The organism is Pseudomonas oryziphila (assembly GCF_003940825.1).
Lineage (GTDB): Bacteria > Pseudomonadota > Gammaproteobacteria > Pseudomonadales > Pseudomonadaceae > Aquipseudomonas > Aquipseudomonas sichuanensis.
Map to the genome: position 1 here is coordinate 5,734,369 of NZ_CP034338.1, position 56,412 is coordinate 5,790,780.

The window sequence follows — 56,412 nt, forward strand, 5'->3', positions numbered from 1 at the left end:
TCGATAGGGACATTGATTGGACTTCCTGATTGTTGCACCGGGCCATAGCCTTCACCCTGCTCGCATTGGTCCGGCCATTGGGCGAGCTTGGCCTGGTACAACGTCGTGGTCGCGTATAAAACCTGGCTGATCACCCTGGCGCTGCTGCCGACCTTGTAGATCATGCGTTCGTCCTCCTCGTCCAACGCAACATCGAACTGGTTGCTCAAGCCGCAACCGGCAGCATTGACGTCGAACGCCCCGTTGTTCAGGCAGGCTGGCAAGAAACTCAAGTCCGACGCTTCGCTCCCCAGAGGGTTGCTGCTGTGAGCAACAGCGAGAACCGCACCCGCTGCCTGTTCTACGACAGGGCTGCCAGAGTCGCCGGGCTGCAACCAGGCGTCCTCCATCAACAACAGATGCCGCTGCAGAAAGCCCCGCCCGGTCTTCAAGTCGATCCGCACCAGTTCCTGCGTCGGCCATCTGGCGCTACCCGAAGTGACCCCGCTCACCCTGGCGCCCACGGTTATCGTCTCGCCCTCGGTGGCTTGGCGTCCGGCCAGCACCATGGGCACGATACCGAGTGCCTTGAGTGCCCCCTGGGTCTGCTGCAATTCGAACACGGCAAAATCCAGGCCGCGTCGCGAGGCGTAGCGAGTATGCACGACATCGAATGCCGCCCCGGCGACGCTCTCGAAAGTGACGCGCCCCATCCCCGCAAGCTGTCCGCCGGCAATCTGGGGCCGTTCAAATACCGCATGACCACTGCCCACGAGGAGCGCCGGCGCGGCATCGTTACCGTTGTCGATCAGAAAAGCCGTGCTCTGCTGGGTTACTGCCGGCCCGTAGAGTAACGATGCTGTACTCAAGGTCCGCTCGTACCGGGCGATGGCGGAGCGATCGAGGCTTTGCTCCGTGGCAGGGGAAGATGCCTGGGCAGTGACGCTCAAGCAGGCAGCGGCAGTGGTGAAGGTCAATGCAACGCGCAACAGGCGTGTAGCGATCATGAAAGGTCTCCTGATTTGTCCGAGCGTAATGCCCAGGAACAGGAGGCTCACATTTCGACCCTGCCAGCAGGTCATAACATTTGCTATTTGCGCCCTTGCGGCGCTGGTCGAAGGGGCTGACTAAAAGGCCGCCGCTCGTGGCCTTGAACAGGATCAAGAGCCGGAGCGAGCTTCCAGCCTTTGCCTCCAGCCAGATGCACGCCCGCACCCCAAAGACTCAGCCTCGCGCAACATCGCCAGCCGCTCGGTCATTGGTGTCTGCTGCCAGATGGCGGGATGAGTGGCCAACAAATAAAGCGCCTCGGCTTTGAACTGGTCGTATGAAAACACTTGTCTGGACTTCTCCAGCATCTCGCCCACTGTAAGTGACACCGAGGGCAGGGCCGAAGCAATGTCGGTAGCCGGTCTGAAACAATGCACCTCACGCAAAAGCTGCGGATAGAGCGATTGGAACGGATCATCCCGTTGCAACGCCGCTTTCAACACCTCAAGCAAGGCGACTTGCTCTGCGCCCATGAAGTCAAAGCTGTCGGAGGCTGGCGCGCAACGGTAGTAATAGGCGACCGCTGCCGCCAGAAACCCTTGCTCTACAGCCTGATGCAAACGCGCACAGGAGGCCTGCCTGCGTGCCATGTCGCGCCGGTCCGCAGAGGTTTGCATGTTGGACTGCCAGAACAGCGCCAAGGTGTTGCCCGCCTGCGCTGCCAGCTCGATGTGCGCGCGCGCTTCATCCATCAATTCGCTCATCGGCATCAACTGTTCAGTACTGATGGCTTCGCCGCCGGCCTCGATTTCGGCAAGCGCCTGCAAATTCACGTTGGCCTGTTGTACCAAGGCCACGGCACGCTCGAGGTGTTGCTCAGAGGGCGAAAGAGGTTCACGCAGTAACACGACGAGCACAAGGCAGACGGCAACGACCAGGCCTATCAGCGGTAACAGAACCCGAGGCTTCAAGGCGCAATCCTTTACGCGATGTGATGAGGGGCCAGAGGCGCACCGGCGCCTCTGGCAGGGAGAGGGTCAAGCCAGTTTTTCGAACTTCAGGTCCCACACACCGTGCCCAAGGCGCTCACCACGACGCTCGAACTTGGTGATCGGGCGCTCTTCAGGGCGTGGCACGTAGGCGCCATCAGCCGCCTGGTTGCGATAGCCCGGTGCTGCGCTCATCACTTCCAGCATGTATTCGGCATAGGGCTCCCAGTCGGTCGCCATGTGGAACACGCCACCGGGTTTCAACTTGCGACGCACCAGCTCGGCGAACTCCAGCTGGACGATCCGGCGCTTGTGGTGACGTGCCTTGTGCCACGGGTCGGGGAAGAACAGCATCAAGCGGTCGAGGCTGTTGTCGGCCACGCAGCGGTTGAGCACTTCGATGGCGTCACAGTCGTACACCCGCAGGTTCTTCAGGCCTTGGGTGAGCACGCCGTTCAGCAAAGCGCCGACACCCGGGCGGTGCACTTCGACACCGATAAAGTCCAGCTCGGGCGAGGCGGCGGCCATCTCCAGCAGCGAATGGCCCATGCCAAAGCCGATCTCCAGGGTGCGCGGCGCCGAACGGCCGAACACCTGGTCGTAGTCCACCAGGCTGTCGGCCAGCGGCAGGACGAACAGCGGGCCGCCCTGCTCCAGGCCACGTTGCTGGCCTTCGGTCATGCGCCCGGCGCGCATCACGAAGCTCTTGATGCGACGGTGCGGACGATCTTCGCCGTCGGCGGTGATCGGCGTTTCTTGCGATTCAGTCATCTGGGGCTCTTACTTGATCAGACCATCCAGCGGCGAAGAGGCGCTGGCGTAGAGTTTCTTGGGCATGCGGCCGGCCAGGTAGGCCATGCGCCCGGCCAGGATGCCGTGCTTCATGGCTTCGGCCATCAGCACCGGCTGTTGGGCGTGGGCGATGGCCGAGTTCATCAGTACCGCCTCGCAGCCCATCTCCATGGCGATGGTGGCGTCGGAGGCGGTACCCACGCCGGCATCGACCAGCACCGGCACCTTGGATTCCTCGAGGATGATCTGCAGGTTGTACGGGTTGCAGATGCCAAGGCCCGTACCGATCAGGCCGGCCAGGGGCATCACCGCGATGCAGCCGGCTTCGGCCAGTTGACGGGCGATGATCGGGTCGTCGCTGGTGTAGACCATCACGTCGAAACCTTCCTTGACCAGCACTTCGGCAGCCTTGAGGGTTTCAATGACGTTGGGGAACAAGGTTTTCTGGTCAGCCAGCACTTCCAGCTTGACCAGCGTGCGGGACTCATGGGATTTGCGACCATCGAGCAGCTCACGGGCCAGGCGGCAGGTGCGCACGGCTTCCACCGCATCGAAGCAGCCTGCGGTGTTCGGCAGGATGGTGTACTTGTCCGGCGACAGCACGTCGAGCAGGTTCGGCTCACCCGCATTCTGGCCCAGATTGGTGCGGCGCACGGCGACGGTGACGATTTCGGCACCCGAGGCCTCGGTGGCCAGGCGGGTTTCTTCCATGTCACGGTACTTGCCGGTACCGACCAGCAGGCGCGACTGGAAGGTGCGCCCGGCCAGGATGAAGGGCTTGTCGCTGCGAACGTTGCTCATCGATGTTCCTCAGGAAAGGTTACGGGGCTTACGGGTGAAACGCCGGGCTTGCTCAACCACCGCCGATGGCGTGGACCACTTCAACCTGGTCGCCCTCGCTCAGCAGCGTGCTCTCGTGCTGACTGCGCGGCACGATGTCCAGGTTCAGTTCCACCGCCACCCGGCGGCCAGCCAGCTCGAGCCGGCCGAGCAGGGCCGCGACGCTCTCGCTCGCGGGCAGTTCGTAAGGTTCACCGTTCAGTTGAATGCGCATGCGCACGGCCACCATTGTTCGTTGGGGCAGGCATTCTAGCCCCGATCAGCCTTGCAACCCAAGGGTGGAGCGCGCCATTAGTCGCGATTGTGGACCACTCGGTCAGCCCAGGCGCCAGGCGGCCAGGCCCAGGCACAACCAGCCGGCGAGGAAGCACAGGCCACCCAGCGGGGTGATCATGCCGAGCTTGCCCAGGCCCGTCAGCGTGAGCACGTAGAGGCTGCCGGAAAACAGCACGATACCCAGCGCGAACAGACCGCCCGCCCAACCCACCAGGCGCCCGGGCAGGTGCACCGAGAGCACGGCCACGGCGAGGATCGCCAGGGCATGCACCAACTGGTAGGTGACACCGGTGTGAAAGACCGCCAGGTAGTCGGCACTGAGGCGGCTCTTGAGGCCATGGGCGGCAAAGGCGCCGAGCGCGACACCGGTGAACCCGAAGAAGGCGGCGAGCATCAGGAAGCTGCGAAGCATGGGACGACTCCTCGAAAGGGGTCTGTATAATGGCCCGTTCCAACGGTCCGGCCAAGCCATCACCATGCTGTCATCCTTCCTGCGCCACTTCACCCGCGGCCTGCTCTGGTTCGCTGTCGCAAGCATTGCCGTGGTGCTGGTACTGCGCTGGGTACCGCCGCCCGGCACGGCGCTGATGGTCGAGCGCAAGGTGGAGTCATGGTTCAGTGGCGAGCCAATCGACCTGCAGCGCGACTGGACCCCCTGGGAAGAGATCTCGGATGAGCTCAAGGTGGCGGTCATCGCCGGTGAAGACCAGAAGTTCGCCAACCACTGGGGCTTCGACATCCCGGCCATCCAGGCGGCGCTGGCCTACAACGAACGGGGCGGCAAGGTCCGTGGCGCCAGCACCCTGACCCAGCAGGTGGCCAAGAACATGTTCCTGTGGTCCGGGCGCAGTTGGCTGCGCAAGGGCCTGGAGGCCTGGTTCACCGCACTGATCGAGCTGTTCTGGTCGAAGGAGCGGATTCTCGAGGTGTATCTGAACAGCGCCGAGTGGGGCAAGGGCGTGTTCGGCGCCCAGGCGGCGGCACGCTATCACTTTGGCGTGGATGCCAGCCGCCTGACGCGACAACAGGCCGCACTGCTCGCTGCCGTGCTGCCGAGCCCGATCAAATGGAGCGCCAGCCGGCCAAGTACCTATGTAGCCAGCCGCGCGGGGTGGATTCGCCGGCAGATGAGCCAGTTGGGTGGGCCGAGCTACCTGATGCAGCTGGATGCGTCGCGCAGGCTCTAAGCTGCGCCCGCAAGGGCATCAAGTAACCTGTGGGAGCGGCTTCAGCCGCGAAAAAGGCAACGCGGTGGGCGGCACCAGCTTCGCTGGTGTTCGCGGCTAAAGCCGCTCCCACAGGGCCCTGCGATCCATCTCAACAAAAAACCGCTGCCTCTTGCGAGAGCAGCGGTTTTTTTATTCAGCCAGGGCGCCGATCAGATGGCGATCAGTGCCTTGACCTTGTTCATTGCGTTCTTCTCCAGCTGGCGAATACGCTCGGCCGAAACGCTGTACTTGTCTGCCAGCTCATGCAGCGTGGCCTTCTCTTCCGCCAGCCAGCGCTGGTAGAGAATGTCGCGGCTGCGATCGTCCAGGCCCTGCAGGGCTTCATGCAGGTTGCTGGTGGAATTGTCGCTCCAGTCAGCGTCCTCCAGCTGCACAGCCGGGTCGTAGCGGTGGTCTTCCAGGTAATGCGCGGGCGACTGGAAGGCGCTGTCGTCATCGGCTTCGGCTGCCGGGTCGAAGGCCATGTCCTGGCCGCTCAGGCGGCTTTCCATTTCACGCACTTCGCGGGGCTCCACGCCCAGGCTTTCTGCCACGCGATGCACTTCGTCATTGTTCAGCCAGGCCAGGCGTTTCTTCTGGCTGCGCAGGTTGAAGAACAGCTTGCGCTGGGCCTTGGTGGTAGCCACCTTGACGATGCGCCAGTTGCGCAGGATGAACTCGTGGATCTCGGCCTTGATCCAGTGCACCGCGAAGGACACCAGACGTACGCCCATTTCCGGGTTGAAGCGTTTTACCGCCTTCATCAGGCCGACGTTGCCTTCCTGGATCAGGTCGGCCTGGGCCAGACCATAGCCAGCATAGCTACGGGCGATATGGACGACGAAACGCAGGTGGGCCATCACCATTAGCCGGGCGGCCTCGACATCCTGTTCGTAATAGAGACGCTCGCCCAGATCACGCTCCTGCTCGACCGTCAGCAGCGGGATGCTGTTGACCGTGTGCACGTAGGCTTCCAGGTTTGCACCGGGTACCAGGGCATAGGCAGGTTGCAACGATGTGGTCATTCAAGTACCTCCGACTTACAGACTCGTGCCTTGTGGGCACTGCCAGCATAGACCCGGAACCGCGAGACAAGTTCCTGGATGAAAAAAAGTCAATGCTGGCGATGAAACATTATCGTGGTGCCAGCTCGTTCAGATGCCGAGCCACCGCGATCCATGCACCGATATACCCCAACAGCACCGCGCCGATCAAGAGGGAAAGACCATCGGCGGCCGGCACTCCGCCCAGGGCGAAATCGCTGCCGTACAGGCCGGAAAGCCCGACGACCGCGTCGTTGAGCCAGTTCAGGCCGAACGCCAGGATCCCCCAGGCCAGCACCCCGGCACCCAGGCCATACAGCGCCCCCATGTAGAGGAAAGGCCGACGCACGTAGCTGTCGGTGCCACCCACCAGCTTGATCACTTCGATCTCGACGCGGCGGTTCTCGATATGTAGACGAATTGTGTTACCGATTACTAACAGCAACGCGGAAATAAGCATCACCGCGAGGCCGAAGACAAAACGATCACCCAGCTTGAGGATCGCCGCCAGGCGCTCGACCCAGACCAGGTCCAGCTGTGCCGCTTCCACCCGTGGCAGCTCTGCCAGGCGTTGACGCAGAGCTTCCAGGGCCGGTTTGTCGACTTCGCTCGGGGTCACTACCACCACGCCGGGCAGCGGGTTGTCCGGCAGCTCGCGCAGGGCTTCGCCCAGGCCAGACTGCTGCTGGAACTCTTCCAGCGCCTGCTCACGGCTGACGTACTGGGCCTCGGCAACGCCCGGCATGCCCTTGATCTCGTCACGCAATGCTTCGCCATCACGGCTGCTGGCGTCGAGCTTGAGGTACAGGGAAATCTGCGCCGCGCGCTGCCACGAACCGCCGAGCTTCTCGACGTTCTTGAGCAGCAGCGACAGGCCCATGGGCATGCTCAGCGCCACGGCCATCACCAGGCAGGTGAAGAAGCTGCCGATCGGCTGCTTGGCCAGGCGGCGCAGGCTGTCGGCCAGGCTGGCACGGTGGCTTTCCAGCCAGGCGTGCAGCAAGGTGCTGAAGTCCGGGCCATCGTCGTCGTGGTCTCCGCGCTTTTTCTTCGCAGGTTGTGGGTCGGCGGGCTTGGGTGCGACCCGCTCGGAAACCTTTGGTGTACGTGTGGTGCTCATTGCCCGGCCTCCCCATCGCCGATCAAGCGGCCGCGTTGCAGCGTCAGCATGCGGTGGCGCATGCGCGCGATCAGCGCCAGGTCGTGGCTGGCGATCAATACGGTGGTGCCCAGGCGGTTGATGTCTTCGAACACGCCCATGATCTCGGCGGCCAGGCGCGGGTCGAGGTTACCGGTGGGCTCGTCCGCCAGCAGCAGTGCCGGCTGGTGGACGATCGCCCGGGCGATACCGACGCGCTGTTGCTGGCCGGTGGACAGGTCGGCCGGGAACAGCTCGCCCTTGTCGCTCAACGACACGCGCTCCAGCGCCGAGTCGACGCGCTTGGCGATCTCGGCCTTGGACAGCCCGAGGATCTGCAGCGGCAAGGCGATGTTGTTGAAAACGGTGCGGTCGAACAGCAACTGGTGGTTCTGGAACACCACGCCGATCTGCCGGCGCAGGAACGGGATCTGCGCGTTGCTGATCTGCCCAAGGTCCTGCCCCGCCAGCAGCAGCTTGCCGCTGGTCGGGCGTTCCATGGCCAACAACAGGCGCAACAAGGTGCTCTTGCCGGCGCCGGAGTGGCCGGTGACGAACAGGAACTCGCCACGCCGCGCCCGGAAGCTCAGCTCATGCAGGCCGACGTGGCCGTTGGGGTAGCGTTTGGCGACCTGTTCGAATCGGATCATGCAGGTTCCCGCTCGGCAAACAGTGCCTTGACGAAAGGTTCAGCCTCGAAGGTGCGCAGGTCATCGATACCCTCGCCCACACCAATGAAGCGGATCGGAATGTTGAACTGCTTGGCCAGGGCGAAGATCACCCCACCCTTGGCGGTGCCGTCCAGCTTGGTCAGGGCCAGGCCGGTCAGTTCCACGCTCTGGTTGAAGTACTTGGCCTGGCTGATGGCGTTCTGCCCGGTACCGGCGTCGAGCACCAGCAGCACCTCGTGGGGCGCCTCGGCGTCGAGCTTGCCAATCACCCGACGGACCTTCTTCAGCTCTTCCATCAGGTTGTCCTTGGTGTGCAGGCGCCCGGCAGTGTCGGCGATCAGCACATCGACGTTGCGCGCCTTGGCGGCCTGCACGGCGTCGAAGATCACCGAAGCCGAGTCGGCGCCGGTGTGCTGGGCGATCACCGGGATCTGGTTGCGCTCGCCCCACACCTGCAGCTGCTCCACGGCGGCGGCACGGAAGGTGTCGCCGGCGGCGAGCATGACCTTCTTGCCTTCGAGCTGCAGCTTTTTCGCCAGTTTGCCGATGGTGGTGGTCTTGCCGGCGCCGTTCACGCCGACCACCAGGATCACGTAGGGCTTGTTCTGCGCCTCGACCTTCAGCGGCTGCTCGACCGGGCGCAGCAGCGCGGCCAGCTCTTCCTGCAGCGACTTGTACAGCGCGTCGGCATCGGCCAGCTGCTTGCGGGCGACTTTCTGGGTGAGGTTCTGGACGATGGCCGAGGTGGCCTCGACGCCGACGTCGGCGGTCAGCAGACGGGTTTCGATTTCGTCGAGCAGGTCGTCATCGATGACCTTCTTGCCCATGAACAGGCTGGCCATGCCCTCGCCAATGCTGGCGCTGGTCTTCGACAGGCCCTGCTTGAGACGGGCGAAGAAACCGGGCTTGGACGGTTCGGCGGCAGCCACGGCAATGGGCTCGGGCTCGACCGGGGCCGGCGCGATGACCGGTTGGGCTTCGACAACCGGCGCCGGGGCCGCTACGACAGTGGCAGCCGGCTCGACGAGCGGGCGAGCGGGAATGGCAGGCGGCGCCTTGGGCTCCAGGTCCTCAACCAGTGCCACCGGTTCTTCGGCGACAGGCAGTACCAGGTTGCTGACCGGGGCCGCAGGCACTTCGGCCGGTGCTGGCTCTACGGGTGCGGCAACCACAGGCTCAGGCTGAACAACCACGGGGGCAGCGGCAGGCACATATTGCGGCGTGACGACCACCGGTTCTGGCTGCGGCGCGGCGACTACTGGCTCGGGCACCGACGCTGGCTGCGGTGTGATAACCACTGGCTCAGGCACAGCCTGAGGCGCGGCAACCACCGGCTCCGGCACAGGCTCGACCACTACGGGCTCGGGCACTGCCGTCGGCAGCGGCTCGGCAGCAGGCACCTGCAGTGCGGCCGGCTCTGCGGCCTGCGGTTCTGGGGTTTGCGGCTGTTCGGCGACAGGTTGTTCCGGCTTCTTGCGGAACCAGCTGAACAGGCCTTTCTTCTCGCCAGCCGCAGCCGGCGCTTTTTTGTCGTCGTTGGAACCAAACATGGAAGACGGCTATCTCAGGGTAGCGATGCGCCAGCAGTGGCGCATCGGGAATTCTTGAGTCACGCAGAACAGACTATTTTGTAACCGACTGGTTCATGCGCAACGTTTTGTCTTTAGGGCCTGCGGGCCAGAACGGCGACAGGCATGGTCGCCAGGCAACCGGATCAGTATCCTAGCACCTCCTGGCCCGCCGACGCTAAACCCAAGCGGGCCGCAGAACAGGTTAAACACCGTATGAATGCTCTAGCCCGCCGCGCCGCTGGCCTGTTGCTCGGCACGCTGTGCCTGCCGCTTGCGGCCTTCGCCGCCGATGTGCAACCCACCCATGAATTCATCCTCGACAACGGCCTGAAAGTGGTCGTACGCGAGGACCACCGTGCCCCGGTGGTGGTTTCGCAGATCTGGTACAAAGTCGGTTCCAGCTACGAAACCCCAGGCCAGACAGGCCTGTCCCACGCCCTGGAGCACATGATGTTCAAGGGCAGCGCCAAGCTCGGCCCTGGCGAAGCATCGCGCATCCTGCGTGACCTGGGCGCCGAAGAGAATGCCTTTACCAGCGACGACTACACCGCCTATTACCAGGTGCTGGCCCGCGACCGCCTGCCGGTGGCCTTCGAACTGGAAGCCGACCGCCTGGCCAGCCTGCGTCTGCCGGCCGACGAGTTCAGCCGCGAGATCGAGGTGATCAAGGAAGAGCGCCGCCTGCGCACCGACGATCAGCCCAACTCCAAAGCCTTCGAGCTGTTCCGTGCCATGGCCTACCCGGCCAGCGGCTACCACACCCCGACCATCGGCTGGATGGCCGACCTCGAACGCATGAAGGTCGAAGAGCTGCGCCACTGGTACGAATCCTGGTACGCGCCGAACAACGCCACCCTGGTGGTCGTCGGCGACGTCACTCCCGACGAGGTGAAAACCCTCGCACAAAAATACTTCGGCCCCATCCCCAAGCGCGCCGTGCCCCCCAGCAAGCTGCCGCTGGAGTTGGCCGAACCCGGCCTGCGCAAGCTGACCCTGCACGTGCAGACGCAGTTGCCGAGCCTGATCTACGGCTTCAACGTGCCGGCCCTGGCCACCGCCAAGGACCCGCGCACGGTCAACGCGCTGCGGCTGATCTCCGCGCTGCTCGACGGCGGCTACAGCGCCCGCATGCCGGCGCGCCTGGAGCGCGGCCAGGAGCTGGTGGCCGGTGCCTCGTCCAGCTACAACGCCTTCACCCGGGGCGACAGCCTGTTCCTGATCTCGGCCACCCCCAACGTGCAGAAGCAAAAGACCCTGGCCGAGGTCGAGAAAGGCGTCTGGCAATTGCTCGACGAACTCAAGACCACCCCACCCACCGCCGAAGAGCTCGAGCGCGTGCGCGCCCAGGTGATCGCCGGCCTGGTCTACGACCGTGACTCCATCAGCAGCCAGGCCACCACCATCGGCCAGCTGGAAACCGTCGGCCTGTCCTGGAAACTGATCGACAGCGAACTCGACGACCTCAAGCGCGTGACCCCGCAAGATATCCAGGCCGCTGCCCGCACCTACTTCACCCGCGAACGCCTGAGCGTTGCCCATGTACTGCCCGAGGAGTCCGCTCATGAGTGACCGCAGCGCACCCCGCTACACCCTGCTGGGCCTTGGCATCATCGTGCTGGTGGTGGCCATCGCCCTGCTGCTGGCCCGCCCGGCCCAGTCCGACAGCGCCAGCCAGCCCGCTACCGCGGCCCGCCCGGCCAACTCGCTGCAATCGCTGGCCGATCTGGACGGCAAGGCACCCAGCCGCCGTCAGTTGAACATCCAGCACTGGACCACCGCCGAAGGCACCCGCGTACTGTTCGTCGAAGCCCGTGAGCTGCCGATGTTCGACCTGCGCCTGACCTTCGCCGCCGGCAGCAGCCAGGACGGCACGACGCCAGGTGTAGCGACGCTGACCAACGCCATGCTCAACGAGGGTGTGGCCGGCAAGGACGTCACCGCCATCGCCGAAGGCTTCGAGGGCCTGGGCGCAGACTTCGGCAACGGCTCCTACCGCGACATGGCCGTGGCCTCGCTGCGCAGCCTCAGCGCCGCCGACAAGCGCGACCCGGCACTCAAGCTGTTCACCGAGGTAGTAGGCAAGCCGACCTTCCCCGATGACGCCCTCAAGCGCATCAGGAACCAGATGCTGGCCGGCTTCGAGTATGAAAAGCAGAACCCCGGCAAGATCGCCGCCAAGACCCTGTTCGCCAACCTGTACGGCAGCCACCCCTACGCTCACCCCAGCGACGGCACGGCCCAGACGGTCACCGCCATCACCCTCGATCAGCTGCGCGCCTTCCACGCCAAGGCCTATGCCGCCGGCAACGCGGTGATCGCGCTGGTCGGCGACCTCAGCCGCAGCGAAGCCGAGGCCATCGCCGCCCAGGTTTCCGCCGGCCTGCCCAAGGGCCCGGCCCTGGCCAAGCCCGAGCAGCCGGTTGAACCCAAGCCAGGCATGACCCACATCGACTTTGCGTCCAAGCAGACCCACCTGATGCTGGCCGAACTTGGCATCGACCGTAACGACCCGGACTGGCCCGCACTGTCGCTGGGCAACCAGATCCTCGGCGGCGGCGCCTTTGGTACCCGGCTGATGAGCGAAGTGCGCGAAAAGCGCGGCCTGACCTACGGGGTGTACTCGGTGTTCAGCCCGATGCAGGTACGCGGCCCGTTCATGATCAACCTGCAGACCCGTGCCGAGCTCAGCGAAGGCACGCTCAAGCTGGTCCAGGACCTGCTGGCCGACTACCTCAAGAGCGGCCCGACGCAACAGGAACTGGACGACGCCAAGCGCGAACTGGCCGGCAGCTTCCCGCTGTCCAATGCCAGCAACGCCAGTATCGTCGGCCAGTTGGGCGCGATCGGCTTCTACAACCTGCCGCTGAGCTGGCTGGAAGACTTCATGCAGCAGTCCCAGGCGCTGACCGTCGAACAGGTCAAGGCCGCCATGAACAAGCACCTGGCGGCGGACAAGCTGGTGATCGTCACCGTCGGCCCGAAGGTGGCACAGCAGCCGCTGCCGGCCCCCACTGACAAACCCGCCGAGCGACCGCTCGGCGTACCGGAGCATTAATGGCACGCCCCAACACCCCCGCGCGCAGCGCCCCTGGCGCCAGCAAAGGCCCCGGCCAGTTGCGCATCATTGCCGGCGAGTGGCGCAGCCGCCGCCTGGCCGTCCCCGAAGGCGACGGCCTGCGCCCCACCCCGGACCGCGTGCGCGAAACCCTGTTCAACTGGCTGGCGCCGTACATCGAGGGCGCCCGCGTGCTGGATGCCTTCACCGGCAGCGGCGCGCTGGTGCTCGAAGCCCTGTCCCGCGGTGCGCAAGACGCCGTGGCGCTGGACAGCAACCCGGCCGCCATCGCCAACCTCAAGCACAACCTCGAACTGCTGCGCTGCCCGCGCGGGCAAATCCTGCAAACCGACGCCCTGCGCTATCTGCAAGGCCCGGCCAAGCAGCAGTTCGACCTGGTGTTCCTCGACCCGCCCTTCCACCAGGACCTGCTGGCCAACACCTGCAACCTGCTGGAGCAGGGCCAGTGGCTGCGCGAGCAGGCGTGGATCTACACCGAAAGCGAGGCGGCGCCGTCAAGCCTGCCGATGCCCGGCAACTGGCGCCTGCACCGCGAGAAAAAGACTGGCCAGGTGCATTACGCGCTCTGGCAACGCAGCAAGATTTAAGTAACACCGCCCACCGGCAGAAGTGCCCGAAGCTGCTCCGCTCATCACTCGTGACGGAGCACTTCGAGCATGGCCCTCCCCCCGACAGTCAGCCTTTCTTCGCTGATCCCTGCAGCAAATCCGCCGCTGCAACATTTCGTTCTTGGCAATGGCTTGAACGTTTATCTGCAAGAAGACCCGCGCAGCCCCCTGGCCTGTGTCCAACTCTGCTATCACGTCGGCGCCAGCCACGACCCCTTGGGGCATACCAACCTGGCCCACCTGCTCGAACACATGCTGTTCGAGGGTAGCGCCAAGCTCGCACCCGGGCAGTTTTCGCGAGTCATCGGCCGACTGGGTGGCGTGGCCAATGCCTCGACCCAGGATGACGGCACCCTCTACGAAGTGACACTGCCGGCTGCGCGCCTGGAAGTCGCACTGGAGATCCTGGGTGACACCATGGCCAACGCCAGCCTCACAGCGGACGGCTTCGAGCGGGCCGTCAAGGCCATCAACGATGAACGCCGACTCAAATTCGACAACGACCCCGAACAACAGGCGTTCGAACACCATAAGCGCCTGGCCCACGGCAGCAGCCCCTACGCCGCGCCCAGTTTCGGTGATGTCGTGGACCTTCACTACATGAAGCCCGACACCGTACGTACCTGGTACCGCACCTGGTACCACCCCAACAATGCGACGCTGATAGTGGTTGGCAACGTCGACCGGGCGCGCTTGCAGGGCTGGGTCGAGCGCTACTTCGGCCCTTGGGGTGCGGCAGCTCTGCCTGAATTGCCCGTTCCGCAGCTGACGGTTGCCCACCAGACACGTGAGCAAGCCATCACACAGCCTGGGCTGCGCGATGGCCTTTATCTGTCCTTCAATGTACCGAGCCTTGCGACTGCCGAATCGACCACCACGGCAGCGGCCTTGATGCTGCTGCCGGAACTGTTGGCCAATGGTGCCGATTCGATGCTGTACGCCAGCCTGGTCCGTGATCGGCAAGTGCTCACAGTCATCGAAGCCTTCTATGACCACCTGACCCGCGCAGACACATTGCTGACGCTGTATGCCTACAGCAACCCCGACAAGGGCACGCCACAACAGGCCATCGAGCAGATACGGCACATCCTCGATGCAGTCCGACAGACGCCGCCCAGGGCTCAGACACTCGACGCACTCAAGTTCCGGCTGCTGACCGATCAGCTCAAGGCCAGGGATACAGCGCAAAAACAGGCCGAATCCATCGCTGCGTATGCCCTCAGCGGATTGAAGCCCGAGGTGCATGACCAGGTCCTGCAGGCACTGATCGCACTCACGGCTGAAGATATCCAGTTGGCCGCACAGCGGTTCCTGGCCGACGAGCGCATGGCGGTTACCCACATGCTCGCACCGCCGGGCACTGCAACCGAAGAAAGCGAACTCCCGTCATTGACCTGCGCGGATCTTGCCGGCCGTCTTGCAGCGGCTGATTTCTCCACGCTGCAGTCGGCTGCCAGCATCGACACCCGCCACCTGCTTGCTCCGGCCCAGTCAGTCCAAACCTGGAACACTGCCAATGGCAGCCGCGTGGCCTTCATCGCCAGGCAGGGCTCACCACTGTTCGAACTGCGCCTGCGCTTCAACGCTGGCGCTTGCCAGGACGGCGACACCCCGGGCCTTGCGGCGCTTACGCTGTATGCGCTCGATCAAGGCATCGAAAGCCTGGACGCCCAGGGCTTTGCAGCAAGGCTCAGCGGCATTGGCGCAAGCGTGCAACGAGACATCAGCCACGACCATGCGCGAATTGGCCTGAGCGCTCACTGCGCGGCGCCGTTGCGCGAAGCGGCGCTCGAACTGTTCACCGCGATGGTTGCCCGGCCAGCTCTGGAAGCAGCCGCATATTCCGGCATCCAGGCACGTGCGCTGCGGTACCTGCAGCGGCGCGAAAGCAGCCCCGCGCAACGCATCGACGTGGAGATGCTCAGCTGCCTGTTCCCGCAGCATGCCTATGGCCGCGACTACTCAGGCACCAGCGTCAGCGTCGCCGGTATCGACGTGGACAAGGTCAGGGCATTCCATCAACGCGCCTATACCGCCGCAAATCTGGAAATCACACTGGTGGGCGACCTGAGCCTGACAGAGGCCAGGCAAATGCTCGACACGCTGACCCAGGCACTGCCAGGCAACCACCCCGCGCTCCCGCCACCGCAACCCGCAATCCCACTGGACGAGGCCATCGCCGTCCACCTGGAGCAAACAGGCAGCAATTGCGAGGTGACCCTGGCCCTGCCCCTCGACGTGAAGCGCTCTGACGCCGAGTACACGGCCATGGTCGTGACCCACGAGCTACTCGGCGCCGGCTACGAGTCGCGCCTGGTTGCCGAACTGCGTGAGCGCCGCAACCTGACCTACAGTGTCGACAGCCATCTGCGCACTTACCGGGCGGCCACCTTCCTGTATATCAGTTGGGACATCGACCCCGCCTACCTTGATGCCTCTGTGGAGCTGGTGAAGCAGGTCATCCAGTGCTTCATCGAGCAGGGACCAAGCCAGGACGAGCTGGAACTTGCCATCAATCAGCTGGGAGGTGGCCTGCTCCGCTCATTTTCCGACAACAAGGCGCTGGCAAAGGAGCTGGCCGACCTTGGCGCCGATACGGTTACCGCAGACCACCATGCCGTCTACCTGCGACAGCTTGCCCAACTGACCCCAGCAGCCGTGCAGGCTGCGGCCAGGCGCTTGCTGGCCGTCGAGCGCTGCGTGTGCCTCAGCATCGGCCCGCGCACCGGGCAGAGAGCCCTGCCAGCCTTGACCGCAATCGACCAATAGCGCAATTACAGTGGCGGTGTTTCATGGCAATCTAGTCGGGCACATCACGAGTCGCCCAGCATGCCCAGCCTCACCGCCACGTTCCGCCCGGCCACCGGCCTGGCCAATCCGCACCTGCAGACCCTGTGGGGCCCGCTGTGGCGCAAGCTCCCCGAACTCCCCCGTGAACGCGAGCGCCTGTGGCTGGCCGACGGTGACTTCCTCGACCTCGACTGGCACGGCCCGCACCAGGCCGATGCGCCGCTGGTGCTGGTGCTGCATGGGCTGACCGGCTCTTCCAACTCGCCTTACGTCAAGGGCCTGCAGCAGGCGCTGCAAGCGCGCGGCTGGGCCAGCGTGGCGCTCAACTGGCGCGGCTGCTCGGGGGAACCCAACCTGCTGGCGCGCAGCTACCATTCCGGCGCCAGCGAAGACCTCGCCGAAACCATCCGCCACCTGCGAGCCCGCAGGCCCCTGGCACCGCTGTATGCGGTCGGTTACTCGCTGGGGGGCAATGTGCTGCTCAAGTATCTGGGAGAAAGCGGTTCGGCCAGCCAGCTGGAGGCGGCGGTGGCGGTATCGGTGCCGTTTCGCCTGGACCAGTGCGCCGATCGCATCGGCCTGGGGTTCTCCAAGGTCTACCAGGCACACTTCATGCGCGAGATGCTCGCTTACGTGCAGGACAAGCAGCGGCACTTTCGCGACAAGGGGCACCATCAAGGCCTGGCCGAGATCGAACGCCTGGGCTCGCTGCGCAACCTGCGTACCTTCTGGGATTTCGACGGCAAGGTGACCGCGCCACTCAACGGTTTCAACGATGCCCACGACTATTACCGGCGCGCCTCCAGCCGCTACTACCTGGGCGAAAACCGCACGCCGACGCTGATCATCCACTCCAGCGACGACCCGTTCGTGTTCGACCACAGCTTACCGAGCGCCAGCGAGCTGGCGCCGCAGACGCATTTCGAGCTGCACAGCCGCGGTGGGCATGTGGGGTTCGTCGACGGCAGCCTGCGCAACCCGGGGTACTACCTGGAGCGGCGGATTCCGCAGTGGCTGGTGGAAGGGAGATAAGACCTCATCGCGGGGCAAGCCCGCTCCCACGCAGTTTGGTGCTGGCGTGGGAGCGGGCTTGCCCCGCGATGAATGCATCAATCAATCGCCAGTCGCGACCCCACGCTGCGGATCATTGATCCACTCGCTCCACGACCCGGCATACAAGCGCCCCAGCGGGTACCCGGCCAGGGCCAGGGCGAACAGGTTGTGGCAGGCCGTCACCCCAGACCCGCAATAGGCCACCAGTTGCTCCGGCGAGCGCCCCTCCAGCTTCTGGGCAAATCGCTGCTTGAGCTGCTCGGCCGGCAGGAAGCGCCCGTCAGCACCAAGGTTATCGGTGAACGCCGCGCACTGGGCGCCCGGAATATGCCCGGCCACCGGGTCGATCGGCTCCACTTCGCCGCGAAAACGCGGCAAGGCGCGCGCATCGATCAGCGTGAGCGCAGGCTCGCCCAGACGCTTGAGCAGATGCCCGGCATCGATCAGCAGCTTCATGTCCGGCTCGCCGCTGAACTGGCCTTCACGCTTGACCGGCGGATCCAGGCTCAGCGGCAGATGCGCTGCGTGCCAGGCCTTGAGGCCGCCATCGAGCAGGTACACCGATTCGCGCTTGCCGAGCCAGGCCAGCAACCACCAGGCGCGGGCGGCGAACGCACCAGGGCCGTCGTCGTACAGCACCACCCGGCTGTCATCGTCCACACCCCACTCACGCAGGCGCTCGACCAGCCGCTGCGGATCCGGCAACGGGTGGCGGCCGGTGCGGCCCTTGACCACCGGCCCGCTCAGGTCACGCTCAAGGTCGGCGAAATGCGCCCCGGCGATATGCCCCTGGGCATAGCTGCGTTGGCCGTAATCGACATCTTCCAGGGCAAAGCGGCAGTCGAGGATCACCAGGCCGGGCGCGTCCAGTTGCTCGGCCAGCTGCTGCGGGGTGATCAATTGCGCAAGGGGCATGACAGTCTCCTGATGAAGGGCTCGAAGGCGCTGGTTCAGTGCTCCAGGGCCTGGTTGAACGGTACATGGAATTCGTCGCACAAGGTGTCCACAACGGCGCGCGAGCCGGGCGTGACGAAGCCCAACTCCAGCACCAGCACCTGATAGACGCCGCGCTTGAAGGCTTCTTCACCCAAGTGCGCGGAATGTTCGCGGGTGGTGCTGAGAAATCGCACCCACGAGGTCAACACGATCCAGGCATTGATGGTCAGCGATTCGATCTGCGCGGCATCCATGGCCAGGATGCCGGCCTCGACGAAGCCACGGTAGATCGCCTGGCCCTGCTGCAGGCAGCGCTGCGAAAAGCGCCGGTAGCGGGCGGCCAGATCCGGGTCGCTTTCGAGCAGGTGTTCAAGGTCACGATGCAGGAAGCGGTAGTTCCACATCGCCGCCAGCAGTGCCTTGAGGTAGAAGCGTTTGTCCTCAACCGTGGCGACGCGGCCCTGGGGCGGGCGCAGGAAACTGTCGACCAACTCTTCGTACTGGCTGAACAGCACGGCGATGATCGCCTGCTTGTTGGGGAAGTGGTAATACAGGTTGCCGGGCGATATCTCCATGTGCGCGGCAATGTGGTTGGTGCTGACGCTGCGCTCGCCCTGCTGGTTGAACAGCTCCAGGCTGTTCTGCACGATGCGTTCTCGGGTCTTCATGCGCGGGGCCATGCTCAGCTCCAGTCTCCGTGCGTTCAAATGATGGGGCATCTTACGGGCTATCGCCCCGTGGCGTCAGGGCACAGCAGCGCAAATGTCCGCTGATCTGGCAGATAAATCACTCACCCTGGCAGGAATTAGAGTATAGGCTCTACTCACTCTTTCCCACGGGTGCCTGCGCCATGACCTCGATCATCACCTCACCCCCTGTTACTTGCGACAGCACGCTCGAGGCGATGTTCGCCGACCAGCGCCAGGCATTCGCCGGCAACCCCATGCCACCGGCGGCACAGCGCCGGCAGTGGCTGAAAAGCCTGCGCGAAGCACTGCTACGTGAACAGGAGGCCCTGATCGCGGCCATCGACAGCGACTTTGCCGGGCGCAGCCGCGACGAGACCCTGCTCGCCGAGCTGATGCCCTCAGTGCAAGGCCTGCGCCATGCCGAACGCCACCTGCAACGCTGGATGCGCCCGTCGCGCCGGCGCGTCGGCCTGGCCTTCCAGCCCGCCAGCGCCAAAGTGCAGTACCAGCCGCTGGGCGTGGTGGGGATCATCGTGCCGTGGAACTACCCGCTGTTCCTTGCCATCGGGCCCCTGACCTGCGCCTTGGCGGCCGGCAACCGGGTCATGCTCAAGCTCAGCGAAGCCACGCCGGCCACAGGGTTGCTACTCAAGGCGCTGCTGGAACGGGTGTTCCCCAGCGACCTGGTCAGCGTGGTGCTGGGCGAGGTGGAAGTCGGCCAGGCCTTCGCCCGCCTGCCCTTCGACCACCTGCTGTTCACCGGCGCCACCAGCATCGGCCGGCAGGTGATGCTGGCGGCAGCGCACAACCTCACCCCGGTCACCCTCGAACTGGGCGGTAAATCGCCCGCCATCGTCTCGGCGGATGTACCGCTGGATACCGCCGCAGAGCGCATCGCCTTCGGCAAGACCCTCAACGCCGGGCAAACCTGTGTCGCCCCCGACTACGTGCTGGTGCCACGCGAACGCCTGGATGCCTTTGCCGATGCCTACCAACGCGCGGTGCACAGGCTCTACCCGCGCATCGCCGACAACCCCGACTACAGCGCGATCATCAACCCGCGCCAGCTTGAGCGCCTGGAGCGCCTGCTGGCCGATGCCCGCGCGCAAGGCGCGCAAGTGCGCGACCTCTACCCCGACGAACCGCGCCAGGGCCGCCGCCTGCCGCCGCACCTGGTGCTGGAGGTGAACGACAGCATGCAGGTGATGCAGGACGAGATCTTCGGGCCCTTGCTGCCGCTGGTGCCTTACGACCACCTGGACCAGGCGTTGGCCTACATCAACCAGCGCCCGCGCCCGTTGGCGCTGTACTACTTCGGTTACGACCGTGGCCAGCAAGCCCGGGTGCTGCGCGACACCCATTCCGGCGGCGTGTGCCTCAACGACACCCTGCTGCACGTGGCCCAGGACGACCTGCCATTCGGCGGTGTCGGCCCCTCCGGCATGGGGCACTACCACGGCCATGAAGGCTTCCAGACGTTCAGCAAAGCCAAAGGGGTACTGGCCAAGCAGCGCCTGAACGCTGCCCGGTTGATTTACCCGCCCTATGGCAAGGCCTTGCAGCGCCTGGTCTACAAACTGTTCATCCGTTGAGCGAGGAAGGCTGCGCATGCACCGTCGCGACCTGCTCAGGTTCAGCCTGGGCGCCAGCGTGTTCCTCGGCACCGCCAGCCTGATCGGCTGCTCGAAACAAGCGCCTTCAGCGGATTACCAGGTGCTGCGCGATGATGACCTGCCGCTGTTGCGGGCCCTGATCCCCGTGGTGCTGGCCGGCACCCAGGCCACTGAAACGCTGGTGCTGCACAGCCTCGACGGCAAGCTGGCGGCGCTGTCGCCGGCCATGCTCAAGCTCACCCGGCAGTTGTTCGACGTGCTCAGCCTGCCGCTGACCCGGGGGCCGCTGACCGGCATCTGGGGCAGTTGGAACGAGGCCAGCAACACTGCTGTGGAGGCCTTTCTCGCACGCTGGGGCGGTAGTTCGCTGAACCTGCTGCGCCAGGGGCATGCGTCGTTGCTGCAACTGTTGTCGATGGCTTGGTATGAGCGGCCGGAAGCCTGGGCTGCGTGTGGCTATCCGGGGCCACCGAAAATTTGAGCTTTACAAGGCTGCCGGTGCCGCTTCGCGGCCCCAGCAGCACCCAACACAACAACAAAGGCCACGCCATGCCCGTCCCCGACCCGTTTCGCCAAGGCCTCGAACGAGGCTGGATCACCCACGATGCCTCGCGCCTGGAGCAGGACCTGACCTTCGAAACCGACGTCGCCGTGATCGGCAGCGGCGCCGGCGGCGCCACCACGGCCGAGGCGCTGAGTGCCGCCGGCCTGAACGTGCTGCTGATCGAGGAAGGGCCACTGAAGACCAGCAGCGACTTCCGCCTGCTGGAGCACGAAGCCTACGCCGAGCTCTACCAGGAAGGCCTGGGCCGGCTGAGCAAAGAGGGCGCCATCACCATCCTTCAGGGCCGCGCGGTAGGCGGCACCACCCTGGTCAACTGGACCTCGAGCTTTCGCACCCCGCCGCAAACCCTGGAACACTGGGCCCGGGAGCACGCCGTCAAAGGCCTGGACAGCGCCACCCTGGCGCCCTGGTTCGAACGCATGGAGCAGCGCCTGGGCATCACCCCCTGGGCGCTGCCACCCAACGCCAACAACGACGTGCTGCGCCGCGGTTGCGAGGTACTTGGCCACCGCTGGGCGGTGATCCCGCGCAACGTGCGCGGCTGCTGGAACCTGGGTTACTGCGGCATGGGCTGCCCGGTCAATGCCAAGCAGTCGATGCTGGTTACCAGCATCCCGGCCCTGCTGGAAAAGGGCGGCACGCTGCTCTACCTGGCCCGCGCCGAGCGCTTCAGCCATGACGGCCAACGGATCGACCACCTGCTGTGCCAGGCCCTGGATGCCCGCGGCGTACACCCGACCGGCCGGCAGATCCAGGTGCGCGCCCGCCATTACGTGCTGGCCGGTGGCGGCATCAACAGCCCGGCCCTGCTGCTGCGCTCCGAGGCCCCCGACCCGCACCAGCGCCTGGGCAAGCGCACCTTCCTGCACCTGGTCAACTTCAGCGCCGCGCAGTTCGCCGACAGGATCGACCCGTACTATGGCGCGCCGCAGTCGATCTACAGCGACCAGTTCCAATGGCAGGGCGGCGTCGACGGGCCGATCGGCTACAAACTCGAGGTGCCGCCACTGCACCCGGCCCTGGCCAGCACCCTGCTCGGGGGCCATGGCCAGGACAACGCCCTGCGCATGGCCGAGCTGCCGCACACCCATGTGATGCTGGCGCTGCTGCGCGACGGTTTCCACCCGGACAGCCCGGGCGGCCAGGTGGAACTGCGCGGCGATGGCTCGCCGGTACTCGACTACCCCGTCACCGACTACCTGCGCGACGGGCTGCGCCGAGCCTGGCACAGCATGGCGCAGATCCAGTTCGCCGCCGGGGCCCGCCAGGTGATGCCCGTGCATGGCGATGCCCTCTACGTCGACAACCCCGCGCAAGCGGCCGCGATGATCGACGGCCTGCCCCTGGAACTGTTCCGCATGCGCCTGGGCAGCGCCCACGTCATGGGCGGCTGCGCCCTGGGTGAAGACCCGCGCCAGGCGGTATGCGACAGCCTGGGCCGGCATCATCAGCTGGAAAACCTGTCGATCCACGACGGCTCGCTGTTCCCCACCAGCATCGGCGCCAACCCGCAACTGTCGGTGTACGCCCTGGCTGCGCGGCTCAGCGAAGCACTGGTCGGGCGCCTGGCACAGGGGGCATGACAGGCCCTGCACGCCCTGTCTATAGTGCCATCAGCCGGCCGCGCGACTTGGCCGGGCGCAATCGCTGCGCTACCATCCGACTCCCCAACGCACTCCAGCCAGGATGACGCGATGAACCGAGTGTTGTACCCGGGTACTTTCGACCCCATTACCAAAGGCCATGGCGACCTGGTCGAGCGTGCCTCGCGGCTGTTCGATCACGTGATCATCGCCGTGGCCGCCAGCCCGAAGAAAAACCCACTGTTCCCGCTGGAGCAACGGGTGGAGCTGGCCCGCGAGGTCACCAAGCACCTGCCCAATGTCGAAGTCATCGGCTTCTCCTCGCTGCTGGCGCATTTCGCCAAGGAGCAGAACGCCAACGTGTTCCTGCGTGGCCTGCGCGCGGTCTCGGATTTCGAATACGAGTTCCAGCTGGCCAACATGAACCGCCAGCTGGCGCCGGACGTCGAGAGCCTGTTCCTCACGCCTTCCGAGCGTTATTCGTTCATTTCCTCGACGCTGGTCCGGGAAATCGCCGCGTTGGGCGGTGATATCACCAAGTTCGTTCACCCGGCGGTGGCCGACGCGCTGACCGAGCGCTTTCGCAAGTAACCTGTGTGCCCGGGGCGCGTCCCGCTGACGCGCCCGCGTGCACTGCGGGCGCGAATCCGGCACAATTGCGCCTATCGCATTGAAACATGCCCGGGCCCGACGCCCCGGCCGGAGTCCCCATGTCCCTGATCATCACCGACGATTGCATCAACTGCGACGTCTGCGAACCCGAGTGCCCGAACGCTGCCATCTCGCAAGGCGAGGAGATCTACGTGATCGACCCGAACCTGTGCACCCAGTGCGTTGGCCACTACGACGAGCCGCAATGCCAGCAAGTCTGCCCGGTCGACTGCATCCCGCTGGATGAAGCCCACCCGGAAACCGAAGACGAGCTGATGGCCAAATACCGCCGGATCACCGGCAAGGCCTGATGCCGTTCGTCGCCGCGATACGCCGCGCCGCGCTTGGCGCCGCCCTGGCGCTGCTGGCCACGGCAGCCCAGGCCGACGGCCCGAGCCGCGCCGCCATCGCCAGCCCGCATGCCGAAGCCACCGCCGCCGCCCGGCAGGTGCTCGAACAGGGCGGCAACGCCTTCGATGCCGCCGTGGCCATCGGTGCCGCACTGGCAGTGGTCGAGCCCTACGGCTCGGGCCTTGGCGGCGGTGGTTTCTTCCTGCTGCGCGAACAAGCGGCCACCCCACGCTACGCCTTCCTCGACGCCCGTGAGCGCGCACCTGCCGCCGCCCGCGCAGACATGTACCTCAAGGACGGCAAGGTCCAGCCCGGCCTGTCGATCAACGGCCCGCTGGCGGCGGCCATCCCCGGCCTGCCCCAGGCCCTGGCCGACCTCGCCGCCAGCCACGGCAACCTGCCGCTCAAGGACAGCCTGGCCCCGGCAATCCGCCTGGCCAACCAGGGCTTTGCCGTCGACCGCATCTACCGCGACCGTGCCACCATGCGCCTGGCGGCGCTGCGTGACGACCCCGAAAGCGCCCGGCTGTTCCTCAGCGCCAATGACGTACCGGCCCTGGGCACGGTGATCCGCCAGCCGGAGCTGGCCGCCACCCTGCAAACCCTCGCCGAGCATGGCCGCGACGGCTTCTACCGTGGCCCCACCGCGCAGCGCCTGGTCGATGGCGTACGTCAGGCCGGGGGCCTCTGGAGCCTCGAGGACCTGGCCGGTTACCACACCGCCTGGCGCGAGCCGCTGCGCTATCGACTGGCCGAACAGCGCGAACTGATCAGTAGCCCGCCGCCGTCCGCCGGCGGCGTGGCCCTGGCCCAGAGCCTGGCGATGCTCCAGCGCCTGCCCTGGCAGAGCGCCGAGCCGGTACAGCGCAGCCACTATGTGATCGAGGTGCTGCGCCGGGCGTATCGCGACCGTGGCCTGCTGGGCGACCCGGACTACGTCGCCAACCCCGTCAATCGCCTGCTGGCGCGCCACTACCTCACTGGCCTGGCCGACAGCATCGACGTGCGCCAGGCCACCCCCAGCAGCGCCCTGCCGCCGTCACCAGCCTGGCGGGAAGGCGACCACACCACCCACTTCGCGGTGATCGACGCCGACGGCAACGCGGTGTCCGCCACACTGTCGGTCAACCTGCCGTTCGGCGCGGCGTTCAGCGTGCCCGGCACGGGCGTGGTGCTGAACAACGAGATGGACGATTTCGCCGCCGACCCCAGCGGCAGCAACAGCTACGGCCTGGCTGGCAGCCAGGCCAATGCCGTGGCGGCGGGCAAGCGGCCGCTGTCGAGCATGAGCCCGACCTTCATCGAAAGCCCAAGCCAGTTCGCCAGCTTCGGCACGCCCGGCGGCAGCCGGATACCCAGCATGGTGCTGCTGTCGGTGCTGGGGTTCCTGGAAGGCCGACCGGTGGCCGAGTGGCCGGCGACGCCGCGCTACCACCACCAGTACCTGCCGGATGTGCTGGAGCATGAGCCGGGGACGTTCAGCGACGCACAAAAAGCCGAGCTGCAGGCGCGCGGGTATCGGTTGAAGGATGTGGGGCGTAACTACGGCAACCAGCAGGTGCTGTATTGGGACAAGGCTGGCGGGACTGTCGAGGCAGCCAGTGATCCCAGGGGTGTAGGGCAGGCGGCGGTAGTCGACTGATCCGGCCCTATCGCCGGCAAGCCGGCTCCCACAGAGGGTTACGCGGTAACCTGTGGGAGCTGGCTTGCCAGCGATAGGGCCGCGCAGCGGCCCCTCCAGAGGTCAGCGCTGGCATTTCGGGCAGAACACGCTCGCCCGCTGCCCCAGCTTCACTTCGCGCAACTCGGTGCCGCACACCTTGCACGGCTGCCCACCGCGCCCGTAAACGAACAACTCCTGCTGGAAATACCCCGGCTGCCCGTCACCACCGATAAAGTCGCGCAAGGTCGTGCCGCCTTGCTCGATCGCCGCCGCCAGCACCCGCTTGATCTCGATCGCCAGCCGCAGATAGCGCGCCCGGGAAATCCCGCCCGCCTCGCGGCGCGGGTCGATGCCGGCGGCGAACAACGCTTCGGTCGCATAGATGTTGCCCACCCCGACCACCACCGCGTTGTCCATGATGAACGGCTTGACCGCCATCGAGCGGCCACGGGAAAGCTGGAACAGCCGCTCGCCATCGAACAGGTCGGTCAAGGGCTCCGGGCCCAGGCGCAGCAGCAGTTCGTGATTGAGCGGGTCGAGGCTCCAGAGCATGGCGCCGAAGCGCCGTGGGTCGGTGTAGCGCAGCATCAGCCCCGACTCCAGCTCGATGTCCACATGCTCATGCTTGGCTGCCGGCAGGCCCAGTTCGACCAGGCGCAAGTTGCCCGACATGCCCAGGTGGCTGATCAGCGTGCCCACCTCGGCGTTGATCAACAAGTACTTGGCGCGGCGCTCGACGCTGACGATGCGCTGCCCCGACAGGCGCACGTCGAGGTCTTCCGGGATCGGCCAGCGCAGGCGCCGGTCACGCACCACCACACGGCTGACCCGCTGGCCCACCAGGTGCGGCGCAATACCGCGCCGGGTGGTTTCGACCTCTGGCAATTCCGGCATGGTTCAGCGCCCGCCCAGTTCGCGGATGTCCTGCTTGAGCTGCTCGAAGTCGTACTCCGACAGCCCGATGTATTCCAGCACCAGCGGGCCAACCATGTTCCACTCGTGGTCGACACTCTGATTGCCCAGCACACGGTACGAGGCGCAGATGTGCTCGGACATCTTCAGCACTGCCAGCAGGTTCTTCAGCTGGGTCTGGGCATTGCGCGAGGACTCGTCGCGGAACACCGCCAGGGCGTTGTGGTGGTTGGCGATGGCGGCGCTGATGTGCTCCGGCAGGCGCCACGACTTGGCGGTGAAGTAGCCGACCACCGAGTGGTTGGTGTTGAACACGCGGTTCTCGGTGTCCACCACGCGGACTTCGTCATTGGCCTTGGCGTAGGACTCTTCCAGCACTTCCATGTAGTTGGGGAAGCGCTTGTGCATCAACGGCACGCCGCAGTCGTGGAACAGGCCCAGGGTGTAGGCCTCGTCCGCCGCCTGGATACCGGTGCGCTTGGCCAGGGTAAGGCAGGTCATGGCCACGTCCTGGGCGGTGTCCCAGAACGGGTTGAGGGTGACGATGGTCTCGTCGCTCATCTCGCCCTTGATCGACTGGGCGTTGATCAGGTTGATGATCGAGCGGCTGCCCAGCAGGTTCACGGCGCGCTGGATCGAACCGATCTTGTTCGACAGGCCGAACTGCGCCGAATTGACCAGCTTGAGCAGGGCGCCGGCAAGGCCAGGGTCCTGGGAAATCAGCTTGGCAATGGTCTCCAGGTCCGGGTCGGGCATGTACTGCTCGAACTGCAGGTCGACCATGATCTGCGGCTGCGGCGGAATGGTGATGCCTTGCAAGGCTTGCTGGATCTGTTCGGCGGTAAGTTCCTGGGACATAAGTGCACACTCGCTGGGGACGGGGGATTCTAACCCTGTACGCCGGCAGGGCACCAATTAGTGGATCGTTGGGTTCAGGAATTTCTTTAGTCATTGCCTGCACGGGCCTCATCGCCGGCAAGCCGGCTCCCACTGTGGGAGCCGGCTTGCCGGCGATGAGGCCACCACTTGGTCGCGCCCAGCACCGAACCTGGAGCCGACACGGTATACTCCCGCTCTTTTTTCCCGGAGCGACGTCATGTCCCTGCCCAGCCTTCGTCTCAAAGCCAATGCCGACCGCCGCCTGCGCGCCGGCCACCTGTGGGTCTACAGCAATGAAGTCGACGTTGCCGCCACCCCGCTGCAGGGCCTGAAGGCCGGCCAGCAGGCCATCCTCGAAGCCGCCAACGGCAAGCCGCTGGGCGTGGTGGCCATGAGCCCGAACAACCTGATCTGCGCCCGCCTGCTGTCGCGCGACGCCAAGCTGCCGCTGGACAAGTCGCTGCTGGTGCACCGCCTGAACGTGGCCCTGTCGCTGCGCGAGCGGCTGTTCGACAAGCCGTGCTACCGCCTGGTCTACGGCGACTCCGACCTGCTGCCGGGCCTGGTGGTCGACCGTTTCTTCGACATCCTCGTGGTGCAACTGGCCTCGGCCACCATGGAAGCGCACAAGGACGAAGTGATCGCCGCCCTGATCCAGGTGCTCAAGCCCAGCGGCATCCTGTTCAAGAACGACTCCGCCGCCCGTGACGCCGAAGGCCTCGAGCGCTACGTCGACACCGTCTACGGCGAAGTGCCGGACTGGGTCGCCCTGGAAGAGAACGGCGTCAAGTTCGAAGCCCCGGTACGTGAAGGGCAGAAGACCGGCTGGTTCTACGACCACCGCATGAACCGCGCGCGCCTGGCGCCCTACGTCAAAGGCAAGCGCGTACTCGACCTGTTCAGCTACATCGGTGGCTGGGGCGTGCAGGCCGGCGCATTTGGCGCCAGCGAAGTGTTCTGCGTGGACGCCTCGGGCTTTGCCCTCGACGGCGTCGAGCGCAATGCCGCACTGAACGGCATCAGCGAGAAAGTGACCTGCATCGAAGGCGATGTATTCGAAGCCCTGCGCGAGCTCAAAGCCGCCGAAGAGCGCTTCGACGTAATCGTTGCCGACCCGCCCGCCTTCATCAAGCGCAAGAAAGACCTGAAGAACGGCGAGGCCGCCTACCGCCGCCTCAACGAACAGGCCATGCGCATGCTCAACAAGGACGGCATCCTGGTCAGCGCCTCGTGCTCGATGCACCTGCCCGAGGACGACCTGAACAACATCCTGCTGACCAGCGCCCGCCACCTGGACCGCAACCTGCAACTGCTCGAGCGCGGCGGCCAGGGCCCGGACCACCCGGTGCACCCGGCGATCAGCGAGACCCGCTACATCAAGAGCATTACCTGCCGGCTGCTGCCCAACAGCTGACGCCGCTTGGGGCTGACGCCTTGCGGCCCCATGAAGCTCGTCGTTTGTGGCCTCGCGCAATAGCCGAGGCCATATCCATGCTCGCCAACTGCTCGCCAGCCCCGCGTACCGAACTAGCATTTTTGCCAGTATCCAACGCCAGTCAACTGCCCTCCAATAGAGCCGTCAACTTCACTCTCTTATGAAGGGCAACGGTTATGGCCACTCATCAAAATAAGCTTCAGCCGGCAAGAATCAAGGAAGCAGACAGCGAAGGCGTCGTGTCCTTGGCTGCATTGCAAGTGGGCGTCACGGTCATCATTCCATGGTCTGAATTGTTTGAAATTGGCTATCGCTTTCACATTGTGCTAGGCGAATTCAGCGCCGGCATCGACGTGAAAAACCTTGGCAATGACATCGAGTGCTTCTTCCCTGCTGAAAAACTCATAGGAATGCATGGGCAGCGCGTCAAACTGTACTATCAGAGTCTCGAACTCCCCGTCGGTCCATCTGACGAGACGACCTACCAGTTCGAGGCCGCGCTGTACCATCCTGTCGTCGATGCTGTGATTGGCGGCTTGCTTCCCAGGGATGCCGTGGAAAACGGTTATACCATCAAGATCCCCGTTTTCCCCGGGATGGCAGTCTCCGACACCATCCGCCTGTTCCTGGCCTGCCCTCTGCTGGACGCGAGCAAAGTCATGGACATCCCTGTCAGTGACACAAGCAGCCCTATTGAAGTCCGTATTGGTAATGAGACATCCAGTCGCGCCGATGGAGGCAATGTCCATATCGTTTACCAAGTCGTGCGCGGTGGTGCTGTGCTTAACTCTCCGGCTATTCACTTCGAATGCCCGAAGCGCCTGGAGCCACCGATGCCTACACACGTTTTGAGCTATGGCAGGTACCCGACCGTAGTCATGGCCTTGGTCGAAGAGGGCGACGGGCAATACGAATTTTACACAACGCCCGGCGACCCGTTCGAACAAGGCGATGAAGCTTTTCTTCTGGCCTTTAAGCCGACCTCGAGTATCAGTGCTATCGCACAAGGCGCTATAGAGCAATCGACAGGTAAACTTAAGTTTCGTTTGCCGAAAGATACGCTTTTCTACTTGTTTAGTTACCGAGTGATCACACTGGTGCGCAGAGGCACGACTACTTACAGCTCCGGCATGACGAATGTGGAAATGCCGGTAAGCACGCCGCTCTAACGGACGCTCATCGACGCCATCTGGCGTCTTTTGGCAATCGGTCAACGCCCTGATCTTCTCTCTTGAAGTCGGCCTCACCAATTCGCACGGGTTCGTACTCAGCGCCCCAAGTCGTGGGTCGGGTGGTGATTGTTGGCGATGATGTTGGCAATCAACGACTCGCCCGGGAAGTCGGCCATGATGATGCCGACCGTCCTTTGCGTCGGCCCTGGGCCGTTCATGTCCTTGATATCGTCGCGGGCCAGGGTGTTGGTGCCCTCGAAGGATATCGAGCAGACCCGCATGGCACAGGTTGTCCGGGGAAAGAACGGGTACCAGTCGACTTCCCCCAGCGCGATCAGCCCGGTGGACAACCGCGCGGCATCCGTCCCCGGGCTGACATGGCCGCTGGCAACGAAGTAGGGAAACGAACCGACACTGCCCGACAGGTAGTTCACATAGAACGTATCCGGGCTGCCCGCGGCAGCCCGGTGCAGCTGGCGCCGGACCTTGAGGTACTTCTCGTGCAGGTCCCAGTTGGTTTTCAGGGTTGAATCATCCTGGATGTCGAAACTGGCATAGTCGAGCCCTTGGTTGTTGAGCTCGGCGATATTGGACAGCACGACGAATTTCCCTCGCGCCTCGCCCAGCGTGACACCGGCACCCGGCGCCTTCAGGTAGATGGCCGAGAACTGCGCCATGTACTGCGCGAAGACCTGCGCCAGACTCAGGGTCACATTGCTGTCGGAGGTATGTTCCTGCTTGATGCGAAATAACACGGTTTCGCTGGGATTGGCCTCGAGAAAGCGTCGAATCGACTCAAGCGCGCTGCCGAACATCTTGTCGAGATAGACCGGGCCATGGTGCAAGGCCAATGCATCTCCCGTTTGCCGGATGCGTAGATCGAGCACACGGATGCCGTAGCGCAGCTGCTCGTCGAAATCGAGGGTCTGGGTGCTGACGATGTCCGTGACGATCGGAAACAGGCTGACATCGAAGGTCGCCGAATCGTGGGTGCCCGGAAGTGCCATTTCGCTCAGCCGCACATCGTCACGGATCATGCTCATCCACGCGTGCTTGTCGGTGAATGGATCGTGGGCATCGTGGGAGTAGGCATCGTCGAGGTGAGCGAAGGCCGAGCTGGCCAGGCAGCAGAGCAGCCCGGCAAGGCAGCGCAAAGGTCCCATGGGGTGTCCTCCCTGGACTATGAGTAGTGCGGCCACGCTATCAAGCAGGCGAACGACCAGGCGTTAGATAGTTACCCGGTGGCCTGACAGCATGGGACCGCGCTGCTACCCCTGTTACCGCCTGAAGTCCTGCATCAGCTCCTGCCCGTCGATGCTCAAGGTCTTGTAGCGCGGCGTGACCAGCTTCACCACCCCTTCGCGAATGCCCTTGACCACCCCATCCAGGTTGTCCATGTTGCCGCTCAGACTCCCCACCTCCTGCCATTCCCGGTTTTCCCAGGTGAGCACGAACAGGCGCGATGCATAAGTGTGCCGCGGAATCATCAACACTTCGTTGTGGCCGTCGCCATCCAGGTCGACCGCCCACAGGTAGCAGCCCTTACCGCCGCACTGGCTTTCGGCCAGGGTCGAGTCAGCCAAGGCTTCAGTGCTGGACTGCACCGGCCCCAGCCACTCCAGCTTTGGCCCGCGCTCCTCGGCCACTGCCGGGCGTCGCACTTCCTCCAGCGTCGCCAGCAGTTGCGCGCGCCCTGAAGCATCGAACAACTCATCTGTTTGCAGCCGTTTTTCAAGCTGCTCGAAGGCGTCACGCCCCGGCTGGCCCAAGTCGTGGTACAGGTTTCGCGCATCGAACTCGCTGACCGGCGTACGCCCACTGATCAGGCGCTCGACCTGGTTTTTCGCACTCAGCGCCTGTGGCGCGAGCAACGGCGTATAGAACAGCACCACCAGCGCCGCGCTGAACAGGGCGATCCACGGGTTGCTCACCCGCAGGCTGCTCAGCCAGCCCTGACGCGACGCCAGCACCGCCCAGGCCGCCGCCAGGCCGTGGGCCAGCATCACCCCCACCAGCAACAGCGCCATGATGCGCGACGGTGTCAGCCCGTACTGATCGATGCGCATCCAGCTGGCGTAAGCCGCCAGGCCCACCAGTACCGGCAGGCACAGCAGGCTGGCGTTTACCAGGCGTTTGAGCGCAACGGGATAGACGCTGCCCTGATGCCCCTCCTGGAACACACCATTGACCAGGAACAGGTTGATGATCGCCAGCATCAGCAACAGGGTCGTCGAATAGCCTGTGTCCCACACCGGCTGCAGCCCGGTGAACGGCAGCGTCAGGGTGAACAGCACGGTAATCAATGCACCGAGCGGCAACAGGAAGCGGCACAGGGTCAGCAGGATGCCACGCAGCAGGCCGATTACTTTTTCGTTCTCCCGGCCCATGCGCATTCCCAGGGAGAACACCACCGGCAGCACCAGCCAGAGGAACACCGGCGACTCCACCGCCTCCTTCACCTGCGGGATGCCCAGCATGCTGAACAGCAGCGCGCACAGCCACAGCAGCTGCCAGAACAGGCCGGTCAGCATCTGCGCCAGGAACAGGATGAACACATTGTTCCAGGCATGCCGGAACAGGTCTTCGTAGCGCAGCCGCAGCCCTTCGCCGGTCGGCCAGGCAAGGATGAACGCGGTGCCGATATAGCCCAGCACCACCGCCGCCAGGCACCAGGTCATCTGCAGCCAGCCGCTGGGCTCGGCGGCGAACACCCAGGCGCTGATCCCGCTGATCAACAAGGTCAGGCCCAGTACCAGCCAGCCCGTGCCGCGCTGGCGCACAGCGCTGCCGAGCAACTGCAGGTTGAGGCCCGCCACCGCCACAGCGACACAGACCGCGACCGACAGGCCGAAGCCGAGCACTTCACCGCGCCCCAGCACGGCGGCAAGCAATACCAGGCCCTGAAGCAGGCCGATGACAACGTAATACAACAACGAGCGAGCAGGCGCCGGCATGGCAAATCCTTTTGGCCAGAGGGGTATAAAGCGCGCCAGTCTACCGAACCCTGCGCAACCGATGCCAAAGGCTTTAACGTGCGGGCTGGGCCGACTGCCAATTATCACAACGGCATTCCCTCGCAGGCGCGGCGGTGTAGAATCGGGCCTATTCATCGCCAGTCATCCCCGGCGGGTTTATGAGCTCTGGTCGAGCCTGCGGCGATCCCGCGCGGTCTTCGGCCCCCATCCTTGCCAGCGGCAACCGGCCTTCGGCGTATCAGGACAAGAGAAGCTCACTCCCTATTTACGTGATGTGATTTAGCCGCCAGGAGCGCTCCATGCCTGATTACCGTTCCAAGACCTCCACCCACGGCCGCAACATGGCCGGCGCCCGCGCCCTGTGGCGCGCCACCGGGATGAAGGACGACGATTTCAAGAAACCGATCATCGCCATCGCCAACTCGTTCACCCAGTTCGTCCCAGGGCACGTGCACCTGAAGGACCTGGGCCAGCTGGTCGCCCGCGAGATCGAACGCGCCGGTGGCGTGGCCAAAGAGTTCAACACCATCGCTGTCGATGACGGCATCGCCATGGGCCACGACGGCATGCTGTACTCGCTGCCCAGCCGCGAGATCATCGCCGACGCCGTCGAGTACATGGTCAACGCCCACTGCGCCGACGCCATCGTCTGCATCTCCAACTGCGACAAGATCACCCCCGGCATGCTGATGGCCGCCCTGCGCCTGAACATCCCGGTGATCTTCGTCTCCGGCGGCCCGATGGAAGCCGGCAAGACCAAGCTGGCCAGCCACGGCCTGGACCTGGTCGACGCCATGGTCATCGCCGCCGACTCCAGCGCCTCCGACGAGAAAGTCGCCGAGTACGAGCGCAGCGCCTGCCCGACCTGCGGTTCGTGCTCCGGCATGTTCACCGCCAACTCGATGAACTGCCTGACCGAAGCCCTGGGTCTCGCCCTGCCGGGCAACGGCTCGACCCTGGCCACCCACTCGGACCGCGAGCAGCTGTTCCTCACCGCTGGCCGCACCATCGTCGAACTGTGCAAACGCTACTACGGCGACAACGACACCTCGGTCCTGCCGCGCAGCATCGCCAACTTCAAGGCGTTCGAGAACGCCATGATGCTCGACATCGCCATGGGCGGTTCGACCAACACCATCCTGCACCTGCTGGCCGCGGCCCAGGAAGGCGAGGTGGACTTCGACCTGCGCGACATCGATCGCCTGTCGCGCAAGGTGCCGCAGCTGTGCAAGGTGGCGCCGAACATCCAGAAGTACCACATGGAAGACGTGCACCGCGCCGGCGGCATCTTCAGCATCCTCGGCTCGCTGGCCCGTGGCGGCCTGCTGCACACCGACCTGCCGACCGTGCACAGCGCCAGCATGGAAGAAGCCATCGCCAAGTGGGACATCACCCAGACCGATGACGAAGCCGTGCACACCTTCTTCAAGGCAGGCCCGGCCGGCATCCCGACGCAGACCGCTTTCAGCCAGTCGACCCGTTGGGAAACCCTCGACGACGACCGCGAAAACGGCTGCATCCGCAGCTTCGAGCACGCCTACTCGCAAGAAGGCGGCCTGGCCGTGCTGTACGGCAACATCGCCCTGGACGGCTGCGTGGTGAAGACCGCCGGCGTGGATGAGTCGATCCATGTGTTCGAAGGCAACGCGAAGATCTTCGAAAGCCAGGACAGCGCCGTGCGCGGCATCCTTGCCGACGAAGTGCAGGCCGGTGACATCGTCATCATCCGCTACGAAGGCCCGAAAGGCGGCCCGGGCATGCAAGAGATGCTCTACCCGACCTCGTACCTGAAATCCAAAGGCCTGGGCAAAGCCTGCGCCCTGCTTACCGACGGCCGCTTCTCTGGCGGCACTTCGGGCCTGTCGATCGGCCACGCCTCGCCGGAAGCCGCCGCAGGCGGTGCCATCGGCCTGGTGCGCGACGGCGACAAAGTGCTGATCGACATCCCCAACCGTTCGATCAACCTGCTGGTCAGCGACGAAGAGCTGGCCGCGCGTCGCGTCGAGCAGGACAAGAAAGGCTGGAAGCCGGCCGAAGTACGCCCACGCAAGGTGACCACCGCGCTGAAGGCCTACGCCCTGCTGGCCACCAGTGCCGACAAGGGTGCGGTGCGTAACAAGGCGATGCTTGAAGGGCTGTGAGGCTTTGATGGCATAAAAAACCGGCGCCTGGTGCGCCGGTTTTTTATGCCTGTTACTGAATCTGCTCCGGCGTCACGATCACCCAGTTCTTGTCCGCCGTCACCGGCAGCCCCTCCTTGGCCTGGGCCGCCGCATGCTTGGCGATCATGCCGTTCAACTGGTCCATGTACTTGGCCTTGCGGTTGATCCACAGGTGGATGCCGCCCTTGCTCACATCGACGCTGTGGAACTGCATGTAGCCATCGCTGGTCGGCGTGTCGCCACCCACCAGCACCGGTTTCTTCCATTCGTCGATATAAGTCAGGATCGCTGCCTGCTTGCCGGCCATCCAGGTCGCCGGGGTCCACAGGTACGGAGTCAGTTCCAGGCCTTCGTTGGCCTTGGGGTCATAGTGCCCGGCGCTGATCTGCTTGCGCGCGGTGGTCAGCTGGCCCGTGGCGCGGTCCTTGAGCAGCAGGCTGACGCCGATCACGTTCTCGGGTTTGACGTTGTAGCCGTACTTGGGATCGGCGGCGACCATGCGCACCAGCTCTTCCGACGCCGCCGAGATCACGTACACCTCGATGCCGTTCTCCATCAGCTTGTTGTACAGCTCGGCCTGGCCAGTGAAGACCTTGGGCGGCTGCACCTCGATGTTCTTGACCTGATCCCCTTCGTAATAGGTGCTGGGGATCGGCTTGCCCGAGGCCATCAACGCGTCGACCTGCTGCTTCAGCTCCTTGAGGGTGAAGCCCGAGAACACCTGGGCCACCCACGGGTAGCAGACCATGTCGTCGATTTCGCACAGGCGGTAGTAGTAGCTGAACAGGCTCTCCTTGTGCTCGGCGGTGTCCTTGAACGGGATCAGCTTGAGCGAGGGGTCGAGCTTGTCGCGGGTCAGCAGGCCCTTGTTCTCCATGTACGGCAACAGCGACTCTTCGAGGTCGAAGCGGTAGCTGGTGTTGTCCATGTCGAACACCGCGTAGTTACCCTTGTTGGCATTGGCGGCGATCATCGCGTCCAGCTTGCTGGCCGCCTCGGCGGGCCAGTGCTTGAGCTCGGTGGCCGCCCAGCTGCTGGCACTGAGCAACAGGGCCAACCCGCCGGCGAGCAGTTTCGGCGCAGACATCATGTGCAGTTCTCCCAAAGACGTGGCCGCTCAACCCTAGACCCGTTTTGTGACACCCGGACATTCGCGACCGACCCCGACGCAGCCACAAACGCCATGCGGATTGCCAATAACGACATGGCGTTATTCCATAAACGACTATGCAAATTCCTTTTGGGTATAAATTCGTTTGTTTTCAGGCTGTTAGCATTTCCGTTCGCAATCGCTCATCAGAGGCGATGCCTCTTCTGCTTTTTCTGGAGCTTCAATGAACCTGCCGCTGTCTCTCAACCTGCTGGCGTTCCTGGCCCTGCTGCTGGGCCTGGCGCAAACCCGCCGCACCGACTGGAGCCTGGCCAAGAAGGTACTGCTGGGCCTGGCCCTGGGCGTGGGCTTCGGCCTGGCCCTGCACACGGTCTATGGCGCCGGCCACCCGGTACTGAAAGCCACCATTGCCTGGCTCGACCTGGTCGGCAACGGCTATGTCGGGCTGCTGCAGATGATCGTCATGCCGCTGATCTTCGCCTCGATCCTCAGCGCCGTGGCCCGCCTGCACAATGCATCGAGCCTGGGTCGCATCAGCGTGCTGAGCATCGGCACCCTGCTGCTGACCACCGCCATCGCCGCGCTGATCGGCATCGTCCTGACCAACCTGTTCGGCCTCAGCGCCGAGGGCCTGGTGGCCGGCGTGCAGGAAAGCGCGCGGCTGCAGGCGATCCACAGCGACTACGCGGGCAAGGTTGCCGACCTCAACATTCCGCAGCTGCTGCTGTCGTTTGTCCCCACCAACCCGGTGGCCGACCTGGCGCGGGCCAAGCCGACCTCGATCATCAGCGTGGTGATCTTCGCCGTGTTCCTGGGCCTGGCCGCCTTGCAACTGATCAAGGACGACAAGGACAAAGGCGAACGCGCGCTGTCGGCCATCGACGTGCTGCAAGCCTGGGTGATGCGCCTGGTGCGCCTGGTGATGAAGCTCACCCCCTATGGCGTGCTGGCGCTGATGACCAAGGTGGTGGCCAGCTCCAACCTCGACGACATCCTCAAGCTGGGCAGCTTCGTGGTGGTCTCGTACATCGGCCTGGGCCTGATGTTCGTGGTGCACGGGGTGATCCTGGCGCTGACCGGCGTCAGCCCGTTGCGCTTCTTCCGCAAAGTGTGGCCGGTACTGACCTTCGCCTTCACCAGCCGCTCCAGCGCCGCCAGCATCCCGCTGAACATCGAGGCGCAAACCCAGCGCCTGGGCGTGCCGCAGTCGATCGCCAGCTTCAGCGCCTCGTTCGGCACCACCATCGGCCAGAACGGCTGCGCCGGCCTGTACCCGGCGATGCTCGCGGTGATGGTCGCCCCGGCGGTGGGCATCGACACCTTCGACCCGCTGTGGATCGCCACCCTGGTGGCCATCGTCACCCTGAGCTCGGCCGGTGTGGCCGGCGTGGGTGGCGGTGCGACTTTCGCCGCGCTGATCGTGCTGCCGGCCATGGGCCTGCCGGTGGAGTTGGTGGCACTGCTGATCTCGGTGGAGCCGCTGATCGACATGGGCCGCACGGCCTTGAACGTGAGTGGCTCGATGACCGCGGGCGTGGTGACCAGCCAGTTGCTCAAGCAGACCGACCAGCAGGTGCTGGGCGGCGATGAGCATGCCGAGCTGAGTCACAGCTGATATCGCCGGGGGCGCTTTGCGCCCCTTTCGCTGGCAAGCCAGCTCCCACAGGGCCATGCATATTCCTGTGGGAGCCGGCTTGCCGGCGATAGAGGTGCTGGGCGGGGATGAGCATGCCGAGCTGAGTCACAGCTGACATCGCCGGGGGCGCTTTGCGCCCCTTTCGCTGGCAAGCCAGCTCCCACAGGGCCATGCATTTTCCTGTGGGAGCCGGCTTGCCGGCGATAGGGCCGCGCAGCAGCCCCAGGCTTCAAGTCAGTAACTGGCCCGCAAGGTCAACGTCAGGTTGCGCGGCTCGCCATAGAAGTTCGACCCCCAGGCACTGTCCACCCGCTCGTAATACTTGCGGTCGAACAGGTTGTTGGCCGTGAGCGTGGACGACAGGTGCTTGTTGAAGCGATACCCCAGCTGCGCCGTGGCCACGCTGTAACCGCCTTGGACGAAGTCCACGTCACGCTTGTAATAGGTCTGGCTGACCGCCCGCACACCGCCACCCACGCTGAAGCCGTCCAACGGACCATCCTTGAACTCGTAACGCGTCCACAGGTTGAAGTTGTGCTTGGGGGTGATGCTGATGCCCTGGTAGTTCTCCTCGTTCATCGACTTGAGCATGGTGAAGGCGTAGCCGGTGCTGATGCTCCAGTTGTCGGTCAGGTTGCCGGACAGCTCGGTTTCCCAACCCTGGCTACGGACCCTGCCCTGCGCCTCGAAGTAGGTGCTGCGCTCCACCGCCTGCGCACGGTTCTCGTCATAGATGCGGAACAACGCCACGCTGCCGTTCAGGCGGCCATCGAGAAACTCACGCTTGAGCCCCAGCTCGTACTGTTCGCCCTCGCGCGGGTCGATCGGCTTGCCGCTGGCGTCCACGTCGGTCTGTGGCTTGAACACGCTGGTGTAGCTGGCGTAGGCCGAAAGCTCAGGGGTGAGCTTGGCCACCAGCGCCGCGTACGGGATCACCTTGCGGTCGATGTTGGTCTCGGTGTTGGTGAAGTTGTCGAAGAAGGCATTGGCGTTACGCCCTTCGCTCTCGAACCAGGTCACCCGGCTGCCGAGGATCACGTCCAGCCAGTCGGTGGCGCTGATCTTGGTGCGCCCATAGACACCGTACTGCTGCGACTTGACCCAGTTGCCGTTGACCATCTCGTAGTTGCGCTTGGGGATGTTGATACTGCCCGGGTCGTACACATTGATGTCGAAGTACTCCTGGCCGCCGTAGGTGAAGTCCTTGTCCAAGTGCTGGTATTCGGCGCCCACGGTGAGTTCGTGGCTGCGCCCGAACGCCTCCACCGGCAAGGTCACGAAGCTGTCCAGGCCGAGGGTCTTGATGTGGGTGTAGTAGGCGTAGGCCACTGCGGAGCTGGCGCCGGTCGCCCTGTCCACCGCGCCATCGGTCCAGGTGAAGTTGCGGGTCGGGGTCTCGGCATCGCGGTAGGTCAGCGAGGTCTTGAACTGGCCGCCATCGTCCAGCGCGTGGTCCACCTCGAAGAAGCCCTCCCAAACGCGTTCGTCCAGCTCGTTCCACTTGGCGTCGACGAAGCTTGAGCGATTCACATCAAGCAGCTTTCCGTCGGCATAGGCCGGCAGGCCGAACGCCGGCGTCGAGTTGTTGCGCTGATAGGCACCACCCAGGGACAGCGTGGTGGCCGGGGTCACGTCGTATTCCAGGCGGCCATAGACCATGGGCCGCTCGTTCTGCGCATGGTCGACGAACGACTGGTTGTTCTCGTAGGCGGTCACGAAACGCCCGCGCAGGCTGCCGTCGCTGTTCAGCGGGCCGGTGATATCGACGGTGGAGTGGTAGCGGTCCCAGCTGCCAGCCGACAACTCGCCGCTCAGGCCGAAGGTGCCGAGCGCACGCTTGCGCACCAGGTTGATGGTGCCGCCCGGCTCCCCTGCGCCCTGGTACAGGCCGGAAGGGCCGCGCAGTACCTCGACCCGGTCGAACATCGCCAGGTCGAAGCTGGTGGCCATGTCGCCCTGCCCGGTCAGTTGCGAAACGCCGTCCACCTGCACCTGGTCGACCAGGAAGCCGCGCATGTACACATCGTTGAGGTTGGAGCCGCTGTTGTAGCTCTTGATCGTCGCCCCGGTCACCTGGCGCATGGCGTCCTGCAGGCTGTTCATGTTCTGGTCGTTCAGGCGTTGGCGGGTAACCACCGAGACCGACTGGGGGATGTCCTTGAGTTTCTGCTCACCCTTGCCGATGGTCAGCGCGCCGGTGGTGTAGGAGCCGCTACCCTCGGTGGTGGCCCCCAGCGCGCTGCTGTCGATCTTGACTGCGCCCAGTTGCATCGAGGTGTCGCCTGCCGCGCGCTGGCGCTCCAGGGTGACGCTGTCGGCGTCGATCACGCTGGCGCTCAGCCCGGTGCCTTGCAGCAGCCTGGCCAGCGCCTGGTCCTGTGGATAACTGCCATTCAGGCCCGACGAACGCAGGCCCTGGGTGAACTCGCCCGGCACCAGCACCTGCACCCGGGTGACTGCACTGAAGGCCGCCAGCGCCGAGTCCAGCGACTGCGCCGGGATCTCGAAACGGTAAACCTGTGCCTGCGCTGCGGCCTGCGCCTGCAGCGGCGCGGCCAGGGCTGCGCTGCCCAGCGCGATGGCCAGGCCGAGCACGGTCCGAGTGGCGGTAATCTTCATCAGTGGAGCTCCCCGAAATCGTCCAAGTCATTGAATGGCGCTGCACTATCTGAGAGTGCTTATTATTTGCGCCTGCTCATTCAAGGACGACGGACTTGCGGGAATCCCCGAAACTTTTTTCAACCCTCGCGCAGAATGCGCAGGTAAGGGGTGTATTGCTCGGCGTGGACACCCAGGGTGTGGGTCAGGGCCCTGAGCACGGCTTCCGGCTTGTCGATCTCGAACACCCCGGACACCTTGCGCTGGCGCAGGGCATCGCCCAGCACCAGGGTCTGGCCCGGCCAATAGCGGTTCAGTTCGGCCACCACTTCAGCCAGGGGCTGCTGGCTGAACACCAGTTGCCGTTGCCGCCAGGCGAACGCCCGGCCCGGCTCGAACGGGTGAATGGCCCCCGGCCCATTGGCCGCGTATTCCACCGCCTGCCCCGGCACCAGGAACACCCCGGGGCTTTCCCCCGCACGCACCTGCACCTTGCCCTGGGCCAATTGCACACGGGTCTGTTCGCCTTCGAGGGCGACACTGAATTGCGTGCCGACCACCTTCACCCAGCCGTCGCCGGCACGCACCACAAAAGGCCGGTCGGGGTCACGGGCCACCTCGAACCAGGCCTCGCCACGCAACAGGTGCACACGCCGCTCGCCATGGGCCAGCTCCACCTGGAGCGCGCTGTCGGTGTTCAACTGGATACGCGAGCCATCGGCCAGCTGCACACTGCGCGACTCGCCGGTGGCGGTGGCGTAGTCGGCGCGCCAGCGGTCCAGCCAGGGCGTCTGGCTGAGCAGCAGCCCCAGTGTCAGTACGGCGGCGGCAGCACTTGCCACCCTGGGCCAGGCACGCCGTGGCGCTGTGCGCCATTGCCCGCGCTGCTGCTCGCGCACGCGCCTGGCCGGGGCCTGCAGGGCGCCCAGCAAGGCGATCACCTCGGCCCAGGCCTGGGCCTGCTCCGGCCCCTGCAGGTGCCAGTCGGCAAACGCCTGCCGTTCGGCCGCGGTGACATCCTCGGCTTGCAGGCGGTAATACCAGGCGGTGGCTTCGGCGAACAGTTGCTCGCTGTCGGGCATGTCGCTCATGGGGGCAATCGTGCTCTCGGGATCTTGGCTCATGGGCGTTGCCTCCCCCGGTCACCGGCCAACTGCGCCTTGATGAAGGCACGGCAGTCGAGCAGCGCCTTGCGCAACTGGTACTCGACGCTGCGTGGCGTGGTGTTCATGCGCTCGCCGATTTCGCGGTAGGTGCAACCGTCGACATGATAGAGCAGGAAGATATGCCGGGTCGCCTCAGGCAAGGCCTGGATGGCGGCCTGCATCAAGGCTTGCTCCTGCTGTGCGGCCAACTGGTCTTCGGCAGCGGGGGCTTCGCTGGCCAGCTCCTCGCTCGGCTCGCCGGCGTCCAGGCGCTCACGGCGAATGGCCTGGCGCTGGTGGTCGCGCACCAGGTTGCTGGCGATGGTGAACAGAAAAGCCGAAAGGTTGTCGATCTGCTTGTCGGCAGGCAGCCGCGCCAACCGCAGGAAGGACTCCTGGGTCAGGTCGGCGGCCACCTGCGCATTGCCGGTGCGCCGTGCCACGAAGGCCTCAAGGGCCTTCTTGTGCTCGGTGAACAGCCGGGCGATCTGCTTGTTCCATGAAGACACGGCGCATCCTGGCTCTAGGTCTCAAGAGGTGCGCACGCTAGCAGAAGATGAGATGGATTCGCAATTGCTGCTGATCAGCGTTTATCCCAGACCTCGAAATGGTAGGCCGGGCCATCGCCCTCGGCGGCCTGGGCCTGGCTCGATGCCAGCTGCCACTGCGCCGGGTCGTACTCGGGGAACCAGGCATCGCCCTGGGGCGACAGCTCGACCCGGGTCAGGTACATGCGGCTCACCAGCCCTTTTTCCAGCGCCTGGCCGTAAAGCTGCGCGCCGCCGATCAGCATCAGCTCCTCGACGCCCTGCTCCCGAGCCCACTGCTCGGCGCGTACCAGCGCGGCTTCCAGCGACGCGAACACCTCGGCACCGGCCAGTTGCAACCCAGGCTGGCGGCTGACCACGATGTTCAACCGCCCCGGCAACGGCCGGCCCAGCGAATCCCAGGTCTTGCGCCCCATGATGATCGGCTTGCCCAGGGTGGTGGCCTTGAAGTACTTGAAGTCCCCCGGCAGGTGCCAGGGCATGGTGTTGTCGATGCCGATCACACGGTTCTCGGCGAGGGCCGCGATCAGGCTGAGGGGGAGTGAGGTAGTCATGGCGGCGAGGATAGCACCGGGCACGTGGGTTATGCTTGCGCCCTGACCTGTGCAATGGACGAGCTTGTGACTGCACTGACTGAACTGGACAAACACTGGCTCACCGAAGCGGTGCGCCTGCGCGAAGAACACGCCGGCCCCCTGGAGGACCAGGAAGCCAACCGCCGCGCCCGCCAGCAGGGTGGCGACCTGGCCACCCGTATCGCAACCCGCGCCCTGTGGCTGGCCGAGCGTGACGGCATGGCCGAGGCGCTGCGCCACTGGAAGCAAGGCGCCCGCCTGGCCTTGATGGCGCTGATGGTGCTGGCCGTGTTCAGCGGCGCCGGCCTGGGCCTGGCGGCGCTGGGGGACGGCCTGCGCCCGGTGAACGTGTTCTGGGCCCTGGGCAGCCTGCTCGGCCTCAACCTGGTGTTGCTGGCCGGTTGGGCCATCGGCTTTTGCTGCGCCGGCGAACAGGGTGCAACGCTGGGCCGCCTGTGGTTGTGGCTGAGCGAACGCCTGGCCCGTGATGCCAAGGCCGCGCAACTGGCCCCGGCGCTGCTGGTGCTGTTGCAGCGCCAGCGCCTGAACCGTTGGCTGCTCGGTGCCCTGGTGCATGGCCTGTGGCTGTTGGCGATGCTGGCGGCGCTGGGCATGTTGCTGGCGTTGCTGGCGACCCGACGCTACGGCTTCGTCTGGGAAACCACGCTGCTCGCCGCCGAACCCTTCATCGCCCTCACCCACGCCCTCGGCGCCCTGCCCTCGTTGCTGGGCTTCGCCGTGCCGGACGAAGCGATGATCCGCGCCAGCGGCGACACCCTGCCGGCCCTCGACCTGGCGCGCCAGGCCTGGGCCAGCTGGCTACTCGGCGTGGTGCTGGTGTACGGCCTGTTGCCGCGCCTGGTGCTGGCCGCGCTGTGCCTGTGGCGCTGGCGCCAGGGCCGCGGGCGGCTGACCCTGGACCTCAACCTGCCCGGCTATGCGCAGTTGCGTGAAGCGCTGATGCCACGCAGCGAGCGGATCGGCGTACAGGACGCGGCCCCAGAAGCGCTCCCGCAGTTCGAGGCCGGGCAACTGGACAGCGGCAGCAGCGGCGCCCTGCTGGTGGGCCTGGAGCTGGACGATCAGCAGCCCTGGCCACCGGTTCTGCCGCAAGGCGTCACCAACGCCGGCGTGCTCGACAGCCGCGAATCGCGCAACAAACTGCTCGAACAGCTTGGCCGCTTCCCCCCGGCGCGCCTGGCCATCGCCTGTGACCCGCGCCGTTCACCGGACCGTGGCAGCCTGGCGCTGCTCGCGGAGCTGGCGCGCAATGCCGGCGCCACGCGCATCTGGCTGCTCCAGCCACAACCCGGCCAGGCGCTGGACGCCGCGCGCCTGGGCGACTGGCACGACGCCCTCGACCGCCTGGGCCTGCCCCACGCCGACACCTCGCCGCTGACCTGGCTGGAGCATGGCCATGACTGAGCCCCTGAAACTGGCCGTGGTCGGCCACACCAACGTCGGCAAGACCTCGCTGCTGCGCACCCTCACCCGCGATGTCGGCTTTGGCGAGGTCTCGCACCGCCCCAGCACCACCCGCCATGTCGAAGGCGCGCGCCTGTCGGTGGACGGCGAGCCGCTGCTGGAGCTGTACGACACCCCCGGCCTGGAAGACGCCATCGCCCTGCTCGACTACCTCGAACGCCTCGAGCGACCGGGCGAGCGGCTGGACGGCCCGGCCCGGCTGGAGCGTTTCCTCCAGGGCAGCGAGGCGCGCCAGCGCTTTGAACAGGAAGCCAAGGTGCTGCGCCAGTTGCTGGCGAGCAACGCCGGGCTGTATGTGATCGACGCCCGCGAACCGGTGCTGGCCAAGTACCGCGACGAGCTTGAGGTGCTGGCCGGTTGCGGCAAGCCACTGCTACCGGTGCTCAACTTCGTCGCCAGCCACCAGCACCGCGAGCCGGAATGGCGCGAAGCCCTGGCGCGGCTGGGCCTGCACGCGCTGGTGCGGTTTGACAGCGTGGCCCCGCCGGAAGACGGCGAACGGCGCCTCTACGAAAGCCTCGCCCTGTTGCTGGAAGACGCCCGCCCGGCCCTGCAGCGGCTGATCGACGACCAGCAGGCGCAGCGCCTGGCCCGCCAGCACAGCGGCAAACGCCTGATCGCCGAATTGCTGCTCGATTGCGCCGCCTGCCGGCGCAGTGTCGAGCCCGCCGACGAAGCCCATGCCATCGAGGCCCTGCGCCGGGACGTACGCCAGCGCGAGCAGCGCTGTGTCGAGGCGCTGCTCAAGCTCTATGCCTTCCGCCGCGAAGATGCCGATGCCGGTGACCTGCCTTTGCTGGATGGCCGCTGGGGCGATGACCTGTTCAACCCGGAAACCTTGAAGTTGCTGGGCGTGCGCCTGGGCAGTGGGGTGGCGGCAGGTGCCGCGGCCGGTGCCGGCGTCGATCTGCTGGTCGGCGGCCTGACCCTGGGCGCCGCGGCGCTGGCCGGGGCCATTGCCGGCGGCGCGCTGCAAACGGCGCGCAACTATGGCGCGCGGTTGATGGGCAAGCTCAAGGGCCAGCGGGAATTGACGGTGGATGACACCGTGCTGCGCCTGCTGGCGCTGCGTCAGCAGCAGTTGATGGTGGCGCTGGAGCGCCGCGGGCATGCGGCGCAGGACAGCATTCGCCTGGGCGCACTGGACGAGAAGGCCTGGCGCGAAGGCAAGCTGCCCGAGGCGCTGAGCAAGGCGCGGGCGCATCCGCAGTGGTCGACGCTCAATCCGGGGGGCAAGGTGAATCAGGCGGAGCGACAGGAGCAACTGGAGGCGTTGGTTTTGCAGATCTGAGTCAGCAGGTTCGGCCTCTTCGCGGGTAAACCCGCTCCCACAGGTCATGTGCAGGCCCTGTGGGAGCGGGTTTACCCGCGAAGAGGCCGGTGCAGGCCATCAAAGTCTCAGAGCAATGCCAGGGCCTTCTGCTTCAGCACCATCAGGTCCATCACCGGCACTCCGACCTCCTTGGCCAACTCATCCCACTCGCGCATCCGCAGGCTCAGCGCAAACAACGGATCCCCCTCGAACGCATCGGCCTCGGCATCGCTCATCACCCCGCCCTGATACCCCAGCGTGCGCCGGCTGGCCTCGCTCAGTCGGTCGTAATACCCCGGCTGGCGCAAGGTCAGGTAGCGCTTGGCCTCGACGTGGTACTCCACCAGGCGCGCCATGCGCTCACCGAAGCCGGCACGGCGCAGGTACTCGGCGCCCAGGCGTTCGTGGCTGACCACGCCATAGCCGCCCATGCTGGCTTCGCCTTCACCCAGCAAGTGGCCGATGTCGTGGAAGAACGCCGCCAGTACCACTTCGTCGTCGTAGCCTTCGGCCATAGCCAGTTGCGCGGCCTGGGACATGTGTTCGAGCTGGGTGATGGCTTCGCCGATGTAGTCGGCGCTGCCGTGGTGTTCGTAGAGGGTGAAGGTGTTATCAATGACCTGGATTGCAGTGAGCATGGATCCACTCCGAATGAATCTGTAAGGCCAATCGCCGGCAAGCCGGCTCCCACAAAGAGCTGCTTCACGCCACCCCTGTGGGAGCCGGCTTGCCGGCGATTCGAGGCCGCAGGCCGCGCAGAAGCCTAGCGGCTGTTACTGCTGGGCGACTTTCTCCGACTTGCCGTCATAGCGCTTGCGCCATTCGCTGAGGATCTCGTCGCGGTTCTTCGAGGCCCAGGCGAAGTCGTTCTTGATCAGGCGCTGCTCGTAGTCCGCCGGCAACTCGGTCTGGGGCTTGGCGATGCCCGGCGCGGCGAGTACGGCGAAGTTCTCTTTGTATAGCTCCATCGCCGCAGGGCTGGCGGAAAAATCTGCCAGGCGCCGGGCCGCATCGGCCTTCGGCGAGCCCTTGATCACGGCGGTGGCCTCGATCTCCCAGCCCAGGCCTTCCTTCGGCAGCACGATGTCCAGCGGCGCGCCTTGGCGCTTGAGCTGCACGGCCGGGTACTCGAACGAGATGCCGATCGGGAACTCGCCGGCGGCGGCCAGCTTGCACGGTTTGGAACCGGAATGAACGTACTGGCCGATGTTCTGGTGCAGGGCGTCCATGTAGGCCCAGCCCTGGGGCTCGCCGAAGGTCTGCAGCCAGGCGCTTACATCCAGGAAGCCAGTACCGGACGAGGCCGGGTTGGGCATGACGATCTTGCCCTTGTACTCGGGCTTGGTCAGGTCCTGCCAGCTCAGCGGCTTGCTCAGGCCCTGCTTCTCGGCTTCAACCGTGTTGAAGCAGATGGTCGCGGCCCACACGTCCATGCCGACCCAGGCCGGCGGGTTGGCGGCGTCGCGGTAATTGGGCGAGATCTTGCCCAGGTCCTTGGGCGCATAGGCGTCGAGCATGCCGTTCTGGTCGAGGATGGCCAGGCTGGAGGCCGCCAGGCCCCACACCGCGTCGGCCTGCGGGCGGTCTTTTTCGGCCAGCAGCTTGGCGGTGATGATGCCGGTGGAGTCACGCACCCACTTGATCTCGATGTCCGGGTTGGCCTTCTCGAAGGCCTGCTTGTAGCTCTTGAGCTGCTCGGCCTCAAGGGCGGTGTAGACGGTCAGCTGGGTGGCGGCAGCCGAGGCCTGCAGGCTGAACACGGCGGATACGGCAGCGGCAAGTGCGAGGGGCTTGAACATGGTGCGGTTCCTATCGTTGTGGGCAGTCGGTCAATGGCCGGGGGCGCGTTGGCGCCAGGCCTGGGAGCGGCGCAGCAGGCCGCGTGAAGCCGCGGCCAGCAGCAGCGAGGCGGCGGCGCTGGTGAGCAGGATCAGGGTGGACATGGCGGCGGCGCCGCCGACGTTGCCGGCGTCATCCATGTTCAGCACGGCGACGGCGGCGAGGATGGTGTCGGGGCTGTAGAGGAAGATCGCCGCCGACACCGTGGTCATGCCCGAGACGAACAGGTAGCGAATGATGTCCAGCAGCGCCGGCAGGCAGATCGGTACGGTGACGCGCATGAAGTGCTTGTACAGCGGCGCCTTGAGCGACAGCGCGGCGGCTTCGAACTCACCGTCGAGCTGGCGCAGGGCGGTGGTGGCGGTCATCTGCGCGGTGGTCAGGTAGTGGGCGATGGTGCACACCACCAGCAGCGCCATGCTGCCGTAGAACACATGCAGCGGGTTGCCGTTGAGGTTGAAGAAGAACACGTAGCCCAGGCCGAGTACCAGGCCGGGCACGGCCATGGGGATGAAGCTGAGCAGACGCAGGGCCTGGTTGAGCAGGCGTTGGCCTTGGGTCTTCTCCATCAGGTAGGCGCCGCTGAAGATGATCACGCTGCCGATCAGCGCGGTGCACAGGGCCATGGTCACGCTGTTGCGGTAGGCCAGCCAGCCGCCGCCGGCGGTGTCGTCGAACTGGTAGTGGTTCAGCGACAGCGACAGGTTGTAGGGCCAGAACTTGACCAGCGACGAGTACACCGCCATGCCGATCACCGCCAACAACGCCGCGCACACCACCAGCACCAGGGCCAGGAAGCAGGCATCGCGCAGCCTGGATGGCTTGGGCTCGAACACCTGGGCCCGGCCGCTCATGGCGTCGCCCTGGCGGCGGCGCAGCCAGGCATCGACCGCAAAGCTGAGCAAGGCCGGCACCAGCAGCACCATGCCGATCAGCGCGCCACGGCCGAACTGTTGCTGGCCGACCACCGCCTTGTAGGCTTCCAGCGCCAGCACCTGATAGTCGCCACCGACCACCACGGGCACGCCGAAGTCGGTGATGGTCAGGGTGAACACCAGGCAGAACGCGGCGAATACCGCCTGGCGCGTGGCCGGCCAGGTGATGCTGAAGAAGGCCCGGGCGGGCCCGGCACCCATGCTCGACGCCGCATCGAACAGCCGGGCATCGGCCAGCGACAGCGCCGACAGCAGGATCATCAGGGCATGGGGGAAGGTGTAGATGGCCTCGCCGAGGACGATGCCCCAGAAGCCGTAGATATTGTCGCTGAGCAGCCCGCGCAGCAGGCCCTGGTTGCCGAACAGGTACACCAGGGCGATGGCCGGCAGCATCGACGGCGCCAGCAGCGGCAGCAAGGAAATGCCGCGCCACAGGCCCTTGGCCGGGATCAGCGTGCGTTGCAGGGCATAGGCGAACAGGTAGGCCAGCGGCACGACGATGGCTGCGACGGTGAAGGCCACCGACAGGCTGTTGCCGAGCAGCCAGTGGAAGTTGGCGCTGGCGAACAGCTCGCGGGCCGCCACCAGGCCACCGCCCTGGCCTGCATCGGCACTGAAGCCTTTCCAGAAGATCGCCAGCAACGGCATCAGCACCGCCAGCACCAGCAGGATCAGCAGCAGGCTCTTGCCACCAACGACGAACAGCCGGTCACCGAAGGCGACGCCACTGCGCGGCGCGGCCTTGGCGCTGTTCAGGGGCAGGGTCATGGGCGCGGCCATCTCAGGCAAACACCTGCAGGCTCTGCGGTGGCAGGGCCACCCAGATGTCCTGCGAGCCCAGGCGCGGCATGGCCTCTGGGGCAAGCTCGGCGAGCAGGGCGTGGCCCGGCAGGGCCTTGAGCTCGAAGCTCATGCGGCAGCGGTTGCCGAGGAAAGTGATCTCGCGGACCTTGGCCGGGAACAGGTTTTCCTCGTGCACCACCGGGTTCACGGTGATCGCCTCGGGGCGACAGAACAAGCGGCCGCTGCTGGCACGGCCGGCGTTAGCCGCCAGGCGCATGTTCATGCTGCCGACCTGGGCATGGCTGTCGCTGCTGCGCTGGAACGGCAGCCAGTTGCCCTGGCCGACGAACTCGGCGACGAACGGCGTGGCCGGCTGGTCGTAGATTTCCTGCGGGGTGGCGTACTGCTCGACCTGGCCGTTGTTCATCACGGCGATGCGGTCGGCCATCAGCATGGCCTCGTCCTGGTTGTGGGTCACCATCAGCGTGGTGATGCCCAGTTGGCGCTGCAGCTGGCGCAGCTCGGTGCACAGGTGCTCGCGCACCCGGGCGTCGAGTGCCGACATCGGCTCGTCGAGCAACAGCAGCGATGGCTTGGGGGCCAGGGCGCGGGCCAGGGCCACGCGTTGCTGTTGGCCGCCGGAAAGTTGGCCGGGGTATTTCTTTTCGCTGCCCGACAGGCCGACCAGTTCGAGCATCTCGCTGACACGCTGGCGCACCTGGTCACGGCTGCTGGCGGTCAGGCCGTAGGCGATGTTGGCTTCGACGGTGAGGTTGGGGAACAGCGCGTAGGACTGGAACAGGATGCCGTAGTCACGGGCCTGGGGCGGCAGCTCGGAGATGTCGCGGTCGCCGATGTACAGGGTGCCGCGGTCCTGGCGTTCCAGGCCGGCGATGCAGCGCAGCAGGGTGGTCTTGCCGCAGCCCGAGGGGCCGAGCAGGCACACCAGCTCGCCAGCGGCGATGTCCAGGGATACGTCGTTGAGCGCGGTGAAGGCACCGAAGCGTTTGTGGATGCCGCGCACTTTCATCTGTGCGCCCGGGGTGACGTGGTTCATGGCGAGTCCTCATCGAAGCGATGGGGGCCATGCTAGGCAGGCTGTGCGAAGGTTCTGTGGCGTTGGGGCAAAAGCCGGTGATAGTGGTATAGGCAGATTTTGTAGTGGCTTTGAGGGCCTCTTCGCGGGTAAACCCGCTCCCACAGGTACAGCACAGGTTCTGAATACTGTGCATTACCAGTGGGAGCGGGTTTACCCGCGAAGAGGCCAGCGCTTATCTAGAACTGTGAACCCACCACTTCCTGCGCCACCCCCAGGAACGCCGCCGGCAACCGCGCCTGACGGCGCTCCTTCAGGCAATACAGGTACTCATGCATCACCGGCGCATCGTCCAGCGCCAGCACCCGCAGCTCGGGGTTATGCGGCACCTCATGGCGGGCAATGATGCTGATGCCGATATTGCGCAACACCGCCTCGCGAATCGACTCACGGCTGCCGATCTCCAGCAGCGCCCCGGCCTTAACCCCGGCGTCCTGCAGCATCTGCTCGGTGAGCTTGCGGGTGGTCGAGCCCTTCTCGCGCATCAACAGGCAATGCCCGGCCACCGCGTCGATCGACACCGCCTGGCGCTGCGCCAAGGGATGGTTGCGGTGAACCGCCAGCACCAGCGGGTCGGTGCCCAGCACCCGGCGCACCAGGCGTGCGTCTTCGAGCAGTTGCGACGAGGCGGCGATATCCACCCGGTAGTCCTCGAGCATTTCCAGCACCTGCTGCGAATTGCCGATCTCCACCGCCACTTCTACCTGGGGCAGGCGCTCGCGGAAGATCTTCACCAGGTCGAGGATGTAGTACGGCGCGGTGGCGGCGATGCGCAGGCTGCCCTGGGCCTGGCCGCTGTTGCGCAGTTCGAACTCGATGTCGGCTTCCTGTTGCAACAGCGCCTTGACCATCGGCAGCAGGCGCACGCCCTCCTCGCTCAGCACCAGGCGCCGGCCGCCACGGTAGAACAGCTCGACGTTGTACTGGCTCTCGAGGTTGCGGATCTGCGTGGTCACCGTGGGCTGGCTGAGCCCGAGCTTCTTCGCCGCCAAGGTGATGCTGCCCAGTCGGGCCACCATGTAGAAGGCTTTGAGCTCGGCACTCAGCATCGCGGTAGACCGCAGCTACAAGCGGCAAGCTGCAAGCTGCAAGAAAAAGTCGGCGCGCGTCGTTTCATGGATCTCGATTCCACCTCGTTCAGCTTGAAGCTTGCCGCTTGAAGCTTGCGGCTGCTACTTACGCAGCAGGCGCAGGCCGTTGAACACCACCAGCAAACTCACGCCCATGTCGGCGAACACTGCCATCCACATGGTGGCCATGCCGGCAAAAGTGATTGCCAGGAATATCGCCTTGATCCCCAGGGCCAGCACGATGTTCTGGGTGAGGATCGCCGCACTTTGGCGCGACAGCCTGACGAACGCCGGGATTTTGCGCAAGTCATCGTCCATCAGCGCCACGTCGGCGGTCTCGATGGCCGTGTCGGTACCGGCGGCGGCCATGGCGAAACCGATCTCGGCGCGGGCCAGGGCCGGCGCGTCGTTGATGCCGTCACCGACCATGCCGACCCGGTGGCCCTCGGTGTACAGGCGCTCGATGGTGGCGAGCTTGTCAGCCGGCAGCAGGTTGCCCTCGGCCCGGTCGATCCCAACCTGGGCAGCGATAGCCTGGGCAGTGTGAGGATTGTCGCCGGTCAGCATGACCGTCTTGATACCGAGTTCATGCAGTTCGGCAATGGCCTGGCGGCTGCTGTCCTTGACCGTGTCGGCCACGGCGAAGAGTGCCAGCGGGCCGCTGCGGTCGAGCAGCAGCACCACGGTCTTGCCCTGGCGCTCCAACTGGTCGAGCTCGGCCTCGAGCTGCGGCGAGCACAGGCCCAGCTCCTCGACCAGGCGATGGTTGCCCAAGTGGTAGGTTTCACCGTCGATGTCGCCGCGCACGCCACGGCCGGCCAGGGCGGCGAACTCGGTGACTTCGCTCAGTGCCAGGCCTTGCCCCTTGGCGAAGAGCGCGATGGCGCCGGACACCGGGTGGTCGGAACGATCGGCGAGGCTTGCCGCCAGCGCCTGGGCGCGGCCTTCGAATAACGGGTCGAGCACCTTGCTGTCGGTTTGCACCGGCTTGCCGTGGGTGATGGTGCCGGTCTTGTCCAGGGCCAGGAAGTCCAGCTTGCGCCCACCTTCCAGGTACACGCCGCCCTTGATCAGGATGCCCTTGCGCGCGGCGGCGGCCAGGCCACTGACGATGGTCACCGGGGTGGAGATCACCAAGGCGCACGGGCAGGCCACCACCAACAGCACCAGGGCGCGGTAGATCCAGTCGAACCAGGCGCCGGCCATGAACAGCGGCGGGATGATCGCCACGGCCAGGGCCACGGCGAACACCACCGGGGTATAGATGCGCGAGAACTGGTCGACGAAGCGCTGGGTCGGCGCACGGGCGCCCTGGGCCTCTTCGACCGCCTTGATGATGCGTGCCAGGGTCGACTGGCCAGCGCCCGCGGTGACGCGGTACTCCAGCGAACCGGCCTGGTTGATGGTGCCGGCGAACAGTTTGTCGCCCAGCGTTTTCTCTACCGGCAGGCTTTCGCCGGTGATCGGCGCCTGATCGACGCTGGATTGCCCACTGACAACCTCGCCGTCCAGGCCGATTCGCTCACCCGGGCGTACCCGCACCAGGGCGCCCAGCGTCACCTCGCGCACCTCGACTTCGCGCCACTGCCCGTCAGCCTGCTGCACGGTCGCCATGTCCGGCGCCAGTTGCATCAGGCCACCGATCGCGTTGCGCGCACGGTCCAGCGAGCGGGCCTCGATCAGCTCGGCGACGGTGAACAGCACCATCACCATGGCCGCTTCCGGCCACTGACCGATCAGCACGGCACCGGTCACAGCGATGCTCATCAGCGCGTTGATGTTGAGGTTGCGGTTCTTCAGGGCGATCCAGCCCTTCTTGTAGGTGCCCAGGCCGCAGCCGAGGATGGCGGCCAGGGCCAATGCCGCGACCAGCCACTCTGGGGCAAGGGCGGAGAAATGCACGATTTCAGCGGCGATGGCCGCCACACCCGACAGCGCCAGCGGCCACCAGCGGGTCTTGGCGGCAGGTGCGGCACTGGCCTCGTCTTCACCGCTCAGCGGCTCGGCCTGCATGCCCAGGCTGTCGATGGCGCGCTCGATCTCGGCGGTGCCGTCGAGGGTGTGGCGTACTCCCAGCACGCGGTTGATCAGGTTGAATTCCAGCTGTTCGATGCCGGCCATCTTGCCCAGCTTGTCCTGGATCAGGGTCTGCTCGGTCGGGCAGTCCATGGCCTGGATGCGGAAACGGCTGAGCTGCGCCCCGGCGCTGGCCTTTTCGGTCAGTTGCACCAGGGCCGGCGCGGCGCTGGTGCCGCAGCAGCTGTGGGCATGGGTGTCGTGGCGATGGCCTTGGTCGCCATGCGCGTGGTCATGGGCGTGGCCGTGGTCATGCTTGTGTTCGGGGCTGACAGGCTGGTTCATGGAATCATCCTTAACTGAGCACTGGCCTCTGCAGTTATCCACAGAGCGGGTTGTTGCCAAGTGAACACCCTGTAGCCACTATAGGGTCAAGCCCTCTGCAGGAGATTTGCCATGAAGATCGGAGAACTGGCCAAGGCTACTGATTGCGCCGTGGAGACCATTCGCTACTACGAGCGTGAGCAACTGCTGCCCGAGCCCGCCCGCACCGATGGCAACTACCGGCTGTACACCCAGGCCCACGTGGAGCGGCTGACGTTCATCCGCAACTGCCGCACCCTGGACATGACCCTCGACGAGATCCGCAGCCTGCTGCGCCTGCGCGACAGCCCGGAAGGCTCGTGCGGCAGCGTCAATGCGCTGATCGACGAACACATCGAACATGTGCAGGCGAGGATCGATGGGTTACTGGCGCTGCAGACGCAGTTGGTGGAGCTAAGGCAGCAGTGCAATGCGCAGGGGAATGAGTGCGCGATCTTGCAGCAGCTGGAGACCAATGGGGCGGTGTCGGTGCCGGAGGTGGAGCATTCCCATGTGGGGCGTAGCCACGGGCATTGAGGCCTAAAAGCATCGCGGGGCAAGCCCGCTCCCACGCCGACTGAGTATGCGTGGGAGCGGGCTTGCCCCGCGATTGCGTCAGCTCAGGCGATGAGGATCTGTCAGACCGCCATCGGCGCCGTCATCGGCGCATGGTGCTCATAGCCTTCCAGCCAGAAATCACTCGGTTCGATCTTCTCCAGCCACTCCGGCTCGTACTTGCCGGTCTCGGCAAACGCCGGCACGCGGTCACTGATCACCAGCTTCGGCGCCGCCAGCGGCTCGCGCTTCATCTGCTCGTTGAGCATGTCCAGGTGGTTCTCGTACACATGGGCATCGCCGATGAAGTAGGTGAACCAGCGCGGGGTGTAGCCGGTCAGGCGGCCGAACAGCGACAGCAGCGCGGCGCCTTCGGTGAGGTTGAACGGCGTGCCCAGGCCCAGGTCGTTGGAGCGGATGTAGAGGGTCAGGGAGATTTCCTTGGTCTCGACATTCGGGTGGAACTGGTACAGCAGGTGGCACGGCGGCAGGGCCATCTCGTCGAGCTGGGCGCAGTTCCAGCCGTGGAACAGGATGCGGCGGCTGCCCGGGTCGTTGGCGATGGTGTCCAGGCACTGGCGCACCTGGTCGATGGCCTTGTACAGGATGACGAACGCCTGGCCGTCTTCCTCGTCCTGGGCGATCTGGCGGAAACCGGCCTTCTCGGCCATCGCGATGGCCGCCGGGTTGCTCAGCGCGATGCGCTTGTAGCCCGGCCACTGGCGCCATTGCACGCCGTAGATTTCGCCAAGGTCGTCATGGCCCAGGCGGAACGGGTTGGCCAGCCACTGGGCGTTTTCGTTGGCGTTCTGGTCCCATACCTTGCAGCCCAGTTCGCGGAACTCGCCGGCGTTCTTCACGCCACGCAGAAAGCCCACCATCTCGCCGATCGCCGACTTGAATGCCAGCTTGCGCGTGGTGATGGCCGGGAAGCCTTTTTGCAGGTCGAAACGCAGCATGGCGCCCGGCAGGCTGATGGTGCGGGTGCCGGTGCGGTTTTCCTGCAGCGTGCCGTTGTCGATGACGTCACGGACCAGGTCCAGATACTGTTTCATGGCTTACCTGTAGCGAGCACGGCAGGGGGATCGCCCCTGCCGTGGAGGTTTCAGTGGGCGGGTGTCGCCGTGGGCTTGCGATTATAAGCCCACCAGATCAGGCCGAGGCCAGCCAGGATCATCGGCACGCAGAGAATCTGACCCATGGTCAGCCAGCCCCAGGCGATGTAGCCCAGCTGGGCGTCCGGCACGCGGACGAATTCGACGATGAAGCGGAAGATGCCGTAGAACAGCGCGAACATGCCGGACACCGCCATGGTCGGGCGCGGCTTGCGCGAGAACGCCCAGAGGATGACGAACAGCGCCACACCTTCCAGGGCGAACTGGTACAGCTGCGACGGGTGACGCGGCAGTTGCGCCGGGTCGCTGAACGGCGGGAAGACCATGGCCCACGGCACGTCGGTGGCCTTGCCCCACAGTTCGGCGTTGATGAAGTTGCCGATGCGCCCGGCGCCCAGGCCGATCGGCACCAGCGGTGCGACGAAGTCCATCAGCTCGAAGAACGACTTGTTGTTGCGCTTGCCGAACCACAGCGCCGCCAGCATCACGCCGATGAAGCCGCCGTGGAACGACATGCCGCCCTTCCACACTTCGAAGATCAGCGTTGGGTTGGCCAGGTACTGGTGCAGGTCGTAGAACAGCACGTAGCCCAGGCGCCCACCGACGATCACCCCCATCGACAGCCAGAACACCAGGTCGGACAGCTTCTCGCGGGACCAGGTGGGGTCGAAACGGTTGAGCCGGCGCGAGGCCAGCAGCCAGGCGCCGCCGATGCCGATCAGGTACATCAGGCCGTACCAGTGGATTTTCAGCGGCCCGAGGGCCACGGCCACGGGATCTATCTGCGGGTAAGGCAGCATGGATTTTCCTCTTGGTTCAAATCAGAAAACTTAAGCCGACGCAGAACAGCAGCGCGGCGAACAGGCGCTTGAGCAGGCGCGGCGACAGCCTGTGCGCCAGGCGCGCGCCAAAGCGGGCAAAGAACATGCTGGTTACGGCGATGCCGACCAGCGCCGGCAAATACACATAACCCACACTGTGGGCCGGCAGGTGCTCCTCGTGCCAGCCAAGCCACATGAAGCTCAGGGCACTGGCCAGGGCAATCGGCAGGCCGCAGGCCGACGAGGTGGCCACGGCCTTCTGCATGGGCAGGCTGCGCCAGGTCAGGAACGGCACGGTCAGCGAGCCACCGCCGATGCCGAAGATCGCCGAGGCCCAGCCGATCACGCCGCCGGCGCCGATCAGCCCAGGCTTGCCGGGGATGCCACGGCTGGCCTTGGGCTTGAGGTCCAGGGCCATCTGCACGGCGATCACCAGGGCGAACACGCCGATGATCTTCTGCAACATCGGGCCCTGGATCAGCGAGGCAGTCTTGGCTCCCACCAGCGCACCGAGCAGGATGCCCACGGCCATCCAGGTGAAGATCGGCCACTGCACCGCGCCTTTGCGCTGGTGCTCGAGCACGGCATTGATCGAGGTGAAGACGATGGTGGCCAGCGAGGTACCAACCGCCAGGTGGGTGAGGACCGCAGGGTCGAAGCCCTGCAAGGTGAAGCTGAACACCAGCACCGGCACGATGATGATGCCGCCCCCCACGCCGAACAGCCCGGCCAGCACGCCGGCGCAGGCACCCAACAGCAGATAGAGTACGAATTCCATTCGTGGCCCCTGTGGAAAACA

At 65.3% G+C, this 56,412-nt stretch carries 49 protein-coding genes (1 of these 49 only partly in view); 19 read left to right on the top strand and 30 right to left on the bottom strand.

The window, feature by feature from the left end; all coding sequences use genetic code 11:
- The 6 genes from EJA05_RS26640 to EJA05_RS26665 all read right to left on the bottom strand — a co-directional run.
- Positions 1-986, bottom strand: the 5' portion of a protein-coding gene (locus EJA05_RS26640) for a hypothetical protein (protein WP_125860900.1). 406 nt of this gene lie to the left of the window's left edge; 986 of the gene's 1,392 nt are visible here — the first part of the coding sequence; it begins with the start codon at positions 984-986; its stop codon lies beyond the left edge, outside the window.
- Between the two features lie 153 nt (positions 987-1,139).
- Positions 1,140-1,940 carry a hypothetical protein gene (locus EJA05_RS26645; RefSeq protein ID WP_125860902.1) on the bottom strand — a complete coding sequence of 267 codons (801 nt, stop codon included), beginning with the start codon at positions 1,938-1,940 and terminating at the stop codon, positions 1,140-1,142.
- Positions 1,941-2,006: 66 nt separating this feature from the next.
- A complete protein-coding gene (gene trmB / locus EJA05_RS26650; RefSeq protein WP_125860904.1) occupies positions 2,007-2,729 on the bottom strand; it encodes a tRNA (guanosine(46)-N7)-methyltransferase TrmB in 723 nt (240 codons plus the stop codon).
- Between the two features lie 9 nt (positions 2,730-2,738).
- Positions 2,739-3,551: a thiazole synthase gene (locus EJA05_RS26655; protein ID WP_125860906.1), complete on the bottom strand. Its 813-nt coding sequence runs from the start codon at positions 3,549-3,551 to the stop codon at positions 2,739-2,741.
- Positions 3,552-3,603: 52 nt separating this feature from the next.
- On the bottom strand, positions 3,604-3,804 hold the full coding sequence (thiS, locus tag EJA05_RS26660; RefSeq protein WP_110996034.1) for a sulfur carrier protein ThiS: 201 nt from the start codon (positions 3,802-3,804) through the stop codon (positions 3,604-3,606).
- 102 nt (positions 3,805-3,906) lie between these two features.
- Positions 3,907-4,278: a DUF423 domain-containing protein gene (locus EJA05_RS26665; protein WP_125465930.1), complete on the bottom strand. Its 372-nt coding sequence runs from the start codon at positions 4,276-4,278 to the stop codon at positions 3,907-3,909.
- 64 nt (positions 4,279-4,342) lie between these two features.
- On the opposite strand from EJA05_RS26665, the gene mtgA reads away from it, so the two are divergent.
- A complete protein-coding gene (gene mtgA, locus EJA05_RS26670; RefSeq protein ID WP_125860908.1) occupies positions 4,343-5,053 on the top strand; it encodes a monofunctional biosynthetic peptidoglycan transglycosylase in 711 nt (236 codons plus the stop codon).
- 191 nt (positions 5,054-5,244) lie between these two features.
- Here the strand turns inward: mtgA and rpoH are convergent, their stop codons facing one another.
- The 4 genes from rpoH to ftsY form a co-directional block, all read right to left on the bottom strand.
- Positions 5,245-6,099 carry an RNA polymerase sigma factor RpoH gene (gene rpoH / locus EJA05_RS26675; protein ID WP_125465932.1) on the bottom strand — a complete coding sequence of 285 codons (855 nt, stop codon included), beginning with the start codon at positions 6,097-6,099 and terminating at the stop codon, positions 5,245-5,247.
- A 109-nt stretch (positions 6,100-6,208) separates the two neighbouring features.
- Positions 6,209-7,237, bottom strand: a complete 1,029-nt coding sequence (gene ftsX, locus EJA05_RS26680; RefSeq protein ID WP_125465933.1) for a permease-like cell division protein FtsX — start codon at positions 7,235-7,237, stop codon at positions 6,209-6,211.
- Positions 7,234-7,905, bottom strand: a complete 672-nt coding sequence (gene ftsE, locus EJA05_RS26685; RefSeq protein WP_011531723.1) for a cell division ATP-binding protein FtsE — start codon at positions 7,903-7,905, stop codon at positions 7,234-7,236. Before ftsE ends, ftsX begins: the two co-directional genes overlap by 4 nt.
- Positions 7,902-9,476 (bottom strand): signal recognition particle-docking protein FtsY, encoded by a 1,575-nt coding sequence (gene ftsY / locus EJA05_RS26690; protein ID WP_125860910.1) that lies wholly within the window; start codon positions 9,474-9,476, stop codon positions 7,902-7,904. Before ftsY ends, ftsE begins: the two co-directional genes overlap by 4 nt.
- 234 nt (positions 9,477-9,710) lie before the next feature.
- Between ftsY and EJA05_RS26695 the strand changes: the two genes are divergently transcribed.
- From EJA05_RS26695 to EJA05_RS26715, 5 genes are all read left to right on the top strand, one after another.
- Positions 9,711-11,066 (top strand): M16 family metallopeptidase, encoded by a 1,356-nt coding sequence (locus EJA05_RS26695; RefSeq protein ID WP_125860912.1) that lies wholly within the window; start codon positions 9,711-9,713, stop codon positions 11,064-11,066.
- A complete protein-coding gene (locus EJA05_RS26700) occupies positions 11,059-12,552 on the top strand; it encodes a M16 family metallopeptidase (RefSeq protein WP_125860914.1) in 1,494 nt (497 codons plus the stop codon). The genes EJA05_RS26695 and EJA05_RS26700 overlap by 8 nt, the downstream gene beginning before the upstream one ends.
- Entirely contained in the window at positions 12,552-13,160 is a 609-nt protein-coding gene (rsmD, locus tag EJA05_RS26705) for a 16S rRNA (guanine(966)-N(2))-methyltransferase RsmD (RefSeq protein ID WP_125860916.1), read from the top strand. The genes EJA05_RS26700 and rsmD overlap by 1 nt, the downstream gene beginning before the upstream one ends.
- Positions 13,161-13,229: 69 nt before the next feature.
- The gene (locus EJA05_RS28305; RefSeq protein ID WP_190306024.1) at positions 13,230-15,950 is read left to right on the top strand and encodes a M16 family metallopeptidase; all 2,721 of its coding nucleotides are present in this window, start codon (positions 13,230-13,232) and stop codon (positions 15,948-15,950) included.
- Between the two features lie 60 nt (positions 15,951-16,010).
- Complete coding sequence (locus tag EJA05_RS26715; RefSeq protein ID WP_125860918.1) at positions 16,011-17,003, top strand: hydrolase; 993 nt, start codon at positions 16,011-16,013, stop codon at positions 17,001-17,003.
- Positions 17,004-17,084: 81 nt separating this feature from the next.
- On the opposite strand, the gene EJA05_RS26720 is transcribed toward EJA05_RS26715, so the two are convergent.
- Together EJA05_RS26720 and EJA05_RS26725 are read right to left on the bottom strand one after the other, a co-directional pair.
- A complete protein-coding gene (locus tag EJA05_RS26720; RefSeq protein WP_125860920.1) occupies positions 17,085-17,939 on the bottom strand; it encodes a sulfurtransferase in 855 nt (284 codons plus the stop codon).
- Between the two features lie 35 nt (positions 17,940-17,974).
- Positions 17,975-18,640, bottom strand: coding sequence for a TetR/AcrR family transcriptional regulator (locus tag EJA05_RS26725; protein WP_125860922.1), 666 nt, complete (start codon positions 18,638-18,640; stop codon positions 17,975-17,977).
- A gap of 170 nt (positions 18,641-18,810) precedes the next feature.
- Between EJA05_RS26725 and EJA05_RS26730 the strand changes: the two genes are divergently transcribed.
- The 6 genes from EJA05_RS26730 (at position 18,811) to ggt (ending at position 25,054) form a co-directional block, all read left to right on the top strand.
- Entirely contained in the window at positions 18,811-20,241 is a 1,431-nt protein-coding gene (locus EJA05_RS26730; RefSeq protein WP_125860924.1) for a coniferyl aldehyde dehydrogenase, read from the top strand.
- A gap of 16 nt (positions 20,242-20,257) precedes the next feature.
- Entirely contained in the window at positions 20,258-20,743 is a 486-nt protein-coding gene (locus tag EJA05_RS26735; protein ID WP_125465943.1) for a twin-arginine translocation pathway signal protein, read from the top strand.
- Positions 20,744-20,811: 68 nt separating this feature from the next.
- Positions 20,812-22,410: a GMC family oxidoreductase gene (locus EJA05_RS26740; RefSeq protein WP_125860926.1), complete on the top strand. Its 1,599-nt coding sequence runs from the start codon at positions 20,812-20,814 to the stop codon at positions 22,408-22,410.
- Between the two features lie 111 nt (positions 22,411-22,521).
- Positions 22,522-23,001 carry a pantetheine-phosphate adenylyltransferase gene (gene coaD / locus EJA05_RS26745; RefSeq protein WP_110996032.1) on the top strand — a complete coding sequence of 160 codons (480 nt, stop codon included), beginning with the start codon at positions 22,522-22,524 and terminating at the stop codon, positions 22,999-23,001.
- A 119-nt stretch (positions 23,002-23,120) separates the two neighbouring features.
- A complete protein-coding gene (locus EJA05_RS26750) occupies positions 23,121-23,372 on the top strand; it encodes a YfhL family 4Fe-4S dicluster ferredoxin (protein WP_011531711.1) in 252 nt (83 codons plus the stop codon).
- Positions 23,372-25,054 carry a gamma-glutamyltransferase gene (gene ggt / locus EJA05_RS26755; RefSeq protein ID WP_125860928.1) on the top strand — a complete coding sequence of 561 codons (1,683 nt, stop codon included), beginning with the start codon at positions 23,372-23,374 and terminating at the stop codon, positions 25,052-25,054. Before EJA05_RS26750 ends, ggt begins: the two co-directional genes overlap by 1 nt.
- A 102-nt stretch (positions 25,055-25,156) precedes the next feature.
- Here ggt and mutM read toward each other — a convergent pair whose 3' ends face one another.
- Together mutM and EJA05_RS26765 are read right to left on the bottom strand one after the other, a co-directional pair.
- Positions 25,157-25,969, bottom strand: coding sequence for a bifunctional DNA-formamidopyrimidine glycosylase/DNA-(apurinic or apyrimidinic site) lyase (gene mutM / locus EJA05_RS26760; RefSeq protein WP_125860930.1), 813 nt, complete (start codon positions 25,967-25,969; stop codon positions 25,157-25,159).
- Positions 25,970-25,972: 3 nt separating this feature from the next.
- Positions 25,973-26,791 (bottom strand): HDOD domain-containing protein, encoded by an 819-nt coding sequence (locus tag EJA05_RS26765; protein WP_178125763.1) that lies wholly within the window; start codon positions 26,789-26,791, stop codon positions 25,973-25,975.
- Between the two features lie 292 nt (positions 26,792-27,083).
- Here EJA05_RS26765 and EJA05_RS26770 point away from each other — a divergent pair, with 292 nt between their 5' ends.
- Together EJA05_RS26770 and EJA05_RS26775 are read left to right on the top strand one after the other, a co-directional pair.
- On the top strand, positions 27,084-28,280 hold the full coding sequence (locus EJA05_RS26770) for a class I SAM-dependent rRNA methyltransferase (protein WP_110992134.1): 1,197 nt from the start codon (positions 27,084-27,086) through the stop codon (positions 28,278-28,280).
- A gap of 197 nt (positions 28,281-28,477) precedes the next feature.
- Positions 28,478-29,470, top strand: a complete 993-nt coding sequence (locus EJA05_RS26775) for a hypothetical protein (RefSeq protein ID WP_125860934.1) — start codon at positions 28,478-28,480, stop codon at positions 29,468-29,470.
- A 98-nt stretch (positions 29,471-29,568) separates the two neighbouring features.
- On the opposite strand, the gene EJA05_RS26780 is transcribed toward EJA05_RS26775, so the two are convergent.
- Together EJA05_RS26780 and EJA05_RS26785 are read right to left on the bottom strand one after the other, a co-directional pair.
- A complete protein-coding gene (locus EJA05_RS26780) occupies positions 29,569-30,636 on the bottom strand; it encodes a phosphatidylinositol-specific phospholipase C (RefSeq protein WP_125860936.1) in 1,068 nt (355 codons plus the stop codon).
- Positions 30,637-30,750: 114 nt separating this feature from the next.
- On the bottom strand, positions 30,751-32,427 hold the full coding sequence (locus tag EJA05_RS26785) for a DUF4153 domain-containing protein (RefSeq protein WP_125860938.1): 1,677 nt from the start codon (positions 32,425-32,427) through the stop codon (positions 30,751-30,753).
- Between the two features lie 320 nt (positions 32,428-32,747).
- On the opposite strand from EJA05_RS26785, the gene ilvD reads away from it, so the two are divergent.
- On the top strand, positions 32,748-34,589 hold the full coding sequence (ilvD, locus tag EJA05_RS26790; protein ID WP_125860940.1) for a dihydroxy-acid dehydratase: 1,842 nt from the start codon (positions 32,748-32,750) through the stop codon (positions 34,587-34,589).
- A gap of 52 nt (positions 34,590-34,641) precedes the next feature.
- Here ilvD and EJA05_RS26795 read toward each other — a convergent pair whose 3' ends face one another.
- Positions 34,642-35,697, bottom strand: a complete 1,056-nt coding sequence (locus EJA05_RS26795) for an HAD family hydrolase (RefSeq protein WP_190306096.1) — start codon at positions 35,695-35,697, stop codon at positions 34,642-34,644.
- Between the two features lie 247 nt (positions 35,698-35,944).
- On the opposite strand from EJA05_RS26795, the gene EJA05_RS26800 reads away from it, so the two are divergent.
- A complete protein-coding gene (locus EJA05_RS26800; protein ID WP_125860944.1) occupies positions 35,945-37,336 on the top strand; it encodes an L-cystine transporter in 1,392 nt (463 codons plus the stop codon).
- A 255-nt stretch (positions 37,337-37,591) separates the two neighbouring features.
- Here the strand turns inward: EJA05_RS26800 and EJA05_RS26805 are convergent, their stop codons facing one another.
- The 4 genes from EJA05_RS26805 to EJA05_RS26820 form a co-directional block, all read right to left on the bottom strand.
- Positions 37,592-39,976 (bottom strand): TonB-dependent siderophore receptor, encoded by a 2,385-nt coding sequence (locus tag EJA05_RS26805; protein WP_125860946.1) that lies wholly within the window; start codon positions 39,974-39,976, stop codon positions 37,592-37,594.
- Positions 39,977-40,095: 119 nt separating this feature from the next.
- Positions 40,096-41,079, bottom strand: a complete 984-nt coding sequence (locus tag EJA05_RS26810; RefSeq protein ID WP_223811876.1) for a FecR family protein — start codon at positions 41,077-41,079, stop codon at positions 40,096-40,098.
- Positions 41,076-41,609 (bottom strand): RNA polymerase sigma factor, encoded by a 534-nt coding sequence (locus EJA05_RS26815; protein ID WP_125465951.1) that lies wholly within the window; start codon positions 41,607-41,609, stop codon positions 41,076-41,078. The genes EJA05_RS26810 and EJA05_RS26815 overlap by 4 nt, the downstream gene beginning before the upstream one ends.
- Before the next feature lie 74 nt (positions 41,610-41,683).
- Complete coding sequence (locus EJA05_RS26820) at positions 41,684-42,202, bottom strand: dihydrofolate reductase (protein WP_125860947.1); 519 nt, start codon at positions 42,200-42,202, stop codon at positions 41,684-41,686.
- A 54-nt stretch (positions 42,203-42,256) separates the two neighbouring features.
- Between EJA05_RS26820 and EJA05_RS26825 the strand changes: the two genes are divergently transcribed.
- Positions 42,257-43,648, top strand: a complete 1,392-nt coding sequence (locus EJA05_RS26825; RefSeq protein WP_125860950.1) for a DUF2868 domain-containing protein — start codon at positions 42,257-42,259, stop codon at positions 43,646-43,648.
- Complete coding sequence (locus EJA05_RS26830; protein WP_125860952.1) at positions 43,641-44,999, top strand: GTPase/DUF3482 domain-containing protein; 1,359 nt, start codon at positions 43,641-43,643, stop codon at positions 44,997-44,999. Before EJA05_RS26825 ends, EJA05_RS26830 begins: the two co-directional genes overlap by 8 nt.
- 107 nt (positions 45,000-45,106) lie before the next feature.
- Here EJA05_RS26830 and EJA05_RS26835 read toward each other — a convergent pair whose 3' ends face one another.
- The 6 genes from EJA05_RS26835 to EJA05_RS26865 all read right to left on the bottom strand — a co-directional run bounded on the left by EJA05_RS26835 (position 45,107) and on the right by EJA05_RS26865 (position 53,104).
- Positions 45,107-45,658: a phosphonate degradation HD-domain oxygenase gene (locus EJA05_RS26835; RefSeq protein ID WP_125860954.1), complete on the bottom strand. Its 552-nt coding sequence runs from the start codon at positions 45,656-45,658 to the stop codon at positions 45,107-45,109.
- A gap of 135 nt (positions 45,659-45,793) precedes the next feature.
- Positions 45,794-46,819 carry a putative 2-aminoethylphosphonate ABC transporter substrate-binding protein gene (locus tag EJA05_RS26840; RefSeq protein ID WP_110992123.1) on the bottom strand — a complete coding sequence of 342 codons (1,026 nt, stop codon included), beginning with the start codon at positions 46,817-46,819 and terminating at the stop codon, positions 45,794-45,796.
- 30 nt (positions 46,820-46,849) lie between these two features.
- Complete coding sequence (locus EJA05_RS26845; protein ID WP_125465957.1) at positions 46,850-48,574, bottom strand: putative 2-aminoethylphosphonate ABC transporter permease subunit; 1,725 nt, start codon at positions 48,572-48,574, stop codon at positions 46,850-46,852.
- Position 48,575: 1 nt separating this feature from the next.
- Positions 48,576-49,634, bottom strand: coding sequence for a putative 2-aminoethylphosphonate ABC transporter ATP-binding protein (locus EJA05_RS26850; RefSeq protein ID WP_125860956.1), 1,059 nt, complete (start codon positions 49,632-49,634; stop codon positions 48,576-48,578).
- A 218-nt stretch (positions 49,635-49,852) separates the two neighbouring features.
- On the bottom strand, positions 49,853-50,722 hold the full coding sequence (locus EJA05_RS26860) for a LysR family transcriptional regulator (protein WP_125465959.1): 870 nt from the start codon (positions 50,720-50,722) through the stop codon (positions 49,853-49,855).
- 123 nt (positions 50,723-50,845) lie between these two features.
- On the bottom strand, positions 50,846-53,104 hold the full coding sequence (locus EJA05_RS26865; protein ID WP_125860958.1) for a heavy metal translocating P-type ATPase: 2,259 nt from the start codon (positions 53,102-53,104) through the stop codon (positions 50,846-50,848).
- 111 nt (positions 53,105-53,215) lie between these two features.
- Between EJA05_RS26865 and cadR the strand changes: the two genes are divergently transcribed.
- Positions 53,216-53,659 (top strand): cadmium resistance transcriptional regulator CadR, encoded by a 444-nt coding sequence (cadR, locus tag EJA05_RS26870; RefSeq protein ID WP_125860960.1) that lies wholly within the window; start codon positions 53,216-53,218, stop codon positions 53,657-53,659.
- Between the two features lie 101 nt (positions 53,660-53,760).
- Here cadR and EJA05_RS26875 read toward each other — a convergent pair whose 3' ends face one another.
- Genes EJA05_RS26875 through EJA05_RS26885 form a run of 3 tightly spaced genes read right to left on the bottom strand, consistent with a single transcriptional unit; the run spans position 53,761 to position 56,391 of the window.
- Positions 53,761-54,732, bottom strand: coding sequence for a thymidylate synthase (locus EJA05_RS26875; protein WP_110992117.1), 972 nt, complete (start codon positions 54,730-54,732; stop codon positions 53,761-53,763).
- A 50-nt stretch (positions 54,733-54,782) separates the two neighbouring features.
- Entirely contained in the window at positions 54,783-55,592 is an 810-nt protein-coding gene (lgt, locus tag EJA05_RS26880; RefSeq protein ID WP_125465962.1) for a prolipoprotein diacylglyceryl transferase, read from the bottom strand.
- 16 nt (positions 55,593-55,608) lie between these two features.
- On the bottom strand, positions 55,609-56,391 hold the full coding sequence (locus tag EJA05_RS26885) for a sulfite exporter TauE/SafE family protein (protein WP_125465963.1): 783 nt from the start codon (positions 56,389-56,391) through the stop codon (positions 55,609-55,611).
- Positions 56,392-56,412 lie beyond the last annotated feature (21 nt).

Excerpts from the sequence above, each read along its gene's own strand:
- trmB (WP_125860904.1), bottom strand. The coding sequence starts at position 2,729 with ATGACTGAATCGCAAGAAACGCCGATCACCGCCGACGGCGAAGATCGT.
- EJA05_RS26655 (WP_125860906.1), bottom strand. The coding sequence starts at position 3,551 with ATGAGCAACGTTCGCAGCGACAAGCCCTTCATCCTGGCCGGGCGCACC.
- thiS (WP_110996034.1), bottom strand. The coding sequence starts at position 3,804 with ATGCGCATTCAACTGAACGGTGAACCTTACGAACTGCCCGCGAGCGAG.
- EJA05_RS26665 (WP_125465930.1), bottom strand. The coding sequence starts at position 4,278 with ATGCTTCGCAGCTTCCTGATGCTCGCCGCCTTCTTCGGGTTCACCGGT.
- mtgA (WP_125860908.1), top strand. The coding sequence starts at position 4,343 with ATGCTGTCATCCTTCCTGCGCCACTTCACCCGCGGCCTGCTCTGGTTC.
- rpoH (WP_125465932.1), bottom strand. The coding sequence starts at position 6,099 with ATGACCACATCGTTGCAACCTGCCTATGCCCTGGTACCCGGTGCAAAC.
- ftsX (WP_125465933.1), bottom strand. The coding sequence starts at position 7,237 with ATGAGCACCACACGTACACCAAAGGTTTCCGAGCGGGTCGCACCCAAG.
- ftsE (WP_011531723.1), bottom strand. The coding sequence starts at position 7,905 with ATGATCCGATTCGAACAGGTCGCCAAACGCTACCCCAACGGCCACGTC.
- ftsY (WP_125860910.1), bottom strand. The coding sequence starts at position 9,476 with ATGTTTGGTTCCAACGACGACAAAAAAGCGCCGGCTGCGGCTGGCGAG.
- EJA05_RS26695 (WP_125860912.1), top strand. The coding sequence starts at position 9,711 with ATGAATGCTCTAGCCCGCCGCGCCGCTGGCCTGTTGCTCGGCACGCTG.
- EJA05_RS26700 (WP_125860914.1), top strand. The coding sequence starts at position 11,059 with ATGAGTGACCGCAGCGCACCCCGCTACACCCTGCTGGGCCTTGGCATC.
- rsmD (WP_125860916.1), top strand. The coding sequence starts at position 12,552 with ATGGCACGCCCCAACACCCCCGCGCGCAGCGCCCCTGGCGCCAGCAAA.
- EJA05_RS28305 (WP_190306024.1), top strand. The coding sequence starts at position 13,230 with ATGGCCCTCCCCCCGACAGTCAGCCTTTCTTCGCTGATCCCTGCAGCA.
- EJA05_RS26715 (WP_125860918.1), top strand. The coding sequence starts at position 16,011 with ATGCCCAGCCTCACCGCCACGTTCCGCCCGGCCACCGGCCTGGCCAAT.
- EJA05_RS26720 (WP_125860920.1), bottom strand. The coding sequence starts at position 17,939 with ATGCCCCTTGCGCAATTGATCACCCCGCAGCAGCTGGCCGAGCAACTG.
- EJA05_RS26725 (WP_125860922.1), bottom strand. The coding sequence starts at position 18,640 with ATGGCCCCGCGCATGAAGACCCGAGAACGCATCGTGCAGAACAGCCTG.
- EJA05_RS26730 (WP_125860924.1), top strand. The coding sequence starts at position 18,811 with ATGACCTCGATCATCACCTCACCCCCTGTTACTTGCGACAGCACGCTC.
- EJA05_RS26735 (WP_125465943.1), top strand. The coding sequence starts at position 20,258 with ATGCACCGTCGCGACCTGCTCAGGTTCAGCCTGGGCGCCAGCGTGTTC.
- EJA05_RS26740 (WP_125860926.1), top strand. The coding sequence starts at position 20,812 with ATGCCCGTCCCCGACCCGTTTCGCCAAGGCCTCGAACGAGGCTGGATC.
- coaD (WP_110996032.1), top strand. The coding sequence starts at position 22,522 with ATGAACCGAGTGTTGTACCCGGGTACTTTCGACCCCATTACCAAAGGC.
- EJA05_RS26750 (WP_011531711.1), top strand. The coding sequence starts at position 23,121 with ATGTCCCTGATCATCACCGACGATTGCATCAACTGCGACGTCTGCGAA.
- ggt (WP_125860928.1), top strand. The coding sequence starts at position 23,372 with ATGCCGTTCGTCGCCGCGATACGCCGCGCCGCGCTTGGCGCCGCCCTG.
- mutM (WP_125860930.1), bottom strand. The coding sequence starts at position 25,969 with ATGCCGGAATTGCCAGAGGTCGAAACCACCCGGCGCGGTATTGCGCCG.
- EJA05_RS26770 (WP_110992134.1), top strand. The coding sequence starts at position 27,084 with ATGTCCCTGCCCAGCCTTCGTCTCAAAGCCAATGCCGACCGCCGCCTG.
- EJA05_RS26775 (WP_125860934.1), top strand. The coding sequence starts at position 28,478 with ATGGCCACTCATCAAAATAAGCTTCAGCCGGCAAGAATCAAGGAAGCA.
- EJA05_RS26780 (WP_125860936.1), bottom strand. The coding sequence starts at position 30,636 with ATGGGACCTTTGCGCTGCCTTGCCGGGCTGCTCTGCTGCCTGGCCAGC.
- EJA05_RS26785 (WP_125860938.1), bottom strand. The coding sequence starts at position 32,427 with ATGCCGGCGCCTGCTCGCTCGTTGTTGTATTACGTTGTCATCGGCCTG.
- ilvD (WP_125860940.1), top strand. The coding sequence starts at position 32,748 with ATGCCTGATTACCGTTCCAAGACCTCCACCCACGGCCGCAACATGGCC.
- EJA05_RS26795 (WP_190306096.1), bottom strand. The coding sequence starts at position 35,697 with ATGTCTGCGCCGAAACTGCTCGCCGGCGGGTTGGCCCTGTTGCTCAGT.
- EJA05_RS26800 (WP_125860944.1), top strand. The coding sequence starts at position 35,945 with ATGAACCTGCCGCTGTCTCTCAACCTGCTGGCGTTCCTGGCCCTGCTG.
- EJA05_RS26805 (WP_125860946.1), bottom strand. The coding sequence starts at position 39,976 with ATGAAGATTACCGCCACTCGGACCGTGCTCGGCCTGGCCATCGCGCTG.
- EJA05_RS26810 (WP_223811876.1), bottom strand. The coding sequence starts at position 41,079 with ATGAGCCAAGATCCCGAGAGCACGATTGCCCCCATGAGCGACATGCCC.
- EJA05_RS26820 (WP_125860947.1), bottom strand. The coding sequence starts at position 42,202 with ATGACTACCTCACTCCCCCTCAGCCTGATCGCGGCCCTCGCCGAGAAC.
- EJA05_RS26825 (WP_125860950.1), top strand. The coding sequence starts at position 42,257 with ATGGACGAGCTTGTGACTGCACTGACTGAACTGGACAAACACTGGCTC.
- EJA05_RS26830 (WP_125860952.1), top strand. The coding sequence starts at position 43,641 with ATGACTGAGCCCCTGAAACTGGCCGTGGTCGGCCACACCAACGTCGGC.
- EJA05_RS26835 (WP_125860954.1), bottom strand. The coding sequence starts at position 45,658 with ATGCTCACTGCAATCCAGGTCATTGATAACACCTTCACCCTCTACGAA.
- EJA05_RS26840 (WP_110992123.1), bottom strand. The coding sequence starts at position 46,819 with ATGTTCAAGCCCCTCGCACTTGCCGCTGCCGTATCCGCCGTGTTCAGC.
- EJA05_RS26845 (WP_125465957.1), bottom strand. The coding sequence starts at position 48,574 with ATGGCCGCGCCCATGACCCTGCCCCTGAACAGCGCCAAGGCCGCGCCG.
- EJA05_RS26850 (WP_125860956.1), bottom strand. The coding sequence starts at position 49,634 with ATGAACCACGTCACCCCGGGCGCACAGATGAAAGTGCGCGGCATCCAC.
- EJA05_RS26860 (WP_125465959.1), bottom strand. The coding sequence starts at position 50,722 with ATGCTGAGTGCCGAGCTCAAAGCCTTCTACATGGTGGCCCGACTGGGC.
- EJA05_RS26865 (WP_125860958.1), bottom strand. The coding sequence starts at position 53,104 with ATGAACCAGCCTGTCAGCCCCGAACACAAGCATGACCACGGCCACGCC.
- cadR (WP_125860960.1), top strand. The coding sequence starts at position 53,216 with ATGAAGATCGGAGAACTGGCCAAGGCTACTGATTGCGCCGTGGAGACC.
- EJA05_RS26875 (WP_110992117.1), bottom strand. The coding sequence starts at position 54,732 with ATGAAACAGTATCTGGACCTGGTCCGTGACGTCATCGACAACGGCACG.
- lgt (WP_125465962.1), bottom strand. The coding sequence starts at position 55,592 with ATGCTGCCTTACCCGCAGATAGATCCCGTGGCCGTGGCCCTCGGGCCG.
- EJA05_RS26885 (WP_125465963.1), bottom strand. The coding sequence starts at position 56,391 with ATGGAATTCGTACTCTATCTGCTGTTGGGTGCCTGCGCCGGCGTGCTG.